The sequence below is a fragment of the Pseudomonas khorasanensis genome, from assembly GCF_014268505.2.
Lineage (GTDB): Bacteria > Pseudomonadota > Gammaproteobacteria > Pseudomonadales > Pseudomonadaceae > Aquipseudomonas > Aquipseudomonas khorasanensis.
Map to the genome: position 1 here is coordinate 222803 of NZ_JABWQP020000001.1, position 57671 is coordinate 280473.

The window sequence follows — 57671 nt, forward strand, 5'->3', positions numbered from 1 at the left end:
CAACGTTAACCTGACGCTGCAAGGTGTCGGCGCCACCAACTTCAGTCTTGAGCCTGGCCTGCGTACCGGCTGGAGTGCCTTCTCCAGGGCGCAATTGCCGAACGTGCTGGCGGTGCCGATCAACGCCTCTGCGATCGGCCATTACCGCATGAGCCAGCCGATGATCGAGCTGGAGGCAGCCAACCGGGTAGAGGGGCGGGTCTGCTATGGCTTGCCGTCGATTATTGACATCGAGCGTCAGTCGCCCGATGTCATCGTTCTGCAAGGGCGCTACTCGGAGCACGCCATTGATGAAATCCCGCCGCTGAAGAAGTTCTTCAACGCGCGACGGATATTTGAACTCGACGACTATGTGATCGACGTTCCCCATCGCAACGCACACATCCGCAACATGCCGGGCAAACCGGACATGGAGCGCATGGTGCGCCGCGCGATTGGCCTGTGTGATCGCGTGGTGGTCTCGACGGCGCCGCTGGCCAACGCGTTGTCAGACATGCACCACGACATTCGCGTGGTGCCGAACATGTTGGCCAAGGATCTGTGGGGACATCTGCGCAGCCAGCGTCGCACTTCAAAAAAACCGCGTGTTGGTTGGGGCGGCGGTACCAGTCACCACGGTGACCTTGCCGTGATCGCGGACGTGGTGCGCGAACTGGCTAACGAAGTCGATTGGGTATTCTTCGGCATGTGCCCGGATGATTTGGTGCCGTACATGCATGAATTTCACGGCGTTATCCCGCTGGATGTCTACCCGGCGAAACTGGCGAGCCTGAACCTTGATCTGGCCTTGGCGCCGCTGGAATTTCACATCTTCAACGACTGCAAGAGCAACCTGCGTCTGCTCGAATACGGCGCCTGCGGCTTTCCGGTGGTCTGCACCGATACCGAGGCGTATCGCGGCTACCTGCCGTGCACGCGAGTCAAGACCAACACGACCGATGAATGGCTACAAGCGATCCGCATGCACTTGGCTGATCCGGATGCGAGCTATCGAATGGGCGATGAATTGCGTGAGGTGGTGCTGCGCGATTACGTGTTGCGGGGAGATAACTTGCGGTATTGGGAGTATGGGTGGCTGGCGGACTGATGGATTCGCGACCATTTCCTGTCGATTCCATACATTCGTAATTCTTTGGCGTTCGCGGCGATGACGAGTATCGCGATGCGAACCGGTACCGGTTCTTAACAAGGCAAGGAAGAAGTAATGGCAGTTATCAACGGGACAAATGGCGCGGATACGCTGACGGGTACCAACGAAGATGACGAAATCAATGCCCTTGGTGGCAATGACGTGATCAAGGGTAGTGGAGGTGCAGACAAGATCGATGGTGGAGCCGCTTCCGATACGGTCGACTATTCGGCTTCTGCCGAAGCAATCAACGTCGAGATTCGTCCGGGTACTTCTTCAGTAGGCACCGGCGGTGATGCTGAAGGCGACACGCTGACGGCTGTTGAAAAAGTCATCGGCTCGGCCTTCAACGACTCCTTCACCGCAGCGGCCATCAGCTACGCGACCTTCGAGGGCGGCGCCGGGGATGACACGTACTACGTCAACGGCGGCGGTGTGACCGCCATCGAGCAAGCAGGCGGTGGTAACGACCAGATTCTCGTCAGCTGGAATACCCACACGATGGCGGCGAACATCGAGCGCATGACCTAAACCGGTACCGCTGCATTCACCGGCTACGGCAATGCCAGCGACAACATCATCACCGGCGGTATCGGTAACGATGTGCTACTGGGTGGTGGCGGTGCCGACCAGTTCTTCGGCGGCGCGGGCGTGGATACTGTGTCCTATGACGACAGCACCGTGGGCGTCACCGTCAACCTGAAAACCGGCGTCAGCACCGGGATCGCGATGGGCGACACCTACAACAGCATCGAAACAATCACTGGCTCGAGATTCAACGACATCTTCGTTGGTAACTCTGCAGTATTCGCTTTCAACGGCGGCGCCGGTTTGGATATGGTCAGCTATGAGTCGTCGGACAGCGCGGTCACCATCGACCTGAAAACCAATGCCAACGCTGGTGATGCCGAGGGGGACACTTTTGCCAGCATCGAAATTTTCCAGGGAAGCCGGTTCGCCGACACTTTCCTGGGTTCGTCCGCATACGACAACTTTGTCGGAGGTGCTGGTTCAGACGTGTTCGACGGTCGTGAAGGCATCGACACGGTGTGGTACGCCAAAAACACCACTGCAGTGAATATCAATCTACTGACCGGCGTCAGTCAGGGAGGGGACGCCGAAGGTGATGTATTCATCAATGTCGAAAGTCTGATCGGGACGAGCTTCAATGACACGCTCACCGGCAGCGCGACTGTCAATGGGCTCGAGGGTGGTCTGGGTAACGACGTCATTTATGGCGGGGATGGCAACGATTCCATCTATGGCAGCCTGTACACCCAGCTCGGACCGTTCGCCGTAAATGTTGCAGCGGGTGGACCGCAGGCAGACCTTTTGTATGGCGGCAATGGTGACGACACCATCGTTGGCGCGCCCGATGACCGGGGTACCCAGGCCTTTGGTGATGCCGGTAATGACAATATTACCGTGGTGCATGGCATGGCCGACGGTGGCGAAGGCAACGATCTGCTGACCGGGACCGGCACTGGTTTCTCGCTGTTCGGTGGGGCAGGTGCTGACAAACTGATTCTGCAGAGCGCAGGCTCGGCGTTTGGTGGCGAAGGCGATGACACCTACACCGTCACCAGCGCAAGATTGGTGACCATTCAGGATGATGGCTTCAGTCAAGGCGACAGGTTGGTCCTGGCAAACATCACCGCTCAGTACTTGCTGCTTGATCGGGTCGGCAATGACCTCTACGTGCATCAGGGCATTGTTTTCGAAGGAGAAATTCCTGACGATGGCGTACGTCTGAAGGACTGGTTCGCCGGTTCTGCCACGATTGATGTTATCCAGACGGCTGACGGCCAGTACATCAGCCTGCCAACCAGCAATGATGCATTCACAATGTTCGGCTGATCGTTGACTCAGGCACTTTCGTGCGTGGAACAAAAAAGTGAAGTCATTCGCTTGAAGTTGAAGGAGGGGTTGACCCGGTTCACTCGAACCGGATCAGCCCCTTTTTCATGCCCGCTGTGGGGCTGCGAGCTGGCGCGTTTCCTGCAAGTCCCCCTCAAATCGCCATAAAACGAGCGCTCGCGGTCATTCCTCCTGCGCCCGGTCCGGCAGAAGGTTTAGCCAGAAGGCCTGCAACGCTCAAGAAAGCTGTATGCAGCCCGGTGACGTACGAGAGGGGAGACGATGAAGGCAGTTATTTTGGCGGGTGGTCTGGGCACGCGCATCAGTGAGGAGTCGCACCTCAAGCCCAAGCCGATGATCGAGATTGGCGGCAAGCCAATTCTCTGGCACATCATGAAGCAGTATTCCGCCCACGGAATCCACGACTTTGTCATTTGCCTCGGCTATAAGGGCTACGCGATCAAGGACTTCTTCGCCAACTACTTCCTGCACACCTCCGACGTGACGTTCGACATGCGAGAAAACCGCATGGACGTTCATCAAAATTACAGCGAGCCATGGCGCGTGACGCTGATCGATACCGGCGAAGAGACCATGACCGGTGGCCGTCTGCGCCGCGCAGGGCGTTATCTTGAAAACGAGAAAGCGTTCTGCTTTACCTACGGCGACGGCGTTTCAGACCTGAATATCAGCGCTCTGGTCGACTTTCATCTGACCCACGGCAAACTCGCCACCGTCACCGCTGTACAACCCCCAGGACGCTATGGTGCGCTGGATCGCGAAGGTGACCGGGTACTGGGATTCACCGAGAAACCGCGTGGCGACGGTGGTTGGATCAATGGTGGTTTTTTTGTCCTTTCTCCCAAAGTCCTGCCACTGATTGACGGTGATGAGACCTCATGGGAGTCCGGCCCGCTCGACGGTCTTGCTGATCGGGGTGAGCTGATGGCGTATCAGCACGACGGTTTCTGGCAACCCATGGACACCCTGCGCGACAAGAACCATCTAGAAGCGTTGTGGCAGAGCGGGGAGGCCCCATGGAAGCAATGGGCCTGAGTGCGGATTTCTGGCGTGGCAAACGCGTTCTGGTCACCGGTCATACCGGTTTCAAAGGCAGTTGGCTGACCCTCTGGCTGCAAAGCCTCGGCGCGCAAGTCAGCGGTTTTTCCCTCGATCCTTCGACTGAACCGAGCCTGTTCGAACTGGCGCGCGTACACGAAGGTATCAATGATCAACGTGGTGATTTGCGCGATCTCGGCGCCTTGCTGGAAATCATCGCCGAGACCGAGCCGGAGATCGTCCTGCACCTGGCTGCCCAGCCGCTGGTGCGCGAGGGCTATCGTGATCCGCTCGGTACTTATTCCAGCAACGTCATGGGCACGCTGAATCTGCTTGAAGCGATTCGTCAGGTCGGCGGCGTGCGCGCCTGTGTGCTGGTGACCACCGACAAGGTCTACGCCAATAAAGAATGGCTGTGGCCCTACCGCGAAGACGAAGCACTCGGTGGGCACGACCCTTACAGCAGCAGCAAGGCCTGTTGTGAACTGTTGGCGCAGTCTTACGCCGCCTCGTTTTTTCCTGCCGACAAACACGCAGAACATGGTCTGGCCCTGGCGACTGCGCGTGCCGGCAATGTTCTGGGCGGTGGTGATTTTGCTCCTGAGCGCTTGATTCCCGATGTGCTGAAAGCGTGGACCGCTGACGAACCGGTGACCCTGCGCTATCCGCAAGCCGTGCGCCCATGGCAGCACGCGCTGGAGCCGCTGGCCGGTTATCTGCAGCTGGCTGCCGGTCTGTACGAGCAAGGCCCGGAATACGCCGGTGCGTGGAACTTCGGCCCGGGCGAGGCGGACATGTGCAGCGTCGGCGAGGTCGTCGAACTACTCGCCAATCGCTGGCCGCAGGCGCGTGGCCTGCGCATCGAAAAAAGCGAATTGCATGAAGCCGGCCTGCTGCGTCTGGACAGCAGCCGCGCGCGGCAGGTGCTCGGCTGGCAGCCACGCTGGTCGCTACAGGCCTGCCTGACGCAAACCCTGGATTGGCATCTGGCCTGGCAGAACGGCGATGACATGCGCGCTGTGACCTTGGGTCAACTGAACCTGTACCGAGGCGCGCTGTGAGCGAATTTTCCCTGATGGCATTGCCGCTGGCGGGCCTTTTCAGCGTCCAGCACAAACGCTTCGAAGACCAGCGTGGGCACTTCGCCCGGTTGTTCTGCGAGGGCAGCCTGAGTGTGTTCGGCAGCGAATTTCATATCCGCCAGATCAACCATTCATGCACCCGCGAGAAGGGCAGTGTGCGGGGCCTGCATTATCAGAATGCCAATGCCCCGGAAGCCAAACTGATTACTTGCCTGCGCGGCGAAGTCTGGGACGTGGCGGTGGATCTGCGCCCTGACTCGGAAACATTCCTGCACTGGCACGCCGAGCATCTGAAGGCCGGTGACGGCCGCAGTCTGTTGATCCCGGCCGGCTTTGCTCACGGCTTCCAGACGCTGAGCGAAGACGCCGAATTGCTGTACCTGCACAGCGCCGATTACGCGCCGGAGCACGAGGGCGGCTTGTCGGTGAACGATCCTCGGCTGGCGATTGCCTGGCCGTTGCCTGTCAATAATTTGTCAGCGCGTGATTCCAGCCATCCCGCGCTCGATCACCATTTTGCTGGAGTGCGTCTATGAACTGCCGTGGGTGCGCCGCACCGCTGGGCCTGCTGCTGATCGACCTCGGCACTTCGCCGCCGTCCAACGCCTATGTGCATGCCGATCGGCTGGAGCAGGCCGAGCAATGGGTGCCTTTGAAGGTTGCCGTGTGCGAGCAATGCTGGCTGGTGCAGACCGAGGACTACACCCGCGCCGACAGTCTGTTCGATGCCGAGTACGCCTACTTCAGCTCGTTCTCGAGCACCTGGCTGGAGCACGCCGAGCGCTATGTCGCCGAGATGAGCGAGCGCTTTGGGCTGAACGCCGACAGCCGCGTGGTCGAGGTCGCCGCCAATGACGGCTACTTGCTTCAATATGTCGCCGCGCGCGGCATCGCCTGCCTGGGCGTCGAGCCGACCCGGAGCACCGCACAGGCTGCACGGGAAAAAGGCCTGGAGATTCGTGAGCTGTTCTTCGGCCGCGATACCGCCACGCAATTGCGCAGCGAAGGCTGGAGCGCCGACCTGGTGGCGGCCAACAACGTGCTCGCCCACGTGCCGGACATCAACGATTTCCTCGCCGGCTTCGCGACGTTGCTCAAGCCGACCGGCGTCGCCACCTTCGAGTTTCCGCAACTGCTGACGCTGCTGGCCGGCGCGCAGTTCGACACGCTGTATCACGAACATTATTCCTACCTGTCGCTGACCGCTGTGAAGGCCCTGTGCGAGCGCAACGGCCTGGAGGTATTCGACGTCAGCCAGTTGAGCACCCACGGAGGCTCGCTGCGGGTGTTCGTGCAACGCAAGGACGGCCAGCGTCGTGCTGTTCTCCCGGCAGTCCAGCAACAACTGCAGGCCGAACTCGCTGCCGGCGTGAAAACCGCCGAGTACTACGCGACCCTCGCGCCAGCTGCTGAGCGCATCAAACATGAGTTGCTGCGCTTCCTGTTGCAGGCCAGGGCCGACGGCAAACGAGTGGTCGGTTATGGCGCAGCGGCCAAGGGCAATACCTTGCTCAACTACGCCGGGGTCAAACCGGACCTGCTGGCATGGGTGGCCGATGCCAACCCGCACAAACAGGGCAAATTTCTGCCGGGCAGTCGTATCCCGGTCGTATCGCCTGAGCGTATTGCTCTGGAACAGCCTGACTACATTCTGGTCTTGCCGTGGAATCTGTTGAGCGAAGTGACGCAGCAGCTGTCTTCGGCCAAGGCGTGGGGCGCATGCTTTGTCGTCGCCGTTCCTGAGTTGAGCATCCAATGAACAGAATTCACTACACCAAACCCAGCGTCGGCGAACTCGAAGCGCAATACGCCCTGGACGCCGTGCAGAACGGTTGGGGCGCACGTTGCTACGAATACCTGACGCGGTTTGAAAACGGCTTTGCCAGGCATTTGGGGGCAACTTACGCCATCGCCACTTCCAGTTGCACCGGTGCTCTGCACATGGGCATGGCGGCGCTGGGGGTTGGTGCCGGCGATGAAGTGATCCTGGCCAATACCAACTGGATTGCCTCGGCGGCGCCGATCACTTACCTGGGCGCTACACCAGTGTTTGTCGATGTGCTGCCCGACAGCTGGTGCCTGGATCCGCAACTTGTCAGAAATGCGATCACCCCGCGAACCAAGGCGATTCTGGCAGTGCATCTGTACGGCAACCTGTGTGACATGGACGCGTTGCTCGCCCTCGGTCGTGAATTTGGCATACCGGTCATCGAAGACGCGGCAGAGGCCATCGGCTCGCAATGGCGCGGCAAGGTTGCCGGTTCGTTGGGGGCGTTCGGCGCTTTTTCGTTTCATGGCACCAAGACCATGACCACCGGTGAGGGGGGCATGTTTGTTACCTCGGACAAAGCCTTGTATGAGCGGGTTCTGACCTTGTCCAACCACGGTCGTGTGGCGGGGTGCGCCAAGCAGTTCTGGCCGGAGTTCGTCGGCTTTAAATACAAGATGAGCAATCTGCAGGCAGCTGTCGGCTGCGCTCAAATCGAGCGAATCGAGGAGCTGATCGCGCGCAAACGGGCGATTTTTGCGAATTACGCGCGAGCGCTCGAAGGCGTCCCTGGCGTGTCGCTGAACCCGGAACCGGCTCATGGCCGCAATGGTTATTGGATGCCAACGGTGGTGTTCGATGCAGACACAGGCATCCACCGCGAGCAAATGATCGCCGCATTCCAGGCCGCCGACATCGACGCTCGTGTGTTTTTCTGGCCACTGTCGTCGCTGCCGATGTTCAGTGAATACGTGGCCGACACGCCGCTGGCGTTTGCATTGCCAGAGCGCGCCTTCAACTTGCCCAGCTATCACGACATGACAGACGCCGACCAGCAGCGGGTGGTGCAGGTGGTACTAGATCTGCTGGCTTGCAGGCATACCTTGTGAAGGTCTATCTGCTGGGAGCCGCCAACCCGGAAGCGGTGCGTATGCTGCACGCAGTCAAGCGCAGCACGCCAGACATCGAATTCGCTTTTCTGGACAACGACCCGCGCAAGCACGGCACTTCGTTTTACGGGGTGCCGGTACTCGGCGGCAGCGAACTTGTAGGCGAACTCAATGGTGAAGGCGTGCGCTTCGTCAATCTGATTACCGGCAGTACCCGATTACGCTACGAAACCACCTGTCAGTTGCTCGACGCCGGCGCGCGCCTCGGTCAATTCATTCATCCGGGTATCGACCTGAGCATGATCCGTATGGGGCAGGGCAGTTATCTGCAGGAAGGCGTGCTGATGCAGGCTGAAGTGACGCTAGGCGATAACACCAGCATCAGCGCCGGCAGTGTCGTGGGGCATGAAGGTCGTATCGGCCATACAGTGTTCATGGCACCGGGCGTGTGCATCGCAGGTTGTGTGGAAATCGGTGACGGGACCTTTATCGGAACCAATGCCACGATCCTGCCACGCCTGCGGATCGGGCGCTGGGTGACCATTGGTGCAGGCGCCGTCGTGACCAAAGATGTTCCGGATTATTCGGTCGTGGCGGGAAACCCCGCCAGGATCATCAAGACCAATTCCGTGCCTTACCCGGACGCCCGGGTGTTCAAGTAAGCCGTTTCCCGAGTTTGGAGAGTTGCAATGAATCCGCATGAGCAGTTTCGCGAAGAAGTGAAAGCCAACATCGAAGGTCTGCAGAAAGATCAGGTATTGCAGAACGAGTCACTGAACTGGGTCGGCACCACGGCCAGACACAAGTACACCTACAACTTCAGCTGGATGGGCCGGCCGATCATTCAATTCCCGCAGGACATGGTTGCGATGCAGGAAATCATCTGGAACCTGCGTCCGGACGTGATCGTGGAAACCGGCATCGCTCATGGCGGTTCGCTGGTGTTCTATGCCTCTATCCTGGAGCTTATCGGTCATGGCGAAGTACTGGGCGTAGACATCGATATCCGCCAGCACAATCGAGAAGCCATCGAAGCGCACCCAATGTTCAAACGCATCAGCATGATCCAGGGATCGAGCATCGACTCCGCCATAGTCGATCAGGTGCACGAGCGCGTGAAGGGCAAAAAAGTGCTGGTGGTGCTGGACTCCAACCACACCCACGAGCATGTGCTCGAAGAACTGCGTTTGTATGCTCCGCTGGTTTCGGTGGGCAGCTATTGCGTGGTCATGGACACCGTGGTCGAAGACATGCCGGCCGATGCTTTCCCTGATCGTCCATGGGGCAAGGGTGACAACCCGAAAACCGCAGTGTGGGCTTACCTGGAAGAAAACAGCGATTTCGAAATCGATCAGGCGATTCACAGCAAGTTGCTGATCACTGTCGCGCCGGATGGTTATCTGCGTCGCGTGCGCTAATCGACAAACAACGATGAGTCTTCGGCGACTCGCCGCTCGTGGGGAATATATGCAAGGCAATAATACTTCTGGAACCGGTCTGGCACTCAACGAACAGTTGACCGTTGTGCTGATTTCTCACGAGCGCCCGGCGTTTCTGCGTAGAGCCATTCGCTTTTACAGCAGCCTGCCGTGCAGGATTCTGGTGCTGGATTCGTCAGCGGTAGCGCTGGCGGGCATCCCTGCCGAATTCACCAACGTGGATTATCGGCACTTGCCGCAGTTCGGCTACTGGGGAATTCGCGCCAAGCTGGCCTATGGTGTCGAACAGTTGCAGACGCCTCTGATGGTGTTCGCCGCCGACGATGACTTCCTTGTGCATGACGCTTTGTATGAAGCCGTGGCGTTCATGGATGCCAACCCTGATTACAGCCTGTGCCATGGCTACAGCATGATGTATCTGGCGTTGGCCACCAGCGTCAATTATTACCGCCGCGACAAGAAAGTCTGTGAGGATTACTCGTCCGATCAGGCCGAGGTTCGTCTGCTCGATTATATGCATCAGTATCTGCCGCCGTTCTATGCCGTTCAGCGTACGGCGATCTTGCGTGACTGGTACGACGCGATGCCGCAAGACACGATCTTCCAGTGGCAGGAGGTCGGTCACACCTATTACATGCTGGCACGGGGCAAAGCGCGGATTCTGCCGATCCCGTATGTCGTACGAGAAATCAACTATGGACAGTCCGATCACAATACCGAGATCCTTCACTCTCTGGCCTATATGGACGCCAAGAGCGTGGCCGGTCGTGAAGCGTTTGCCGGATTCCTCGCCGGATTGCCGACCCAGATCCAGCACCAGGATCCACAGCAGGGCAAACAGTTTGTACTTGAGAGCTTCGCCATGCTGGCTGCCAGCCTGCAGACCAACCGTGCACTGACCGCAGAACTGATTATCGAATCGACATGGAACGATATCGAGACTGGCCCGCAGCGAATGTTTGGTCCGAAGCAATATGTTGAAATGCCCTTCTATAATCAGGAATTTTTCGACCAGCTGGCCCAGTTCGAGTTTCTGCTACACGCAATGCCTGCCGGGCGTAAGCAGCTCAAGGGGCTCGAAGGCGTCTGGGCGCGTCAGCAGAGCCTGATGCTGGCGCGCAATAACGACACCCCTGACAGCGTGCTGGACCGCCTTTGGCAGGCGCACGACAGCAACGTGTTCAATCGTGCGGTGGTCAAACGTCTGATCGCGCACCTGCAACCGCTGGGCGAAGAGAGCGAGCCGACAAAATTGCGCGACTGGCTCGCTCGCCTGGACGCAGTTCTACCTGAGGGCCACCAGCCGACATTCGACAAAATGTTGACTGGCCGGCTGCTTCAGTGGCTCGCTGCGCGCACGCCGGATGCCGAGCAGGCCGAGGCGATTGCCCGTCATCTGGCGGATGTTGCCGGTGGTCCGCAGTTCGGGATTTTCCTGCTCGATCTGGACAACGACATCGACAAGTTGCAGGTCACTCTGGACAGCTTGCTAGAAGGTCACAGCAAAGCCTTCAAAGTGGTGGTCTTCACCACCGGTGAACCGCCGGCCTCAACCACTGCGCAAAATACCTTGCACTTTGTACGGGTGACCCAAAGCAGCTTCGTCGACAAACTCAACCAAAGTGTGAATCAGTCGGCTTGCGACTGGCTGCTGTTGGCTGAGGCGGGTGACCAGTTCACGGCTGCCGGACTGCTGCGTGCCAGTCTGGAGCTGATGGCGGCGCCTGGCGTACGGGCGGTGGCCACGGATGCGATACAGCGCCAGGAAAACGGCGCACTGGTCGACGTATTCCGCCCCGGTTTCAATCTGGACCTGCTGCAAAGCGTGCCGTCGCTGATGGCGCGCCACTGGTTGATCCGTCGCGAAGTGTTGCTCGAAGCCGGTGGTTATCAGGCCGACTTCAGCAAAGCGCTGGAATTCGATCTGTTGCTGCGCATCATTGAGCAGGGCGGCCTCGACGGGCTCGCACATCTCGACGAGCCTCTGCTGATCACCGAGCAGGCGCCTCTGGAAGAAAACGCCCATGAACGCCTGGCGTTGCTGCGCCATCTCGGCAATCGCGGCTACAAGGCCAAGGTCAGTTCAACCTCGCCGGGAACCTGGCAGATCGATTATCGCCACACCGAACAGCCGCTGGTGTCGATCATTGTGCCGGTCATCGACGATCTGCCGGTAATGCGCCGCTGCCTGGATGGCGTATTGCTGCGTACCCGCTACAGCCGCTACGAAGTGCTGCTGGCGGGCAATGCCAATCAGTCTGCAGCGGTCAACGATTGGCTGGGCACACTTCGCCACGCCAGGGTCAATGTGTTGCGTGCCGATCAGCCGCTGAGCGAAGTCGCTTTGTACAACGCCGCCAGCGAACAGGCGCAGGGTGAATATCTGGTGCTGCTGGCCGCTGACGCCGAAGTGGTCAACCCGAACTGGATCGATTCGCTGCTCAATCACGCCCAGCGTCCCGAGGTCGGTATCGTCGGCGCCAAACTGGTCGACCGTGACGGCAAGATAGCCCAGGCTGGTCTGATTCTTGGCCTCAACGACGGCGTGGGTTCGCCGTTCACGGGTGAGAAACACAAGGCCGAGGGTTACATGCAGCGTCTGGCGGTCGAGCAGAATTACTCGGCCGTCTCCAAGGTGTGTCTGATGGTTCGCAAAGAGTTGTTCAGCGCCTTGGGCGGGCTCGACGAGGTGACCTTCGCAGCGGGGTATGCCGATGTCGACCTGTGCCTCAAGACTGGTCAGGCCGGTTATCTGACCGTGTGGACGCCGCTGGTGCAGGTGCTGCATACCGGCGAGCTGCCGCAGGCGCCAGCGGCACTGGCGGCGTTGCGTGAAAAATGGCAAGACGCCTTCGCGCAGGATCCGGCGTACAACGCCAATCTGGCCCTGACCGGCAAAGGTTTCACCCTGGGCGAAAACGCCTCGATCAATTGGGCGCAGTTGATCGCTTAAGCTAGCCGGACAGGAATCAGAACATGTTCAACGGTAAATCAATTTTCATCTCCGGCGGCACCGGCTCGTTCGGGCGCAATTTCATCCGCCGGCTGCTGGAGCAATACCAGCCCAAGCGCGTGGTGGTGTTTTCGCGCGATGAGCTGAAACAGTACGAAATGCAGCAGACGTTCAACGCGCCATGCATGCGTTATTTCCTTGGTGACGTGCGTGACGCCGACCGCTTGCGCCAAGCCATGCGCGGCATCGACTACGTGGTGCACGCCGCCGCGTTGAAGCAGGTGCCAGCGGCGGAATACAACCCGACCGAATGCATCCGCACCAACGTCAACGGCGCCGAAAACATCATCGCCGCCGCCATCGATAATGGCGTGAAGAAAGTCGTCGCGCTGTCCACTGACAAGGCGGCCAGCCCGATCAACCTGTACGGCGCGACCAAGTTGCTTTCGGACAAATTGTTCGTCGCCGCCAACAACATTGCCGGCGAGCAGCAGACTCGATTTGCCGTGGTGCGCTACGGTAATGTGGCGGGCTCGCGTGGCTCAGTGGTGCCGTTTTTCAGCAAGCTGATCGCTGACGGCGCCGAGCAATTGCCGATCACCGACGAGCGCATGACGCGGTTCTGGATCACCCTCGACCACGGCGTGCAGTTCGTGCTCGACAGCTTTGCGCGCATGCATGGCGGCGAAGTATTCGTGCCGAAGATTCCGTCCATCCGCATCGTCGATCTGGCACGCGGCATGGCCGGGCATCTGCCACACAAGAACGTCGGCATTCGCCCCGGCGAAAAGCTGCATGAGCTGATGGTGCCGCTGGACGATGCGCGCATGACCCTTGAGTTCGAGGATCACTACACCATTCAGCCATCGATCCGTTTCACCAGCGTCGACGTCGATTTTGCCGTGGACAAACTCGGCGAGCATGGCCGGGCGGTGAGCGAAAATTTCGAGTATCGCTCTGACACCAACCCGCATTTCCTTTCGGTCGGGCAGATCGCCGATCTGCACGCGAAGCTGTCGGTATGATCCCGTACGGTCGGCAGAGTCTCGATCAGTCGGACATCGATGCGGTGGTCGAGGTGCTGCAATCGGACTGGCTGACCCAAGGGCCGGCCATCGAACGCTTCGAACAGGCGATGGCCGAGCGCTGTCAGGCCGATTTTGCCGTGGCGGTGTGCAATGCCACGGCGGCGCTGCACATTGCCTGTCTGACGGCTGATCTGGGACCGGGCGATCGTTTGTGGACCTCGCCGAACACCTTTCTCGCCTCGGCCAATTGCGGACGTTACTGCGGCGCCGACGTTGATTTCGTCGACATCGATCCGCTGACCTGGAACCTCGATGCCTTTGCCCTTGAAGCGAAGCTCGAACAGGCTGAACGTGACGATAAACTACCGAAAGTCCTCGTCGCGGTGGCGTTCTCCGGGCAGAGCTGTGACCTGCGCAAGATCGCCGAACTGGCGGTGCGCTACAACTTCACTGTGATCGAAGACGCGTCGCATGCGGTGGGCGCCAGCTATGCCGGGCGCCCGGTCGGTTGCGGCGAATTTGCAGCGATGACCGTGTTCAGTTTTCATCCGGTGAAGATCATCACCAGCGCCGAGGGCGGAATGGTCCTGACCAATCGCCCGGCCCTGGCCGAGCGCCTGCAACGCCTGCGCAGCCACGGCATGACCCGCGATCCGCAGCAAATGACCGAGCCCAGCCATGGCCCTTGGTACTACGAGCAGATCGAACTCGGTTTCAACTACCGGATCACCGATCTGCAAGCGGCGCTGGGGCTGTCGCAACTGAGCAAACTGGATGAATTTATCGCACGTCGCCGCGAACTGGCAGCGCGCTACGATCAGTTGCTCGCGTACCTGCCGCTGACCTTGCCAAACGCGCAGCCGGAAGCCGAGTCGGCTTGGCACTTGTACGTGGTGCGCCTGCAGACCGATCGCTGCAACCTCAGTCATCGTCAGGTGTTCGAGGGTTTGCGCGCGGCCGGCATTGGCGTGAATCTGCACTATATTCCCCTGCACCTGCAGCCGTACTATCGCGACCTGGGTTTTGCCGAAGGGGACTTTCCCGAGGCCGAACGTTACTACGCCGAGGCGATCAGCTTGCCGCTGTTCCCTTTGCTGAGCGAAGCACAACAGGATCAGGTGGTCGAGCAACTGCGTCGGTTGCTGCTTGAGGAGTAAGGCACCGTGAGCTGCGTTGCGATCATCCCCGCCCGTGGTGGCAGCAAGCGCATCCCGCGCAAGAACCTCAAGCCGTTCGACGGCGTACCGATGATTGTCCGTTCGATTCGCACGGCGCTGGATTCGGGGTTGTTCGAACAAGTTGTGGTCAGTACCGATGACCAGGAAATCGCCGAGGTCGCGCGGGTCCATGGCGCGCAAGTGCCGTTCATGCGTCCTGCTGATCTGGCTGATGATTTCACCGGTACCGCAGCGGTGATTGTGCATGCCTTGCAGCAATTGCCAGCGTTCGATTACGCCTGCTGCGTGTACGCAACGGCGCCATTGTTGCAGGCACGTTATCTGCGTCAGGGGCTGGAATTGCTCATAAATCATCCGCGCAAGTCATTTGCCTTTTCGGTGTGCACTTTCGGTTTCCCGGTGCAGCGTGCGCTGACCCTCGACGAGGAGGGCGCGTTGACCTCCCTTTACCCGGAATTTCGCACGACCCGTTCGCAGGATCTGCGCGAAGCCTTTCAGGACGCCGGCCAGTTTTACTGGGGCCGTAGCGAAGCGTGGTTGCGTGGGGAGACGCTGTTCTCGCCGGCGAGTCTGCCAGTGATCCTGCCACGCCATCTGGTGCAGGACATCGACACACCTGAAGACTGGCAACGCGCCGAATACCTGTACGCCGCGCTAATGGCCGGTGGAGAACTGCAATGAGAGTGCTGATTCGCGCCGACGCTTCGCCGACCATTGGCAGCGGCCATATAGCCCGCTGCCTGACGCTGGCGCGGGTGTTGCGCGGGCAGGGCAGTCATGTCGCGTTCGCCTGTCGGCGTTTGCCGGGGCATCGACTCGAAGCCTTGAATGCCGAGGGCTTCGAGACCTTTTCGCTGCCCGAGCGCTATCGCGATGAAGACCCGCTGCAGGCCATCGAATCGATGTTGCCGTGGCAGTTCGACATCGATGCCCTGGGCCTGCTGCTGGAGGGGCAGGCAATGTTCGACTGGATCATCGCCGACCACTACGGCCTCGATCACCTCTGGCAAACCGCCGCGCGACGCTGGGCGCACCGAATTGCCGCGGTGGACGATCTGGCCACCCGGCGCTACAGCGTTGATCTGCTGCTTAATCAGAACCTGTCCGGTCTCAGCGAACACTACGCGCCGCTGCTGCCCGACGGCTGTCGCACCTTGCTCGGCCCGCGCTACGCGATGCTGCGTGAAGAGTTCAACTGCGCGGCCATCGAGATCAAGCCGAAGGCGCGTCGGGTACTGGTGAATTTCGGCGGGTTCGACGCGGCGATGCAGACCCATCACGCGATGCTCGCCCTGGCCGATTTTGCCGAGCTGCAAGTGGACTTCGTCGCGGGTGCCGATAATCCGGCGTGGGCGCAGATGCAGGCGCTGGCCGAGACTCGGCCGAACTGGCGCCTGCACAGTTTCGTCAACGATTTCTATCAGCGCATGACTGAAGCCGATCTGTTTATCGGCGCCGGCGGCGGCACCAGTTGGGAGCGCGCGGCGCTGGGCTTGCCGACGATCTGCATCGCCGTGGCGAACAACCAACAGGCTAACGGTGAAGTCATGGCCGCCGCCGGGGCGCATGTGTTCATGGGCGCGCGCGAGCAAGTCAGCGTCCAGCAGTTGCGTGATGCGGTCGGCTTTGTCGTCGACAATTATTATGTGCGGCAGAGCCTGGCCGAACGCTCGCGGCAACTGGTCGATGGGCGCGGTGCCGAGCGGGTGGCGGCCGCACTGGCCGGCGCTGTGCTCAAGCTGCGCCCGGTGACGCTGGACGATGCGCAGCTGCTGTTCGATGGGCGCAATGCCGAGGCGGTGCGCCGCTGGTCGCTGGAGACGGGCGTGATCGATTGGGCCCAACACCTCAACTGGCTGAAGGCGAGTCTGCACAATCCGCAGCGACTGATGCTGATTGCCGAGGCGGACGACGGCCCGGTCGGGGTGCTGCGTTACGACTTGTGCGGGTTCGAAGCCGAAGTGTCAATCTATCTGCTGGAGGGGCGTTTTGGCCTCGGATGGGGCAGGGCAGTGCTCAGCCGAGGCGAGGCGTTTGTCGCCGCGCACTGGCCACAACTGACGCGCATCACTGCCCGGGTCATGCCCGCCAATCAGTCCTCATTGAAAGTCTTTCGCGACGCCGGGTTCACTCAAGAGACCTGCGCGTTCAGCCGTGTTCTGAAGGATCACCCGCATGCCTAGTTTCAAGATGGGTCACCACACGATCGGTGCCGATGCGCCGCCGTTTATCATTGCCGAGATGAGCGGCAACCATAACCAGTCGCTGGACGTCGCCCTGCAAATCGTCGAGGCCGCCGCCAAGGCCGGGGCGCATGCTTTGAAATTGCAAACGTACACCGCCGACACCATGACCCTGGATTTGTCCGAAGGCGAGTTTTTCATCAAGGATCCGGGCAGCCTGTGGGCGGGCACTTCCTTGTACGAGTTGTACGAAAAAGCCCATACACCGTGGGAGTGGCACGCGCCGATTTTCGCTCGGGCCAAAGAGCTTGGGATGCTCGCGTTCTCGACGCCGTTTGATGACAGCGCGGTGGATTTTCTCGAGAGCCTGGACGTGCCGGCCTACAAGATCGCCAGTTTCGAAAATACCGATCTGCCTTTGATCCGCCGCGTGGCGGCTACCGGTAAACCGCTGATTATCTCCACGGGCATGGCCAGCATCGCCGAACTCGATGAAGCCGTACGCGCTGCACGCGAGGCGGGGTGCAAAGATCTGGTGTTGCTCAAGTGCACCAGCACTTATCCGGCGACGCCACTCAACAGCAACGTGCGCACGATTGCGCATCTGCGCGAGCTGTTCGGCTGCGAGGTTGGGCTGTCCGACCATTCGATGGGCGTTGGCGTATCGGTGGCGGCGGTGGCGCTGGGGGCGACCGTGGTGGAAAAGCATTTCACGCTGGACCGTTCGGCCGGCGGCGTGGACGCGAGTTTTTCCCTGGAGCCAGCGGAAATGGCCAGTCTGGTTACGGAAACAGAGCGTGCCTGGCAGGCGTTGGGTCAGGTGCAATACGGCCCGACCGAGGCCGAACGCAAATCTCTGGTTTATCGCCGTTCGCTGTATGTCACCGCTGACATGGCCGCCGGTGAGCCCTTCACCGTGGAGAATCTGCGCGCCATTCGCCCCGGCCTCGGCCTGCCTCCCAAGCACACCGATGCCGTCCTCGGGCGCCACGCGCGCACCGCGATCAAGCTCGGTACGCCGCTGGATTGGTCGTTGGTCGAATAAGCCAATCTGCCATCGATTCGGCAAAATAGCGTGACCTGCGAGTCATAACGCGCATCTTCACTGTATTGTATTGACCGGGAAGATGGCGCCTGGCCCGTTTTCGGATCCAGTGATAGCCCTTTGTGCTTCCCGTGGCTGCCCATAGTGGCGGCCATTTTCTGTTTGTCGGCGCCCCTCGAATCCTTGCGAGCGGTGGTTTTGGGCTGTTTTTTATTGGGAAGCCGTAATGATTGGCATAAAAAGCATTGCGAGCTACGTTCCTGTAGCCGGCGTGGACAATTACGCACAAGGTGCAAAATTCGAGAAGGATGAAGAATTCATCCTTGGCAAGATTGGTTCGGCCTTCCTGCCGCGCAAAGACGCTGAGCAGGAAACCTCCGACCTGTGCGTGGAAGCGGCCAATGCGCTGTTTGCCAGCAATCCTGAACTGAAGCGTGAATCGATCGACGCCTTGATTGTCGTTACCCAGAACGGTGATGAAGAAGGCTTGCCGCACACCGCAGCAATCGTGCAGGACAAACTGGGCCTGCCGACCAACGTCGCGGCCTTCGATATTTCCCTGGGTTGCTCTGGTTACGTCTACGGCATCTACGCGATCAAGGGCTTCATGGAAGCCGCCGGCCTGAAGAACGGCCTGCTGATCACCGCCGACCCATATTCGAAAATCGTTGACCCGGAAGACCGCAACACCACCATGCTGTTCGGTGATGCCGCCACCGCGACCTGGATGGGCGAAAACCCGACCTGGGCGCTGGGCAAGGCCAAGTTCGGCACCGACGGCTCCGGCGCTCCGCACCTGAAAGTCAGCAACGGCGTGTTCTTCATGAACGGTCGTCAGGTCTTCAACTTCGCTTTGCTGAAAGTACCTGCACACTTGCACGAGCTGCTCGACGATTCCGGCCTCAAGGCCGATGACATCGACGCGTTCTGCATCCACCAGGGCAGCGCGGCGATTGTCGATGCCGTGGCACGACGCTTCGAGGGCGAACCGGAGAAATTCATCAAGGACATGGTCGAGACCGGTAATACCGTGTCGTCGAGCATTCCGCTGCTGCTGGAAAAACACGTCATCGATTCCGACTGGCAGCGCATTGCGCTCAGCGGTTTTGGCGTCGGCCTGTCGTGGGGCTCGGCAATCATCTATCGTCCGTAAGCTGCAGCAAAAACGACTTATAAAAAAATAGCGTTCAAGGTTAACCTTGAACGCTATTTTTTTGCCTGAACGGAGCGCGAGGCGCCATGAGCGAGTTTTTCCAAGCCAATGCAGAAGTGTTGCAACGGCGCTGGCCGGCGCTGTTCGAGCGATTGATGACTGAAGACAGCGCGGCCGTGCAGGCCGAACTCGTGCAAGGGCTGGGCTCGACGCTGAGCGTCGACGGCATTCAGCTCACCAGTCGCCATGATCGCGTGCATGAGGCGCAGATTCAGGCGGCGAGCCTGCCGGAAAAACCGCAGCTGCACGTCTATGGCACCGGGCTTGGCGACTTGCCCGGCGTGCTGCTTGAGCGAGCGGGGCTGGAGCGCTTGTATGTGCACATCCTCAACGGCGCCCTGTTTGCGCTGGTGCTGCAACTGCTTGATCAGCGCCAGTGGCTGGAAAATCCGCGCGTCGAGTTGTTTTATGCCGGTGATCACCCGGACTTTTTCACGCCGTTTTTTGCCTTGCCTGCCGAGATGCTGCTGGCCGATGACTTCAATGCGAAGATCCGCGACCGGCTTATCAATGAAGTGCACCTGACATTCAACAACCGCGATTTCGATCCGCAGTCGCCGGACATTCAGCAGCGCTTGCAGGAGTGTCTGCCGGTGTTGCTCGGCGATGCCGATGTGGCGCAGTTGTCTGGCAGCCATGCCGGCCGGGAAATCTACGTGATCGCCACCGGGCCGACGCTGGAGCAGCATTTCGAACGTCTGGCCGCGATCCGTCAGCACGCCGAACGGCCATTGTTCATTTGCGTTGATACAGCCTACCGGCCATTGCGTGAGCACGGCATCGCGCCTGACCTGGTGGTGAGCATCGATCAGCGCATCGGTTTTCGACATCTGCCTTGCGAGGCAACCGACGGTATCGCGCTGGTGTACCTGCCCATGAGCGATCCGCAGGTATTGAAGGCGTGGAAGGGCAAACGTTACGGCGGTTATTCAGCGAGCCCGATCTACAACGACCTGCGAAAACAGTATCCGCGCGGTGAGCTGCATGTCGGCGGCAGCGTGATTCATCCGGCGGTAGATCTCGCCGTAAAAATGGGTGCGACCCGGATCACCCTGTTCGGCGCTGACTTCGCCTTCCCGATGAACAAGACTCACGCTGGCTGGGGCGATGGCGACCTGGGGCCGCCGGTGGCTCAGGCGCGGCATTGGGTGCGCGACGGTCATGGCCAGCGCGTCAGCACCCAATTGAATTTTCGCGGTTATCTGTGTGTGCTGGAGCGTTACATTGCTGCGCATCCACAGGTCGAATTTTTCAACAGCAGTCGCGCCGGTGCGCTGATTGCCGGAACCGCTTTCAACCCGGAGTTCGTGCAATGAGCGCGCTGAATCAGAGTCTGGATCAGTGTCGCCAATGTGCCGCGTTGTTTCGCCTGGGTCGCGATGTCGAAGCGGCATTGGCGATGGTCGATGTGTTCGAGCAGGCACAGCAACATCTCTCGGCAGCCGCCGCGGACGTGCAGCAGGCGTGGGCGCAGATACTCATGCACATGCTCGATTGTCAGGAGCGCCAGGACTGGTTGGGTCTGGCCGACTTTATGGAATACGAGCTGGCTGAGTTGCTGGAAAGTGCCCGGCGCTGAGACGTTGAGCGGCACTGGCCCGGTGCTTTGCAGCGTGTCCGGTTTTATGACGCCAATTATTCGTGGTGGAGGTATTGCTAAGTCGTTGTTTTCTTGGGAGTGGCAGGGTGATGGCAAAATTTTTTCAAAATCCCCTCAAGCAACCTGCAAACCCGACGATAACTATTACGAAGGTTCTCTAGGCCATACCCGGCGGTTGCCAGGGCCGGAAGCCGCAGTACCCAACCAACGAGGAATTCGTCATGGCTTTAACAGTAAACACCAACACCACATCGTTGAACGTTCAGAAAAACCTGAACCGCGCTTCCGACGCTCTGTCCACTTCGATGCAGCGCCTGTCTTCCGGCCTGAAAATCAACAGCGCCAAAGACGACGCCGCTGGCCTGCAGATCTCCAACCGTATGTCTTCGCAGATCCGCGGTAACACCCAGGCCATCCAGAACGCCAACGACGGTATCTCCGTTGCCCAGACCGCTGAAGGCGCTCTGCAAGCTACTACCGACATTCTGCAGCGTATGCGTGAACTGGCTGTTAAAGCCCGTAACGGTACCAACGGCACTGCTGACCAGACCGCTACCAACGCTGAATTCGCTCAGATGTCCGACGAGATCACCCGTATCTCGGCTTCGACCAACCTGAACGGCAAAAACCTGCTGGACGGTTCGGCTGGTACTGTGACCCTGCAAGTTGGCGCAAACACCGGTTCGGCTAACCACATCGACCTGGTACTGAGCTCCAAGTTCGACGCAGTAAGCCTGTCGGTAGGTAGCGGCACTCTGTCCCTGACCGGTGCCAGTGTTTCTGGCGCAGCTCAGAACATCGACAGCGCGATCACCGCAATCGACGCCGCTATCGCTAACATCGGTGCCACCCGCGCCAGCCTGGGTGCTTCGCAAAACCGTCTGACCAGCACCATCTCCAACCTGCAGAACATCACTGAAAACACCACCGCTGCCCAGGGTCGTGTACAAGACACCGACTTCGCCGCAGAAACTGCTAACCTGACCAAGCAGCAAACTCTGCAGCAAGCTTCCACTTCGGTTCTGGCTCAAGCCAACCAACTGCCTTCCGCTGTACTGAAGCTGCTTCAGTAATTCGGAACAAGTTTGAGCGGGGGAGTGCGCTGGTCGTGCTCTCTCGCTTTTTTTCGTTAAGAGGTGATGGGCATGGACATGAGCGTAAAGCTTAACGTGTCTTATCCGGCTCCAAAACCAGTGCCACCGGTTGCTGACAAACCGTCAGAATTGCCTAAAGTCGAAAGGACTGAAGCGCCGGTCGCTGCCAAGGATCAGGATTCGGACAGCGCCAAGTTGAAGCTGGCGGTGCAAGAGATCGAAAAGTTTGTCCAGTCGATCAAGCGTAATCTGGAGTTCTCGATAGATGAGCATTCCGGAAAAGTCATCGTCAAGGTTATTGCAAGCGAGACGGGTGAAGTGGTTCGACAGATTCCCTCCGCCGAAGCCCTTAAACTGGCTGACAGCCTCGCCAATGCAAGCCACGTGTTATTCGACGCCAAAGTCTGATAAATGGCATGAATAGTGTTTGTTCGTTCCAAAGATGCTGGTAACGGTCAAAAGAATGGCAACAATCTGAAGGGAGATGCACATGGCAAGTCCAATTCTACCGGGTTCCGGACTGGGTTCCGGCCTGGACATCGGCGCGATCGTGACCGCGCTGGTCAACGCCGACAAGTCTGCCAAGCAGACGCAGATCGACACCGCAACCAAAACCAACAGCCTGAAGATCTCCGGTGTCGGTTCGCTGAAAAGTGCACTGGCTGCGTATCAGAAAGCGATGGGTGACCTGAACAAAGCGTCGAGCCCGGCGTTTGCCGGTTTTACCGCAACGTCTGACACGCCATCGGTTGTCGGTGCTACCTCGGATAAAACCGCCGTACCGGGTACTTACAGCGTCGTCGTGAAAAACCTGGCCACCGGCTCGAAAGTAGCCAGTGCCGCCTTTGCCGGCGGAGCCGCCAGTGCCATTCCGAGTGGTACTCTGAAAATCAGTCAGAATGGCACTGATTACAATGTCGCGATTCCGGCCAATGCCACCTTGCAGTCCACGCGCGATGCGATCAACACCGCCCAGGCCAGCAACGGTATTTCCGCGAACATCGTGACTGACAGTACTGGCGCCTCGCGTCTGGTCCTGAGCTCCAACAAGACTGGCGCAGGCATGGACCTGAAGGTCAGTGGTATTGCGGGTCTTGAAATCGATGGTACCCAGAAGATGGGTGATAATCCTGCGGCAGGTGCATCCGGGGCGGTCGGCGACGTGGCCAAGGATGCAAGCCTGACCATTGACGGCCTGGCTGTCACCAGCAAGACCAATACAGTGACTGGTGCCATCAGCGGCATGACCCTGAATCTGGCTGCCGTAAGTCCTACAGTGGGCGGGGTTCAAACCCCGGCGACGGTTTCGGTCGCGACCAATACTGCCGGTATCCAGACCTCGCTTCAGTCGTTCATTGATTCCTATAACACCCTGAAGAAAACCGTCGACACCCTGTCCAAGGCAACGGCTGACGCCGATGGCAATCTGACCGTTTCCGCAGCGTTTACCGGTGACGCGCTGCCGCGTTCGCTGATGGCTGATATCCGTGCCCAGTTGACCGATCCAGGGGCTGGCGGGCAAGGGCAATTGGCTGTTCTGTCGCAAATGGGCGTGCTGACAGATAACAAGACCGGTTTGCTGACGCTCGACACTGCCGTGTTCAACAAGCGTATGGAAACCCCAGGCATGGCTGGCCAGGTTCAGCAGCTGTTCAGCGGTACCGATGCCAAGAATGGTCTTTTGGCGCGTATGACTGCGGCGGTTGATCCATACGTGAAGACAGGTGGGTTGCTCGATCAGCGCAGCTCCAACCTGACTAATCTGTCATCAAGCCTGCAAAAGCAGCAGGCAGCTCTGGACTTGCGCGTTGCCAACCTGACGTCGACATTGACGGCCAAGTACAACGCCATGGACTTGCTGGTAGGTCAGATGAAGGCAACGGCGAGCAATATCACGTCGTTCTTCAGCTCGCTGAACGCTCAGCAGTCCGCGAAATAACAGGCAGTAACGACAAAAACCCGGCTACGCTTTATCGGCGTGCGCCGGGTTTTTGTCTTTTGATCTAAAGTTTTCGGACCGGTTGGCGATACACTGGTTATACGAGTCAACGTGGCAATGAGGTAGAACATGAACCCGATGTTAGCCCTTCGGCAGTACCAGAAAGTCGGCGCCCATGCGCAGACATCCGAAGCGAGCCCGCACCGCCTGGTGCAAATGTTGATGGAAGGTGGACTGGCCCGTATTGCTCAGGCCAAGGGCGCCATCGAGCGCAAGGACATTCCCGGCAAATGTACGGCGATCAGCAAGGCCATCGGCATTGTCAGTGGTCTGCGCGAAGGCCTCGATCTTGAAAACAACGCAGATGAGCTGGCTGATCTTGATGGCCTGTACATCTACATGATGAAGCGCCTCGCCGAGGCCAATATCAGCAGCGACCTGCGTGTCCTCGATGAAGTCGCCGGCCTGCTGACCACGGTAAAAGAAGGCTGGGACGCCATCGCGCCTGCGCCGGCTCCGCAGTTCTGAAGGAGATCACCATGAGTCTTGTATTGCAGCGAATCGCCGACACCCGTGAAGCGTTGGTCGGTGCTTTGGCGGCGCGAAACTGGGAAGCCATTGGCGAGCTGGACCTGGCTTGCCGTTCCTGCATGGAAGACGTCATGGCAGAAGCTTCGCTGGACGAAGTTGCGTTACGTGACAACCTCGAGGAGCTGCTTTTCGTCTACAAGGAGTTGCTTGAGGTGGCGATGGGGGAGCGGCAGGCGATAGCCAATGAGATGTCGCAGATCACCCAAGCGCAAAAGGCTGCAAAGGTTTACCATCTGTTTGGTTAATTAACCGTCAGTTAATCCAGAGATGTGCGCCATAAATTTGACTGTGCACGGTTTTTTGACTTAACTAGTGGCTATTATCAGGTTTAGGGCGTCTACAGGCACAGAGTGTCCTGCAAGCGTCTCGCTTGCCCCATTTTTCGGGCATTGAGTTGACTAGGGAAGTTGCTATTGCATGTGGCGTGAAACCAAAATTCTGCTAATCGATGACGATAGCGTCCGCCGCCGCGACCTGGCGGTGATTCTAAATTTTCTTGGCGAAGAAAATTTACCCTGCGGCAGCCATGATTGGCAGCAGGCAGTCGGCTCTTTGTCGTCTAGTCGTGAGGTCATTTGCGTACTGATCGGGACCGTTAATGCTCCTGGCGCGCTTTTGGGCTTGCTAAAGACACTCGCAACCTGGGATGAGTTCCTTCCGGTTTTGTTAATGGGCGATAATTCTTCCGTTGACTTGCCTGAAGACCAGCGTCGCCGCGTGCTTTCGACCTTGGAAATGCCGCCCAGCTACAGCAAATTGCTCGATTCGCTGCACCGTGCCCAGGTCTACCGCGAGATGTACGACCAGGCCCGCGAGCGCGGCCGTCATCGCGAACCCAACCTCTTCCGCAGCCTCGTCGGCACCAGTCGTGCGATTCAGCACGTGCGCCAGATGATGCAGCAAGTGGCCGACACCGACGCCAGTGTCCTGATCCTCGGCGAGTCCGGCACCGGCAAGGAAGTGGTCGCGCGCAACCTGCACTACCATTCCAAGCGCCGCGATGCGCCGTTCGTGCCGGTCAACTGCGGGGCGATCCCGGCGGAGTTGCTCGAAAGCGAATTGTTCGGCCATGAGAAAGGCGCATTTACCGGCGCCATCACCAGTCGTGCCGGACGTTTCGAGCTGGCCAATGGCGGCACGCTGTTCCTCGACGAAATCGGCGACATGCCTCTGCCGATGCAGGTCAAGCTGTTGCGGGTTCTCCAGGAACGCACCTTCGAGCGCGTGGGCAGCAACAAAACCCAGAGCGTCGACGTGCGGATCATTGCTGCCACTCACAAGAATCTCGAAAGCATGATCGAGATCGGCAGCTTCCGCGAAGACCTCTACTACCGCCTGAACGTATTCCCGATCGAGATGGCGCCGCTGCGTGAGCGCGTCGAAGACATTCCATTGCTGATGAACGAACTGATCTCGCGCATGGAACACGAAAAGCGCGGTTCGATCCGTTTCAACTCGGCAGCGATCATGTCGCTCTGCCGTCACGGCTGGCCGGGCAACGTCCGCGAGCTGGCCAATCTGGTCGAACGCATGGCGATCATGCATCCGTACGGCGTGATTGGCGTGGTCGAGTTGCCGAAGAAATTCCGCTACGTCGATGACGAAGACGAGCAATTGGTCGACAGCCTGCGCAGCGATCTGGAAGAGCGTGTGGCGATCAATGGGCATACGCCGGACTTCGGCGCCAACGCGCTGCTGCCGCCGGAAGGCCTTGACCTCAAAGACTACCTTGGTGGGCTTGAGCAGGGCCTGATTCAACAGGCGCTGGATGATGCCAATGGCATTGTGGCGCGGGCCGCCGAGCGTCTGCGCATTCGTCGCACCACGCTGGTGGAAAAAATGCGCAAGTACGGCATGAGCCGACGTGAAGGTGATGAACAGGCGGATGATTGACGCCTGTTTTTCAACCGCTTCATTTATAAGCGGTTTTTTTTAGGCACGGGTATTGCTACATCCCTCGCAACGTTCCGTTTCACTGACGGTCAGCCAAGCGAGAGAGCACAATGCCCCAAGCCGCCCAGATCTCTTCTGCCTCCAATATCGTGGGGCAATCCTCATCCGTGGAGCAGGCAAGCCGTCAGGGACTCGAGCAGGCGTTTCAGCTGTTCAACCAGATGTCGAGCCAGTTGACCGACTCCTACAGCCTGCTTGAAGCCCGAGTCACCGAGCTTAAAGGTGAGCTGGCCGTGGTCAGCGCCCAGCGCATGCAGGAACTGGCGGAAAAAGAGCGCCTGGCCAATCGGCTGCAAAATCTTCTCGACCTGTTGCCTGGTGGGGTCATCGTTATCGACGGCCACGGCCTGGTACGCGAAGCCAATCCGGCGGCTATCGACCTGCTCGGCTCGCCACTTGAAGGCGAGCTATGGCGGCACGTGATCGCGCGCTGCTTCGCCCCGCGCGAGGATGACGGCCACGAAATCTCCTTGAAAAATGGTCGACGCCTGTCGATTTCCACCCGCTCGCTGGACGCCGAGCCGGGGCAATTGGTGCTGCTCAACGATTTGACAGAAACCCGTCACCTGCAAGATCAACTGGCGCGTCACGAACGGTTGTCTTCGCTGGGGCGCATGGTTGCGTCCCTAGCCCATCAAATCCGTACGCCGCTGTCCGCTGCGTTGCTGTACGCCAGCCATTTGACTGAACAGCAACTGCCGGTCGAAACCCAGCAGCGATTCGCCGGTCGGCTCAAGGAGCGACTGCATGAACTGGAACATCAGGTGCGCGACATGCTGGTGTTCGCTCGCGGTGAATTGCCACTGACCGATCGCCTCACGCCCAATGCCTTGATGCAATCGCTGCAAGCCGCGGCACTGACCCATGTTCAGGGCCTGCCGATCCGCTGGCAGTGCGACAGTCATGCGGGTGAGTTGTTGTGCAATCGCGACACGCTGGTGGGGGCGTTGTTGAATCTGATTGAAAACGCCATTCAGGCCAGCGCCGCAGATGTGCGCCTGAAAGTGCATTGCTACACCAAAGACAACACGCTGCGCCTGTGCGTCAGCGACAGTGGCAGCGGCATCGAGCCCACCGTTTTGGCGCGCCTCGGCGAGCCGTTTTTCACCACCAAAGTCACCGGTACCGGACTTGGCCTGACCGTGGTCAAAGCAGTGGCCCGTGCGCATCAGGGCGAATTGACCTTGCGTTCGCGGGTCGGGCGCGGCACCTGCGCGCTGGTGACTCTTCCACTGTTTTGCGCTGCACAGGGAGCTGAGTGATCGTCATGGGCATCAAGGTGTTGCTGGTCGAGGATGACCGTTCGTTGCGCGAAGCGCTGGCCGATACGCTGCTGCTCGCCGGCCACGATTATCACGCGGTCGGCAGCGCGGAAGAAGCGCTGACGGCAGTCGCGCAAGAAGCCTTCAGTCTTGTGGTGAGCGACGTCAACATGCCGGGCATGGACGGTCATCAGTTGCTCGGCCTGCTGCGCGCGCGCCAGCCGCAATTGCCTGTGCTGCTCATGACTGCCCACGGCGCGGTCGAGCGTGCGGTCGATGCCATGCGCCAGGGCGCAGCGGATTATCTGGTCAAGCCGTTCGAGCCCAAAGCATTGCTCGATCTGGTGGCGCGGCATGCACTGGGGAGCATTGACGTCGGCGAATCTGACGGGCCGGTCGCGGTCGAACCGGCCAGTGTGCAATTGCTTGAACTGGCGGCGCGGGTCGCCCGCAGCGATTCCACCGTATTGATCTCGGGTGAGTCCGGCACCGGTAAAGAAGTGCTGGCGCGTTACATTCACCAGCAATCGCGGCGAGCCAGCCAGCCGTTCATCGCGATCAATTGCGCGGCGATCCCCGACAACATGCTCGAAGCGACCTTGTTCGGTCACGAGAAGGGTTCGTTTACCGGCGCCATCGCCTCCCAGGCAGGAAAGTTCGAGCAGGCTGACGGCGGCACGATTCTGCTCGATGAAATCTCTGAAATGCCGTTGGGTCTGCAAGCCAAACTCCTGCGTGTGTTGCAGGAACGTGAGGTTGAGCGAGTGGGCGCGCGGAAACCGATCAGTCTGGACATCCGTGTGGTCGCGACGACTAACCGGGATCTGGCCGGTGAAGTGGCGGCGGGGCGCTTTCGCGAGGACTTGTTCTACCGCCTGTCGGTTTTCCCCCTCGCGTGGCGTCCACTTCGTGAGCGCACTGCCGATATCCTGCCGCTGGCCGAAAAGCTGTTGGCCAAGCACGTCAATAAAATGAAGCACGCTGCCGCCAGACTTTCGACCGAGGCGCAAGCCTGCCTGACCGCGTACCCGTGGCCGGGCAATGTGCGTGAACTGGACAACGCGATTCAGCGCGCGCTGATTTTGCAGCAGGGCGGATTGATTCAGCCGCAGGATTTCTGCCTGACCGGTGCAGTGACATTTGCGCCGTTGCCGGTCGCAGCACCGGTGATCCGCGAGGTGGAAATCGAGGCGGATTCCTCCGGTGCCCTGGGCGATGACCTGCGTCGCCGGGAGTTTCAGATGATCATCGACACCCTGCGCGCCGAGCGTGGCCGACGCAAGGAAGCGGCGGAAAAACTCGGTATCAGCCCGCGCACCCTGCGATACAAACTGGCGCAGATGCGTGATGCCGGGATGGACGTCGAAGGTTATCTGTTCGCCACGTAATCGGTGGCGCCATCAACCAGGAACGTTTTCTGAAGGGGTGCCCATGAGCTGGCACCCTTGTTGCTAATACCTGTGTACCCGCCGAGTGAGTGTCAAAAAATTGCGGGCCGCCCAAGAGAGTAGACCATGAGCCAAGGTATTGAATTTAATCGATTGATGATGGACATGCAGGCCATGAAAGTGGATGCCATGTCGTCGCGTAAATCGGCTACCGCTGTCCCTGAAATGGCGGGCAGCAGCTTTTCCGACATGCTCGGTCAGGCGATCAATAAAGTCAGCGATACCCAACAGGCCTCGTCTCAATTGGCCAACGCATTCGAAATCGGCAAGAGCGGCGTCGATCTGACTGACGTCATGATCGCCTCGCAAAAAGCGAGCGTGTCATTCCAGGCGCTGACCCAGGTGCGCAACAAACTGGTTCAGGCTTACCAAGACATCATGCAGATGCCGGTTTAAGGGCGAAATAAGTCATGGCAGAAGCAGTCGCTGATAACGTTCCGGCCAAGGCCACCCCGATCGACGGCAAACCGCCGCTGTTCGGCCTGTCCTTTCTGGAAAACCTTTCCCAGATGACCGTGCTGCGTCAGGTCGGCCTGTTGGTCGGTCTGGCGGCGAGCGTGGCGATTGGCTTTGCCGTGGTGCTGTGGTCGCAGCAGCCGGATTATCGTCCACTGTACGGCAGCCTTGCCGGCATGGATGCCAAACAGGTCATGGAAACCCTGGCCGCCGCCGACATCCCTTACAACGTTGAACCCAACTCCGGTGCCTTGCTGGTCAAGGCCGACGATCTGTCCCGTGCGCGGATGAAACTCGCGGCCGCTGGTGTCACTCCCAGCGACGGCAACATCGGTTTCGAAATCCTCGACAAGGAACAGGGTCTGGGCACCAGCCAGTTCATGGAAGCGACCCGTTATCGTCGCGGCCTCGAAGGCGAACTGGCGCGGACCATCTCCAGCCTGAACAACGTCAAGGGCGCCCGCGTGCACCTGGCGATTCCGAAGAGTTCGGTGTTCGTCCGCGACGAGCGCAAGCCGAGCGCTTCGGTACTGGTCGAGCTGTACAGTGGGCGTTCGCTGGAGCCGGGTCAGGTGGTGGCGATCATCAATCTGGTGGCAACCTCCGTTCCCGAGCTGAGCAAGTCGCAGATCACCGTCGTGGATCAGAAGGGCAATCTGCTCTCCGATCAGGCGGAAAACTCCGAAATGACCATGGCCGGCAAGCAGTTCGATTACAGCCGCCGCATGGAAAGCATGCTCACCCAACGCGTGCACAATATTCTGCAACCGGTGCTGGGCAACGATCGTTACAAGGCTGAAGTGTCGGCCGATGTCGATTTCAGCGCCGTCGAGTCGACCGCCGAGCAATTCAACCCGGATCAGCCGGCGTTGCGCAGCGAGCAGTCGGTCAACGAACAACGCACCGCCAGCAACGGTCCGCAAGGTGTGCCGGGTGCCCTGAGCAATCAGCCGCCAGCGCCTGCCTCGGCACCGCAAACCACCGGTGGCGCGCAAGCTGCAGCCGGGATGATCCAGCCGGGCCAGCCCTTGGTTGATGCCAACGGTCAGCAGATCATGGACCCGGCCACCGGCCAGCCGATGCTCGCCCCGTATCCGGCGGACAAGCGTCAACAATCCACCAAGAACTTCGAACTCGACCGTTCGATCAGCCACACCAAACAGCAGCAGGGCCGTCTCAATCGCCTGTCGGTGTCGGTCGTGGTTGATGATCAGGTCAAGGTCAATGCGGCCAACGGTGAAACTACCCGTGCGCCGTGGACCGCCGACGAATTGGCGCGCTTCACTCGCCTGGTGCAGGACGCTGTCGGTTTTGACGCCAGCCGTGGCGACAGCGTCAGCGTGATCAACATGCCGTTCTCCACCGAGCGCGGTGAAGTGATTGCCGATATTCCGTTCTACTCCCAGCCATGGTTCTGGGACATCGTCAAACAAGTGCTGGGTGTGCTGTTCATTCTCGTGCTGGTGTTTGGTGTGCTGCGTCCGGTGCTCAACAACATCACCGGTGGCGGCAAAGGCAAGGAGCTGGCCGGTCTGGGCAGCGACGTGGAACTCGGTGGCATGGGCGGCCTGGACGGCGAACTGGCCAACGACCGCGTAAGCCTCGGTGGTCCGCAGAGCATTCTGTTGCCGAGCCCGAGCGAGGGTTATGACGCGCAACTGAATGCAATCAAGAGTCTGGTAGCTGAAGACCCGGGTCGCGTGGCTCAGGTCGTGAAAGAGTGGATTAACGCAGATGAGTGATAACCGAGCCGCCGCCGTCAAACTGACCAAGGTCGACAAAGCCGCGATTCTGCTGCTGTCCCTGGGTTCGACCGATGCTGCGCAAGTGCTGCGCCACATGGGCCCCAAAGAGGTTCAGCGCGTTGGCGTGGCCATGGCGCAAATGGGCAACGTCCACCGCGAGCAGGTCGAGCAGGTGATGAGCGAGTTCGTCGACATCGTCGGCGACCAGACCAGCCTTGGTGTCGGTTCCGACGACTACGTGCGCAAAATGCTCACTCAGGCCCTGGGCGAAGACAAGGCTAACGGCCTCATCGACCGCATCCTGCTGGGGGGTAACACCAGCGGCCTCGACAGCCTGAAATGGATGGAGCCGCGCGCAGTGGCCGACGTCATCCGTTACGAACACCCGCAGATTCAGGCGATCGTGGTGGCGTACCTCGACCCGGATCAGGCCGGTGAAGTGCTCGGCAACTTCGACCACAAAGTGCGTCTGGACATCATTCTGCGCGTTTCGTCGTTGAACACCGTGCAACCGGCAGCACTGAAAGAACTCAACCAGATTCTCGAGAAGCAGTTCTCCGGCAACTCGAATGCCTCGCGTACCACCCTGGGTGGCATCAAGCGTGCGGCCGACATCATGAACTTCCTCGACAGCTCGATCGAAGGCCAGCTCATGGACTCGATCCGCGAAGTCGACGAAGACCTGTCCGGTCAGATCGAAGACCTCATGTTCGTGTTCAACAACCTCGCCGACGTCGACGACCGTGGCATCCAGGCGCTGTTGCGCGAAGTGTCTTCCGACGTGCTGGTACTGGCCCTCAAGGGTTCGGACGAAGGCGTCAAAGAGAAGATCTTCAAGAACATGTCCAAGCGTGCTGCCGAACTGTTGCGCGACGATCTGGAGGCCAAAGGCCCGGTGCGCGTCAGCGACGTCGAAACCGCACAGAAGGAAATCCTCACCATTGCCCGTCGTATGGCCGAAGCCGGCGAAATCGTGCTCGGTGGCAAGGGCGGCGAGGAAATGATCTAAGCCCATGGATAAGCCTGACGAGTCTGTGACGGATCTGATCCGCGCCCGCGATGTTCGCGGCTTCGAATCCTGGGCGCTGCCCAGCTTCGACCCGCCCAAACCCGAGCCTGAGCCGGAACCTGAGCCCGAACCGCCGGAAATGGAAGAAGTGCCGCTGGAAGAAGTCCAGCCACTGACCCTGGAAGAGCTCGAAAGCATCCGTCAGGAGGCTTACAACGAGGGCTTCGCCATTGGCGAAAAAGAAGGCTTTCACAGCACCACGCTAAAGGTGCGTCAGGAAGCTGAAGCAGCGCTGGCGGCGAAAATCGCCAGCCTCGAACTGCTGATGGCCAACCTGTTCGAGCCGATCGCCGAGCAAGACACACAGATTGAAAAATCCTTGGTCGACCTTGTGCAGCACATCACCAAACAGGTGATCAAGCGCGAGCTGGCTATCGATTCGACGCAGATCGAACACGTCATGCGCGACGCCCTCAAGCTATTGCCGCTGGGCGTGGAAAACGTGCGCCTGTACGTCAATCCGCAGGACTTCGCCCAGGTCAAAGCCCTGCGCGAACGCCATGAAGAAACCTGGCGCATCGTCGAAGACGAGTCGCTGTTGCCGGGCGGTTGCCGGGTTGAAACCGAGCACAGTCGCATCGACGCCAGCGTTGAATCGCGGGTGACGCAAGTCATGGCGAAACTGTTTGACCAGTTGCACGAGCAAGCCCTGCACCCGGCAGCGCCAGACTTGAGTCTGGACATCCCCGAAGACACCCCTTCGGCTGTCGACCCTGACGAGCCGCGCGCGGACAACCCCGATGCGCCTTGAACGCACCAGTTTCGCCAAGCGTCTGGGCAGTTATGCCGAGGCGACCGAGATTGCCGGTGCGCCGATCCTTGAAGGTCGGCTGCTGCGCATGGTCGGTCTGACCCTGGAAGCCGAAGGCCTGCGCGCCGCCATGGGCACCCGCTGCATGGTGATAAATGACGACAGCTACCACCCGTCCCAGGTGGAAGCGGAGGTCATGGGTTTTTCCGGCAGCAAGGTTTTTCTGATGCCGGTCGGCAGTGTCGCCGGCATCGCCCCCGGCGCCCGCGTGGTGCCTTTGGCCGATACCGGTCGTTTGCCGATGGGCATGAGCATGCTCGGCCGTGTACTCGACGGCGCCGGCCGCGCGCTGGATGGCAAGGGCGGCATGAAGGCCGAAGACTGGGTGCCGATGGATGGCCCGACGATCAACCCGCTCAACCGTGACCCGATCAGCGTTCCGCTGGACGTCGGCATCCGTTGCATCAACGGTCTGCTGACGGTCGGCCGTGGCCAGCGTCTGGGTCTTTTCGCCGGTACCGGTGTCGGTAAATCCGTGCTGTTGGGCATGATGACCCGCTTCACCGAGGCCGACATTATCGTCGTCGGCCTGATCGGTGAGCGCGGTCGTGAAGTTAAAGAATTCATCGAGCACATTCTTGGCGAAGAAGGCCTCAAGCGTTCGGTGGTGGTTGCCTCGCCAGCGGACGATGCGCCGCTGATGCGTATGCGCGCGGCGATGTATTGCACGCGCATCGCCGAGTATTTCCGCGACAAGGGCAAGAACGTTCTGCTGCTAATGGATTCGCTGACCCGTTTCGCCCAGGCCCAGCGGGAAATCGCTCTGGCCATCGGCGAACCGCCAGCGACCAAAGGCTATCCGCCATCGGTATTCGCCAAACTGCCGAAACTGGTGGAGCGCGCCGGAAATGCGGAGAAGGGTGGCGGCTCGATCACGGCGTTCTACACCGTATTGTCTGAAGGCGATGACCAGCAGGACCCGATCGCGGACTCGGCGCGAGGCGTACTTGACGGTCACATCGTGCTGTCGCGGCGTTTGGCCGAAGAAGGTCACTATCCAGCCATCGACATCGAAGCCTCGATCAGCCGGGTGATGCCGGCCGTGGTCTCGGCGGAGCACATGCAGCGCGCGCAGTATTTCAAGCAGTTGTGGTCGCGCTATCAGCAGAGCCGCGACCTGATCAGCGTCGGCGCCTACGTCGCCGGGGGCGATCGCGAGACCGATCTGGCGATTTCCCTGCAGCCGCAATTGGTCCGCTATCAGCGTCAGGGCCTCAACGACAAAATCAACATGGGTGAAAGCCAGGCCTATCTCGAAACCCTGTTCGCCCCTGCGGCGGGCGGGTAACCGGCCATGGCCGTCAGCCGCGCCGCGCGCCTGGCACCGGTGGTGGACATGGCCGAAAAGGCCGAAAAAACCGCCGTCCAGCGCCTTGCCTACTTCCAGGGCCAGGTCAAAGTTGCGGAAAGCAAACTGGCCGACCTTAACGCATTTCGTCTGGATTACTCGCAGCAATGGATCGTGCGCGGCAGCACCGGCGTGACCGGGCAGTGGCTGCTCGGTTTTCAGGGCTTTCTGGCGCAACTCGACACCGCCGTCGATCAGCAGCGCCAGAGCCTGGTCTGGCACCAGAACAATCTCGACAAGGCGCGTGATGAATGGCAACAGGCGTTCGCCCGGGTCGAAGGCTTGCGCAAACTGGTCCAGCGCTATCGCGACGAGGCGCAACGCCTTGAAGACAAACGCGAGCAGAAGCTGCTGGATGAATTGTCGCAGCGCTTGCCACGGCGTGATGCCTTTTGATCTGGCTTTCCAACCTTGCCCCAACCCTATCCAGATGCTAAACCTTGTACAGGTTCGTCAATGACAAGGAAGCCAGTCAATGTCAGTCGTTACAGAAGTCTCACCCGATGGTCAAAAGCTGACGATCTCGATTAAAGGTCGCTTCGATTTTGGTCGCCATCAGGAATTTCGCGAGTCCTATGAAAGGCTCAATAAGAAGCCCCAATCCATCGTGGTCGATCTGAAAGAAGCCACCTACCTCGACAGCTCGGCGCTGGGCATGCTGCTCCTGCTGCGCGATCACGCGGGCGGCGACGATTCCGATATTCGTGTTGTCAACAGCAGTTCCGATGTGAAGAAAATCCTCGCGATTTCCAACTTCGACAAACTGTTCGACATCAGTTGACGCCCATGCAGGCGCAAGAGCCGCTGACTGTTCTCATCGCCGAAGACAGCGCCGCCGACCGGTTGCTGCTGTCGACCATCGTCCGTCGCCAGGGCCATGAGGTACTGACGGCGAGCAACGGCGCCGAGGCGGTGGACACCTTTGAGCGCCAGCACCCCGATCTGGTCCTGATGGACGCAATGATGCCGGTGATGGACGGCTTCGAAGCGGCGCGGCAGATCAAGGCTCTGGCGGGTGAAGCGTTGGTGCCAATCATCTTTCTCACCTCGTTGACGGAGAGCGAAGCGCTGGCCCGTTGTCTGGAGGCCGGTGGCGACGATTTTCTGGCGAAGCCGTACAACCAAGTGATCCTCGCCGCCAAAATCAAGGCGATGGATCGCTTGCGGCGTCTTCAGGCGACCGTCCTGCAACAGCGCGACCTCATTGCCAAACATCACGATTATTTGCTCAACGAACAACGCGTGGCCAAGGCAGTGTTCGACAAGGTTGCGCATTCCGGTTGCCTGAGTGCGCCGAGCATCCGTTACTTGCAATCGCCTTACGCGTTGTTCAACGGTGACTTGTTGCTCGCAGCCTACACGCCGGCGGGTGATATGCACGTCATGCTCGGCGACTTCACCGGGCATGGTTTGCCCGCAGCTGTGGGTGCGATGCCTTTGGCTGAAGTCTTTTACGGGATGACTGCCAAGGGCTACGGCCTGGCCGAAACCCTGCGCGAGATGAACGCCAAGCTCAAACGCATCCTCCCGGTGGACATGTTCTGTTGCGCCACGTTGCTGTGCTTGAGCTTTCAGCGACGTTCGGTGGAGGTCTGGAACGGCGGCATGCCCGACGGTTACCTGCACCGGATGGCCAGCGGAGAGCGCGTGCCGCTGCCGGCGCGGCATTTACCCTTGGGGATTTTGAGCGCACAGGCGTTCGACGACCGCACGGACGTGTACCCGATGGCTGTCGATGATCGCGTATTTTTATTGTCAGACGGCGTCATCGATACGTGCGACGCCAATGATCAATTGTTCGGTGTCGAGCGACTGCAGCAAGTGTTCGCCGCCAATCGAGAGCCGGATCGGCTGTTTGAGGATATCGAGCAGGCCCTGCGCGATTTCCGCGGCCAGGCACGTGATGACGTCAGTATGGTCGAGGTCAGCCTGCTCGAATCAGCGCAGACTCAAGGTCCGGCATCGGCGTATCCCGAAAGCGGCCCGTCTTGCCCGCTGGACTGGTCAGCGAGCTTCGAATTTCGCGGAGCGACGTTGCGGCGTTTCAATCCGCTGCCCTTCCTGTTGCAGTTGTTGCTCGAGGTGCACGGCCTGCGATCGCAGAGCGGCGCGCTGTATAGCGTGCTCGCCGAATTGTATTCCAATGCGCTGGAGCATGGTGTGCTGGGGCTGGACTCGAGCCTCAAGCGAGATGCGGCGGGTTTCGCCCGATATTATGAATTGCGCGGTGCGCGGCTGGCCTCGCTGCAGGACGGGTTTGTCCGGGTGCATTTGCAGGTTCAACCGCAAGGCGAGGGCGGCTGCCTTGTGATCCGGGTCGAGGACAGCGGGAAAGGTTTCGATGTGGCCCGGATCATGGAGCGACCGCTGGACACCGTCCGTCTGTCGGGTCGAGGTATCAGCCTGGTCCGGCAACTGGGGCGCAACGCCAGCTGGTCGGACCAAGGTCGTAGTGCCAGCGTGGAGTTTTTCTGGGAGATTGAGGCATAATCCGCCCATTCTTGATCAAGGAGTGAGCAAGTGACCGACCCACATGTAGACCGCGATGTCCTCGACACCTTGCGCGAGGTGATGGAGGACGGCTATCAAGAGCTGCTGGAGACCTTTCTGGCAGATTCGGAAAGCCGTCTGCACGAGTTGCAGGCCACCACCAGCGCCAAAGCCCTTTCCGATGTCGCCCACAGCTTCAAGGGCAGCGCCAGCAACATGGGCGCGGTTCGACTGGCGGCGTTGTGCCAGGATCTGGAGTCGAACGCCAAAGACAAAAGTCCGGAAACACTCGCGCAACTGGTCGCCGAAATCCATGGCGAATTCGCCAACGTACGCTCCGTCTACGAAGACGAAAAACTCCACGTCCATACTCACTGAACAGCGCCGTCCGGCGCTTTTCGCAAGTGTCTGGCATAACTGGCCCGGCACTTGCAGTCATCTTGCTCAACTGTACCTACGATCCCAGTGCAGCGGAGACCGTGTCATGCCTGCGACCCCAAACATTCTTCTTCAGACCGCCGCTCAGGCCAAGGCGCAAGCTGCGTCTGCCAAAACGTCGGCAATGGCCGCAGACGCCGGGGACAAGGCTTCCAGCTTCGCCAAAGTGTTCGCCGATCAGGCGCCTGCCAAGCCTGCCGTGAGCGCCGACAATTCAGTCAAGCCAGCGCGCGATAAAGTCGCTGACAGCACCGGCAAAAAGGAAGTCGGCAAAGATCCGTCTGCCGCGCCTGAGCCGGTGGTTGCCGATAGCGGCAAGGCATTGCCTGCCGACAAACCGGTGGCGAGCGACGGCGAAACCGCCAGTCATGACGATGCCACCGAAACCGTGCCAGCCCCTGTGGTTGATGCCGCGCCGGTAGACCCGGCGCTTGATCCTGCCCTGGCTCAAGTGATCCAGCCATTGGTGGCGACGCCTGTCGTTCAAGCACCGGTGATCGCGACGCCGGCCCAGCCTGAAACTGAAACACCTGCATTGGCGGTCGTGCCGGGCATGGTCAAAGATCCGGCGGCCACCGACAGCGAATTCGATCCTTCGGCTGATCCGCTCGACTCTTTGCCAGCCGTGCGCATGGCAATGGAACAGGGCGGGCATATCTCTGCCGCCAGTCAGGCGCAACCTAAAGCCTCGCCTGCTCAGGCTCAGGCCGACGGTGAATTGAGTTCCGCGCAGAACTTCGCCGCTGGCATGGCCAGCATGCTCGACGTGCAGGCCGACAAGGACAGCACCAGTCAGGGCGGCGAAAAGGCCTTCAGCGGGCTGATCGACGATGGCCTGAAAGATCTCAAATCAGCCACCAGCGACACCCGCGTCGACGACTTCGCCAACCGCCTGGCAGCACTGACCCAGGCCGCTACGCCAAAAACCGCGAATGCGCTGCCGGTAAATCAGCCGATCGCCATGCATCAGAGCGGCTGGACCGAAGAAGTGGTCAACCGCGTCATGTACCTGTCCAGCGTCAACCTGAAAGCCGCCGACATTCAGTTGCAACCGGCTGAGCTGGGGCGTCTGGATATCCGCGTGAACATGGTCCCGGACCAGCAGACCCAGGTGACATTCATGAGCGCGCATCCGAGCGTGCGTGAAGCGCTCGACGGCCAGATGCATCGCCTGCGCGACATGTTCAACCAGCAGGGCATGGGCCAGGTCGACGTCAATGTCTCGGATCAGAACCGTGGCTGGCAGGGGCAGCAAGGCCAGGAACAGGCGCAGCAGGGCCAGGGTGGCCGCACCAGCGCTGCCGGCGGGCGTCTGGATTCGATGGATGAAGAATTGGCACCGGCCACCGTGGCAGAAGTGGCGGCTCAGACCACCAGCATCATTGGTACCAGCGCGGTCGACTATTACGCCTGACACGACACGTAACCCCTGTGGGAGCGAGCCTGCTCGCGAACGCGATTTCACATTCAACATCATTGTTGTTGTGACACCGCTTTCGCGAGCAGGCTCGCTCCCACAGTTGTTTGTGGTTGCCGTTCAGATAGCCCGCTGACACTTCTGGCATAACACTTGCTCTTGCCTTGCCGTGCGACTGTGAAACCCCCGATTAGTGACGGATTATTGGCATGGCGAAGAGCGAAGCTGCAGCAGTAAAAGACCCCGCAACCAAAGGCAAACTCAAGCTGATCATCGTGATCGTGCTGGCGTTGCTGCTGGCCATTGGTGCATCCGTGGGGGCGACCTGGTTCTTCATGCACAGCGCCCAGAGCAAACCTGCCGAGGCAGCCGATGCGGCGCCGGTCGGCAAGCAACCCGCGATTTTCGAGCCGATGGCGCCGGCCTTCGTTGCCAACTACAACCAGAACGGCCGTCAGCGCTACATGCAGGTGAGCCTCACCATGCTGGCGCGCAATCAAGCCGATCTGGACGCGCTCAAAGTGCACATGCCGGTCATCCGCAATAACCTGGTGATGCTCTTCTCCGGTCAGGATTTCGCCACACTGGCGACGCCGGTCGGCCAGGAGATGTTGCGCCAGAAGGCCACCGCCAGCGTCCAGGAAGTGGCGCAGAAAGAGCTGGGCAAAGTGGTGATCGAACAGTTGCTTTTCACTAATTTCGTACTGCAGTAGGAACACGACATGGCCGTGCAGGATCTGCTGTCCCAGGATGAAATCGATGCGCTGTTGCATGGCGTCGACGATGGTCTGGTACAGACCGATAACGCTGCCGAACCCGGCAGTGTCAAAAGCTACGACCTGACCAGCCAGGATCGCATCGTCCGTGGACGCATGCCGACTCTGGAAATGATCAACGAGCGTTTTGCCCGCTACACCCGCATCAGCATGTTCAACATGCTGCGCCGCTCGGCGGACGTGGCGGTCGGTGGCGTGCAGGTGATGAAGTTCGGCGAATACGTGCACTCGCTGTACGTGCCGACCAGCCTCAACCTGGTCAAGATCAAACCTTTGCGCGGCACCGCGCTGTTCATCCTCGACGCCAAACTGGTGTTCAAACTGGTGGACAACTTCTTCGGCGGTGACGGCCGTCACGCCAAGATCGAGGGGCGTGAATTCACCCCGACCGAACTGCGCGTGGTGCGCATGGTACTGGAGCAGGCCTTCGTCGATCTGAAGGAAGCCTGGCAGGCGATCATGGAAGTCAATTTCGAGTACATCAACTCGGAAGTGAACCCGGCCATGGCCAACATCGTCGGCCCGAGCGAAGCGATCGTGGTCTCGACTTTCCACATCGAACTCGATGGCGGTGGCGGCGACCTGCACGTGACCATGCCGTATTCGATGATCGAGCCGGTGCGCGAAATGCTCGACGCCGGTTTCCAGTCGGATCTCGACGATCAGGACGAGCGCTGGGTCAACGCCCTGCGCCAGGACGTGCTCGATGTCGACGTGCCGATCGGCGCGACCGTTGCCCGCCGCCAGTTGAAGCTGCGCGACATCCTGCACATGCAGCCGGGGGATGTGATCCCGGTCGAGATGCCGGAAGAGATGATCATGCGCGCCAACGGCGTGCCGGCCTTCAAGGTCAAGATGGGCTCGCACAAAGGCAACCTCGCGTTGCAGGTTATCGAGCCGATCGAGCGTCGCTGAAGCGGCGCTTTCAACCCAAACATTTAGCTGAATTGTTGCCCGCCGAGGACACATGATGAACGACGATATGAACGCCCAGGACGATCAGGCACTGGCCGATGAATGGGCTGCGGCCCTGGAAGAAACCGGTGACGCCGGTCAGGCTGACATCGATGCACTGCTGGCCGCCGATGCCGGTACTTCGAGCTCCAGCCGTCTGCCGATGGAAGAGTTCGGCAGCGTGCCGAAGAACAACGACCCGGTGACCCTCGACGGTCCGAACCTGGACGTGATCCTCGACATCCCGGTGTCCATTTCCATGGAAGTGGGCAGCACCGACATCAACATCCGCAACCTGCTGCAGCTCAACCAGGGTTCGGTGATCGAACTCGATCGTCTGGCCGGTGAGCCGCTCGACGTGCTGGTCAACGGCACCTTGATCGCCCACGGCGAAGTGGTAGTGGTCAACGAGAAGTTCGGCATCCGCCTGACGGACGTGATCAGCCCAAGCGAACGCATCAAGAAGCTGCGCTGAGTGAAAAGGTTTCTCTGGGCTTTGCTGGCATTGCCATTGAGCGTGCTGGCCGCCGAGCCGGGCACAACCGCCGCCGCTGCGCCTGCAGCCACCGCGCCGATGGTCAACAGCGGCGTGGCCGGGCAATTGACGCAGTTGGTGTTCGGTTTGCTGCTGGTGCTGGGCTTGATCTTCTTCCTCGCCTGGCTGCTGCGCCGGGTGCAGCAGGCGGGGCCGGCCGGCAAGGGCCAGGTCATCGAACTCATCGGCTCGCGCGCGCTCGGCCCACGCGACCGTCTGGTGCTGGTTCAGGTCGGTAACGAGCAGATTCTGCTCGGCCTCAGCCCGGGCACCATTACCGCGCTGCATGTGCTCAAGGAGCCGGTCGAAGTACCCAGTGCCAGCGAAAAGGCTACGCCGGAATTTGCCCAGCATCTGCTGAAGATTCTCGGCAAGGATCAGAAGGATACGAAGTAATGGGTGCGCTACGCATCGTCTTGACGCTGGCCCTGTTGCTGGCCGCGCCGCTGGCGTTCGCCGCCGATCCGTTGTCGATCCCAGCGATCACGCTGGGCACCAACGCCGACGGCGCGCAGGAGTATTCGGTTAGTCTGCAGATCCTGCTGATCATGACCGCGCTGAGTTTTATTCCGGCGGCGGTCATTCTGATGACCAGCTTCACGCGGATCATCATCGTCTTCTCGATCCTGCGTCAGGCCCTCGGCCTGCAACAGACGCCGTCGAACCAGATCCTCACCGGCATGGCGCTGTTCCTGACCCTGTTCATCATGGCCCCGGTGTTCGATCGGGTGAACAAGGACGCGCTGCAGCCGTATCTGGCTGAAACCCTTACGGCCCAGCAAGCGGTGGAAAAGGCACAAGTACCGATCAAGGACTTCATGCTCGCCCAGACGCGAACCAGCGATCTGGAGCTGTTCATGCGTCTGTCCAAACGCACCGACATTGCCTCGCCGGATCAGGCGCCGCTGACCATTCTCGTGCCGGCGTTCGTCACCTCCGAACTTAAAACCGCCTTCCAGATCGGCTTCATGATCTTCATCCCGTTTTTGATCATCGACCTCGTCGTGGCGAGCGTGCTGATGGCCATGGGTATGATGATGCTCTCGCCGCTGATCATTTCGCTGCCGTTCAAGATCATGTTGTTCGTGCTGGTCGATGGCTGGGCGCTGATCATCGGCACACTGGCCAGCAGTTTTGGAGGTGTCTCGCCATGACGCCGGAAGTTGCGGTCGATATTTTTCGTGAAGCCTTGTGGCTGACCACCATGATGGTCGCCATCCTGGTGGTGCCGAGCCTGCTGGTCGGCCTGCTGGTGTCGATGTTTCAGGCCGCCACGCAGATCAACGAACAGACCCTGAGCTTCCTGCCGCGCTTGCTGGTGATGCTGGTGACCCTGATCATCGGCGGTCCGTGGATCGTGCAGACGTTCATGGAATACATCATCCAGTTGTACAAAAACATTCCGATGGTCATCGGCTAAGCCATGCAATCGCTGCTTCAGCTGACCGACACCCAGATCAGCACCTGGGTGGCGTCGTTCATGTTGCCGCTGTTTCGCGTCGCGTCGATGTTGATGGTGATGCCGGTGTTCGGCACTACCCTCATTCCGCGCCGCGTGCGCCTGTATTTCGCCGTGGCGATCACCGTGGTCATCACCCCGGCGTTGCCACCGATGCCGGCCGTCAGCCCCCTCGATCTGAGCGGCCTGTTGCTGATTGGCGAGCAGATTCTGGTGGGCGCCGTGCTGGGGTTTTCCCTGCAACTGTTTTTCCAGGCCTTTGCCGTGGCCGGGCAGATTGTGGCGGTGCAAATGGGCATGGGCTTCGCCTCGATGATCGACCCCACCAACGGCGTCTCGGTGGCGGTGATCGGGCAGTTCTTCACCATGCTGGTGACGTTGTTGTTCCTGTCGATGAACGGCCACCTGGTGGTGTTCGAAGTCCTGACTGAAAGCTTCACCACGCTGCCGGTCGGTGGCGGATTGATGGTCGCGCATTACTGGGAACTGGCCGGCAAACTGGGCTGGGTACTCGGCGCCGCGTTGTTGCTGGTGTTGCCGGCGATCACGGCACTGCTGGTGGTCAACATCGCATTTGGCGTGATGACCCGCGCCGCGCCGCAACTCAATATTTTCTCCATCGGTTTTCCGCTGACCATGGTGCTCGGCCTGTTCATCGTCTGGGTGGGGCTGGCGGATATTCTCAATCAGTATCAGCCGCTGGCCACTGAGGCCCTGCAGTTGCTACGCGAACTGGCACGGGCGCGCTGAGTCATGGCAGAGAGCGAAAGCGGTCAGGACAAAACAGAAGACCCCACGGATAAACGCAAAAAGGATTCCCGTGAGAAGGGTGAGATTGCCCGTTCCAAGGAGCTCAACACCCTTGCCGTGATGATGGCCGGTGCTGCTGCGCTGCTGATTTTCGGCGGCATGCTCGCTCAGGAAATGATGGACGTGATGCGGCTGAACTTCACCCTGTCCCGTGAAGTGGTCATGGATCAGGGCGCGATGGGCCGGTTTTTGCTGGAGTCGGGGCTGATCGCATTGCTGGCGATCCAGCCGGTCATGATCACCCTGCTGCTCGCCGCCGTGATCGGACCGATTTCCCTCGGCGGCTGGCTGTTCGCCGCCAAGTCGCTGGCGCCCAAGTTCAGCCGCATGAACCCGGCGGCCGGCCTTAAGCGAATGTTTTCCTTCAAGGCCGTGGTCGAACTGCTCAAGGCGCTGGCCAAGTTTCTGATTACCCTGGGTGTGGCGTTGGTGGTGTTGTCCGCCGACGTCGATGACTTTCTGCGCATCGCCCACGAGCCGCTGGATATGGCGATCATCCACAGCGTCTTGCTGGTGGGCTGGAGCACGCTGTGGCTGGCCTGCGGCCTGATCATCATCGCCGCCGTCGACGTGCCGATTCAACTCTGGGAAGCGCACAAGAAACTGCTGATGACCAAGCAGGAAGTGCGCGACGAACACAAGGACCAGGAAGGGCGGCCCGAGGTCAAGCAACGTATCCGTCAGACCCAGCGCGAAATGTCCCAGCGGCGCATGATGGCTGCGATCCCCGAAGCCGACGTGGTCATCACCAACCCGACCCACTACGCCGTCGCGCTCAAATACGACTCGGAGAAGGGCGGCGCCCCGGTGCTGCTTGCCAAGGGCAGCGACTTCATCGCCTTGAAAATCCGAGAAATCGCCGTCGCCAATAACGTCATGCTCCTGGAGTCACCTGGACTGGCGCGTTCGATCTACTACTCCACCGAACTCGACCAGGAAATCCCCGGCGGGCTGTACCTGGCCGTGGCTCAGGTCCTGGCTTACGTCTATCAGATCCGTCAGCACCAGGCCGGTAAGGGCAAGCGTCCTGATCCGTTGAAGGACGACCTGCCGATCCCGCCGGATCTGCGTCGCGATTCCTGACTTTACCGTGTGAAACAAAAAACCGCCGTCCCGATTGAATGGGGCGGCGGTTTTTGTGGCTGACCCAATGAAAGTCCAACCCTTGCCACAGGGGCGGTGCTGCTAAACGATTTTAATCCCACATTTGGAATGCATTCCCTGCAGGAGTGAGCCTGCTCGCGATAGCGGTCTGTCTGGTCTTGATCGTTCCTATGTCCCAGCGGGGGAATGCCTCAACGGACGCCCCGCGTTTGGCTGTGAAAGGAACGCGCAGCGTCCCGGGCTGCATTCCCACGCAGAGCGTGGGAATGATCAAATTCGTGGAGGATTGTGCTGTCTGTTATCCCGGCAAGTCTCAATTAATCAGTGCTGCTTAAAGGTCCGCTCATTTCGGCGACTTCTAGATTCTTCTCACCACCGCTCATCGCTCCCAATCCTCCCGCATAGGTCATTGAAAAACTCAACCCGTCATGGGGATCGGCTGACGGCGCCAGCCATTCAAAATGTCGGGTATAGGTGTTGTAAACCTCCGCCGAGGGCCCATTGGTATTGCCGGTCCAGGCTTTGTCCAGAAGAGGATATTTCGGACTTGCAACCCATGCGAACCAAGGCTGAAAGAAACAGCGCTGCATGACCGCACGGATTTGCGGTGTTAAGTGAACCTCTCCTCTTTGCGCCAGCGATTGAAGATATCTCTGATAATTCCAACCCAAGCCGCCGTGCACCAAAAGGGAATAGATATTGGTAACTTTGACTGAGTAGCTGACCTGCGCAGCTTGCTGATCCGTGATGGTGATGGTCGTCCCACCGTTGCCCATTCCTGTGACCTTGCCGCTGGCGTCAACTGCCGCAATGGACGCATTCGACGACCTGTAGGTATAGGGCGGGGTACCCCCAGCAGCAGCGCGGATCTGTGTGTTACCTATGGCATCGACACTGTTGAGGTTCGGACAGTAACCACTTCTCACCATCACGCCATCCAGCACCATCTGCGTCGTATCGATTGAAAGTTGCTGTGGCGTCACAGTCAGTATCCGAACGGTGGAATAAACCGGTGTCGGGTGGTAAAGGGATTGAGCATACAAGCGGCGACGGCCGAATGGGACGGTGATCGTGTGCTCCCAAGAACCCTCAATCAGACTGGCAGTCGCTCCGCCTTTAGACACGGCGCTCGAACCACTACCATCGAAAATCTCCACTTCCTTCCCTTTGCTGGCGGTGCCCTTGAGTATCAGCGTGGTGCTGGTGGTACTGTCGCCATGTGGCACTTCGTTATTGTTGGCGTCCAATACGTTGGTGAGGGTCGGGGCCGGCAGATCTTCCTCTTTCAGGCGAATGTTCAGCTTTTCATCTGGCGAGTCACCATAATTACCCAATTGATCAGTGACCAAGAAATTGACTGTGACCTCGCCGTCAACAAGGTCCTCAAAATCTGCGGTATACAGCGTCACGCTCGCGGGTGCTGAGGGATCTGTGACTTCCACCTTGAACGTTGCATTGCCAACCTTTAACTCCACTACTTCGAAGGGTTCCTTGGTGGTGTAGCTCATTTCGAACTTGATGCCCTTCTTAGCCAATTCAGCGGTAACGCCGTTGGCAAGTACCTCAGGTGGGATAATCAGCTCAACGTTGGCGTGGGGGTGCAGATGGTGAAGCACTAGCAAAACATCCGATGGTTCTTTGTTACCGCCGGGCCGTTCCACAACGTACTGAAGCTTGTTAACACCGTTCACAAACTTGACCTGCGAGACGTGCAGTGCGACTCGGTCTTTTTCCGTACCGGGCTGGACAGTGTGGCTGTCCACGGGTGTCGTCTCGCCGTTGATAAACAATTCGACCGAATCGTACGCGGCCATTGGCTCGACGCCTCGGTTTAGTAGTTCAATCCATGGATCCACCACACACAGCAGGCGTTTCGGAGCACCAGTGAAGAGACGTCTCGGAACGCCACCGTGAGCGAGGCTGGACGGCTTCACCAGTGTCACCCAGCCGGGTACAAATACTGGAAACAATTTAAAAATCTCAATCAGTTCGTCGGATTGGATGTTTATGGTTGACCGAGTGTCCATGACGCGCTCCTCACCCTGACGGGCCGGCAATGGGGTGTTGCGCTATCACATACGAGGCTTTGAGCTTTGCCTACTGTCAGGTCTGACAGGTAAATGCCTGTTTCAGACAAGTGGTGATCTGCCGTGCGTCCAAGTCTTTTCGATGTACCGGCCCCACCGATGACTAGTCGAGTTGCCTGATTGAGACAACAACACCCGCCGGCCCGGTTGATTCGGGGCGGCGGGTTTGTCTGTCTGAACAAATATCCCTGCAGGAGCAGCCGAATGCTGCGATCTTTGATCTTCCCTCTAAAAATCAAAGTCAAAAGATCGCAGCCTTCGGCAGCTCCTACAGGGCGCAATGTTCTTTCGGATTGCGCGCTACTGCGGCAATTCCAGATTATCCAGCACGCGATTGACCGCCAATTCCCCGAGCATGATCAGCTGCGCAATGCCCATCAGTGCGCGGCGCTGCGACGGCTTGACCAGGCCGGCGAATTCCTGGGCGATGGTTTTGGCGGACGCGAGGGTTTCGCAGGCGTTGGCCAGCAGGTCTTCGTTTTTCGTGTCGGCGGTCACGGCGTACATCGCGCGGGGGCTATAGGGCGGCGGGGTGGAGCCGGGCGGGCAGAGGTAGTGGTCGAGGGCGCGGTCGGCGGCTTCGTGAAGTTTTTTCGAGTCGAGGGATTCGTACGGTGATGTGGGGTCGGTTTCGGGCGGGTTGGGTGTGGGTTTGATCATGGTAAAGCTCCTTGAGAGATGGAGCCGTCAGCCTTCGCTGCTAAACGAAGAGGGTGGCGGCTTTACGCGGGTTAGCAGACCAGGCTCAAGGATCCCGGCGCACCGAAGTGCCCCACGCAAGCCGCCATAAAGAAAGACGGAGCCAGCGTGCCTTGAGAATTGCCGAGCTGCTAAACCCGGTCACTGAACATTCAGCGACCGACCCACCATAGAACCCGACCTCAAAGCGCACAAGCCGGCGGATTCTGGCTTGGCTGTAGGCAACGGCGCAAGGATTTGTAGCCTTTAGACCGTGTCCGAAGGTGTCTTTTAAACAGCTTCGTTTAAATCGAAAAAATGCGCCGCATTCGATGGCGTCTTCGCGAGCAGGCTCGCTCCCACAGGGGCCGTATTCCAAATGTCCGATTGGGAATGCATTTCAAATGGTGGGAGCGAGCCTGCTCGCGAAGGGGTCAGCCCAATCAGCCGATAATCCCAAGTAAAACCGCTCTATTTCATTCCCCGGCAAAAGTTGGAAGGCTTCTTGCAATAGCCGCCGTGCGCCCGATCGGGGCGTCAAAAGTTTGCTTTAAAGGAACGGGGAAAACCGGTGGATCGCTCTCAGTTACTCAGCACTGCTCGCACAAACGTTGCCGACCTCAGTCGAGGCAATCTGGGCGTGCCGTTGTTGCTGCTGGTCATGCTGGCAATGATGATGTTGCCGATCCCGCCGTTCCTGCTGGACGTGTTTTTCACGTTCAACATCGCATTGTCGATCGTGGTGTTGCTGGTCTGCGTCTATGCCTTGCGGCCGCTGGATTTCGCCGTGTTCCCGACCATTCTGCTGGTCGCAACGCTGCTGCGACTGGCGCTGAACGTGGCCTCCACGCGGGTGGTGATGCTCCACGGTCAGGACGGTCACGCGTCCGCCGGTAAGGTGATCCAGGCCTTCGGCGAGGTGGTGATCGGCGGTAACTACGTGGTCGGTATCGTGGTGTTCGCGATTCTGATGATCATCAACTTCGTCGTGGTGACCAAGGGCGCCGGGCGAATTTCCGAGGTGAGCGCGCGTTTCACCCTCGATGCGATGCCCGGCAAGCAAATGGCGATCGACGCCGACCTCAACGCCGGTCTGATCGACCAGAACCAGGCCAAGGCGCGCCGTCAGGAAGTCGCCCAGGAAGCCGAGTTCTACGGTTCGATGGACGGTGCCAGCAAGTTCGTGCGCGGTGACGCCATCGCCGGCCTGCTGATTCTGTTCATCAACCTCATCGGCGGCATGGCCGTCGGTATCTTCCAGCACGGCATGACGTTCGGTGACGCCGGCAAGGTTTACGCCTTGCTGACCATCGGTGACGGTTTGGTGGCGCAATTGCCATCACTGTTGTTATCAACAGCGGCCGCGATCATGGTGACCCGTGCTTCCGGCTCGGAAGACATGGGCAAGCAGATCAACCGCCAGATGTTCGCCTCGCCTAAAGCACTGGCGGTGGCGGCGGGGATGATGGCCGTCATGGGCCTGGTGCCGGGCATGCCGCACTTCTCCTTTTTGAGCATGGCTGCGCTCGCTGCTGGCGGTGCGTACCTGTTCTGGAAGAAGCAAAACGCCGTGAAGGTCGAAGCGTTGCAAGAGGTCAAGCGTCAGCAGGAACTGCTGCCGTCGCCGGCCCGTGCCATGGAAACCAAAGAGCTGGGCTGGGATGACGTGACCCCGATCGACATGATCGGCCTGGAAGTCGGCTATCGCCTGATTCCGCTGGTGGACCGCAATCAGGGTGGGCAATTGCTGGCGCGGATCAAGGGCGTGCGCAAGAAGCTCTCGCAGGATCTGGGCTTCCTGATGCCGACCGTGCACATCCGCGACAACCTCGATCTGGCGCCGAGCGCGTATCGCTTGACCCTGATGGGCGTGATTTTGGCGGAAGCAGAGATCTACCCGGATCGCGAACTGGCGATCAACCCGGGCCAGGTCTACGGCTCGCTCAACGGTATCAACGCCAAAGATCCGGCTTTCGGTCTGGAAGCGGTGTGGATCGAAATCAGCCAGCGCGCCCAGGCGCAATCGCTCGGCTACACCGTGGTGGACGCCAGCACCGTGGTCGCGACGCACTTGAATCAGATTCTGTACAAGCACTCCAGTGAGCTGATCGGCCACGAAGAAGTGCAGCAACTCATGCAATTGCTGGCCAAAAGCTCGCCGAAACTGGCGGAAGAGCTGGTGCCGGGTGTGGTCTCGCTGTCGCAATTGCTCAAAGTGCTGCAAGCGTTGCTCGCCGAACACGTGCCGGTACGCGACATTCGCAGCATCGCCGAAGCCATCGCCAACAACGCGGCCAAGAGTCAAGATACCGCCGCATTGGTGGCTGCCGTACGGGTCGGCGTCTCCCGCGCCATCGTCCAAAGCATTGTAGGCACTGAGTCCGAGCTGCCTGTGATCACCTTGGAACCAAGGTTGGAACAGATATTGCTCAATAGTCTGCAGAAGGCAGGACAAGGCTCGGAAGAGGGCGTTCTGCTGGAGCCAAGCATGGCCGAGAAGCTGCAACGTTCGTTGATCGAAGCGGCGCAGCGTCAGGAAATGCAAGGCCAACCGGTGATCCTGCTGGTAGCAGGCCCGATTCGCGCGATGCTCTCGCGTTTTGGCCGCCTCGCTGTCCCTGGACTGCATGTGCTGGCCTACCAGGAAGTACCGGACAACAAGCAAGTGACCATCGTTGCGACAGTAGGGCCCAACGGCTGAGGTAGTGGTTTATGCAAGTTAAGCGTTTTTTCGCCGCCGATATGCGTCAGGCCATGAAGCTGGTTCGTGATGAGCTGGGCGCTGATGCCGCCATCATTGGCAACCGCCGCATTGCCGGCGGCGTCGAGTTGACGGCGGCACTGGATTACAAGTTGTCGGCGCTGGCGCCACGGGTTCCGAACATGGAACTCGAAGACGAGCTGCGCAAGACCCAGTCGCGCATCGTCACCGCCCAGGCCGAACTGAGCCTGCGTGGCGAAGCCGATGGCGACACCAATCGTCAGCTGTTCGCCGGTTTGCCGATGACGGCGGGCCTGCCGCTGACCGCTGCCGAACCGTTGAGCGAGCCGACTTACACGGCCCCGGCGCGTCCGGCTCCGGCACCTGCGCAATCGTCTGGCGGTATTGATCCGCGTGCGCTGGACTCGATGCGTTTCGAATTGAACAGCCTGCGCGAGCTGATGGAAGTGCAGCTCGGCACCCTGGCCTGGAATCAGCTGCAAGGCAGCCGTCCGGCCCAGGCCAATCTGTATCGTCGTCTGCAGCGTATCGGCCTGTCCGGTCCGTTGTCCCGCGACCTGTTGGCGATGGTCACCGATATTGAAGAGCCGCGTCAGGCCTGGCGCATGCTGCTGGCGCACCTGGCACGGATGATTGCCGTACCGGAAGTCGAGCCGCTGGAAGAGGGCGGTGTGATTGCGATGGTCGGCCCGGCCGGCATGGGCAAGACCACCACGCTGGCCAAGCTGGCCGCGCGTTACGTACTCAAGTACGGCGCGCAGAACGTCGCGCTGGTGAGCATGGACAGCTTCCGCATCGGCGCGCAGGAACAACTGAAAACCCTGGGCCGCATCCTCAACGTGCCGGTGACGCACGTCGATCCGGGCCAGTCGCTGGTGCAGGCATTGGATCCACTGCTGCGCAAACGCGTGGTTTTGATTGATACTGCCGGCCTGCAAGCCAGTGATCCGGCGTTGCGCATGCAGCTTGAGAGCCTGGCCGGTCGTGGCATTCGCTCAAAAAATTATCTGGTCCTGGCAACCACCAGCCAGAAACAGGTTCTAACCGCCGCTTATCACAGTTACAAGCGTTGCGGGCTTGCCGGCTGCATCCTGACTAAACTGGATGAAACAGCAAGCCTTGGCGAAGTGTTGAGCCTGGCGATCAGTCATGAATTGCCGGTCGCGTACCTGACCGATGGCCCGCGGATTCCGGATGATTTGCATCTGCCGCGCCGTCATCAACTGGTCAGCCGCGCCGTCAGCGTGCAAATGCAGGAAGAACCCAGCGAAGAAGCCATGGCTGACATGTTCGCTGATATCTATCACAGCCCGACCAAGCAGGTTGGCTGAGGTAATCATGAACAGTTTTTGTACCTACATCGATGGTCTGCCACGCATTGTTCCGATCGGGAACGCGCAGCCAGTAATGTGGCCTCCGTCTATGCAAGACAAGGTAAAGAAATAACATGGGCAGCATGCATCCCGTACAGGTGATCGCGGTGACCGGCGGCAAAGGTGGCGTCGGCAAGACTAACGTGTCAGTGAACTTGTCGCTGGCGCTGGCAGAGCTTGGCCGTCGGGTCATGCTGCTGGACGCCGACCTGGGCCTGGCCAACGTCGACGTTCTGCTGGGGCTGACGCCCAAGCGCACATTGGCCGACGTGATCGAAGGCCGTTGCGAACTGCGCGACGTGCTGTTGCAGGGCCCGGGCGGGATCCGCATCGTGCCGGCAGCTTCCGGCACCCAGAGCATGGTTCACCTGAGCCCGGCGCAACACGCCGGTCTGATTCAGGCTTTCAGCGACATCGGCGACAATCTCGACGTACTGGTGATCGACACCGCTGCGGGCATTGGTGACTCGGTAGTCAGTTTTGTTCGCGCCGCGCAGGAAGTGTTGCTGGTGGTCTGCGATGAGCCGACTTCGATCACCGACGCTTACGCGCTGATCAAGTTGCTCAACCGCGATTACGGCATGAACCGCTTCCGCGTGCTGGCCAACATGGCGCAGAGCCCGCAGGAAGGGCGCAACCTGTTCGCCAAGTTGACCAAGGTCACGGACCGCTTCCTGGACGTCGCCCTGCAATATGTCGGCGCCGTCCCGTATGACGAAAGCGTGCGTAAAGCCGTGCAGAAACAGCGCGCCGTTTACGAAGCCTTTCCCCGTTCCAAGTGCGCGCTGGCCTTCAAGGCGATTGCGCAGAAAGTCGACACATGGCCGTTGCCGGCCAACCCGCGCGGCCATCTCGAGTTTTTCGTCGAGCGCCTCGTGCAGCAAACCGCAGGGCCTGTGATATGACCGCCAGTGGCATGAATCTTTACAAGAAGTCGGCGCGTGACGCGCAGTACGAGCTGATCGAGCGTTACGCGCCATTGGTCAAACGCATTGCCTACCACTTGCTGGCGCGATTGCCGGCCAGTGTGCAGGTCGAAGACCTGATCCAGGCCGGCATGATCGGTCTGCTTGAAGTCTCGACCAAATACGACGCCAGCAAAGGCGCCAGTTTTGAAACGTACGCGGGCATTCGAATCCGCGGCGCGATGCTCGACGAAGTGCGCAAAGGGGATTGGGCGCCACGCTCGGTTCACCGCAATACCCGGATGGTCAGCGACGCGATTCGCTCGATTGAAGCTAAAACCGGTCGTGACGCTAAAGATCACGAGGTTGCGGCCGAACTCCAATTGAGTCTCGACGATTATTACGGGATTTTGAATGACACCCTGGGCAGCCGCCTCTTCAGTTTCGACGACCTCTTGCAGGACGGCGAACACGAAGGGCTGCACGAGGATGGCGCCAGTGCTCATATGGAGCCGTCACGCGATCTGGAAGATGAACGCTTCCAGGCGGCGCTGGCGGACGCGATTGCCAATTTGCCGGAGCGTGAGCGACTGGTCTTGGCGCTGTACTACGACGAAGAGCTGAACCTCAAGGAAATCGGTGAAGTCCTTGGCGTCAGTGAATCGCGGGTCAGCCAGTTACACAGCCAGTGCGCGGCCCGCTTGCGGGGGCGTTTGGGGGAGTGGCGAGCGCGCTGAAGGCAGTGTGGGGACACTGCGAAACGAGGCCGGTGCGGTGATGAACGGCGCCGGTCTCGATCCGTTGTGCCCCGGACAAACTTCGAGTGCTATGCCAATTGATTGAAGTGGCGCGTCCAGGTGCTGGGCGCGTTTAAGACTGCTTGGAGGTCGAATTGAACAAAGACATGAAAATCCTCATCGTTGATGACTTCTCAACGATGCGGCGGATCATCAAGAACCTGCTGCGTGATCTTGGGTTCACCAACACCGTCGAGGCCGACGATGGCATCACCGCCATTCCGGTGCTCAACAGCGGCAGCATCGACTTTCTGGTAACGGACTGGAACATGCCGGGCATGACCGGTATCGACCTGCTGCGTCACGTGCGTGCCGATGAAAAACTCAAGCATCTCCCCGTGTTGATGGTGACTGCAGAAGCCAAGCGCGAGCAGATCATCGAGGCCGCTCAGGCCGGTGTGAACGGTTACGTGGTCAAACCTTTCACGGCTCAGGCGCTGAAAGACAAAATCGAGAAGATTTTCGAACGCATCGGCTGATGAATCCGCGGGGGAGCTATGGAGCATAACGAATCTTCACAGGGCGATTTTGAATCGACCCTGAAAAAACACGCGGTCGAACTGGTCGAGAGCCTTGAAAAAGGCAGGTTCGGCGACGCGGTGCAATTGATCCATGAGCTCAATCAGACCCGTGACCGCGGCCTGTATCAGGAAGTGGGCAAGCTCACACGTGAACTGCACAGTGCGATCGTCAACTTTCAGATCGATCCGCACATGCCGCAGGCCGAGGAAGTGTCGCAAATCACCGACGCCACCGAACGCCTGGGTTATGTGGTCAAGCTGACGGAAGCCGCGGCCAACCGCACCATGGATCTGGTGGAAAGCGCCACGCCGGTGGTCAATGGTCTGGCTGACGAAGCCCAGGCCTTGAGCGCCGATTGGGGTCGCTTCATGCGTCGCGAGGTCGGGGCTGAAGAATTCCGCGAACTGGCGCGCCGGGTCGACGGTTTTCTGTCACGCAGCAGCACGGACAACCGTGCGGTGTCGAGCAATCTCAACGACATCCTGCTGGCCCAGGATTACCAGGACCTCACCGGTCAGGTGATCAAACGCGTGACCCAGTTGGTCACCGAAGTCGAAAGCAATCTGCTCAAACTCGTGCTCATGGCCAGTCAGGTCGACCGCTTTGCGGGCATCGAACATGATCGCGATGCGATGCTTGCGGAAAAAGATCCACAAAAACATCTCTCGCAGGGTGAAGGTCCGCAGATTCATGCCGATAAACGAGAAGACGTTGTGTCCGGTCAGGACGATGTGGACGATTTGTTATCCAGCCTTGGGTTCTAGAGTTTTGGAATTTCAGGTTTTTTGGGTTTTTAGACCTGTAGGAGCACCCCATTAATGAGCTTCGGCGCCGATGAAGAGATCCTTCAGGATTTCCTGGTTGAGGCCGGCGAGATTCTTGAGCAACTGTCCGAACAACTGGTCGAGCTGGAAAGCCGCCCGGATGATGCAGACCTGCTCAATGCAATTTTTCGCGGTTTCCACACTGTAAAAGGGGGCGCCGGCTTCCTTCAGCTCAATGAGCTGGTGGAGTGCTGTCACATCGCCGAAAACGTGTTCGACATCCTGCGCAAGGGTGAGCGTCGCGTTGATGCAGAACTGATGGACGTTGTGCTCGAAGCGCTGGACGCGGTGAACAGCATGTTCACCGAAGTCCGTGAACGTGCACCGATCACCGCCGCCACGCCTGAGCTGCTGGCAGCGCTGGCGCGTCTGGCCGAGCCGCAAGCGGCTGACGAAGCGCTTGCCGCACCGGTTGAAGTGGTTGAAGAACCGGTCGCCGAAGGCGCATCGGGCGACATCACCGATAACGAATTCGAACAACTGCTGGACTCGCTGAATGCCGTCAAGGCGCAAGCCGAGGCCCCGGCCGCCGCTGCACCCGCGCAAGCTGGCGATGCGCCGGCCAGCGATGAAATCACCGACGCCGAATTTGAATCCCTGCTGGATCAACTGCACGGCAAAGGCCAGTTCGCGGTGGATGCGGTTGCCCCGGCGGCCGTGGCGGCGGCTCCGGCAACGCCTGCCAAGGGCGACAGCTCGGACATCACCGACGACGAATTCGAAGCGCTGCTCGATCAGTTGCACGGCAAGGGCAACTTCGCCGTTGATGCGCTGGAGTCGGCCATCGCCTCGGCCCCGGCGGCGCCTGCTGCACCGGCAGCCGCTGCGGCTGGCAGTGACCTGATCAGCGATCACGAGTTCGAATCGCTGCTCGACGAATTGCATGGCAAAGGCAAGTTCACCGAAGTCGGCGCCGCTGCTGCGGGCTCTGCTTCGACAGTCGCCACGCCTGCCGCCAAGGCACCGGCTGCTGCTGCACCGAAGCCTGCCGCCAAGCCTGAACCAAAAGCCGAAACGCCAAAACCGGCCGCTGCTGCACCGGCTCCGGCCCGTGCGCCCGCCGCCGCTCCGGCGGAAAAGCCGGCCAGCGAAGCCGAAACCACTGTTCGTGTCGACACCGCGCGTCTCGACGAAATCATGAACATGGTCGGCGAGCTGGTGCTGGTGCGTAACCGTCTGGTGCGCCTGGGCCTCAACAGCGGCGACGAAGCCATGTCCAAGGCCGTGTCGAACCTCGACGTGGTCACGGCTGACTTGCAGACCGCGGTGATGAAGACCCGGATGCAGCCGATCAAGAAAGTGTTCGGACGCTTCCCGCGTCTGGTTCGCGACCTTGCGCGTCAGCTCAAGAAAGAGATCAACCTGGAATTGGTCGGCGAAGAAACCGACCTCGACAAAAACCTTGTCGAGGCCCTGGCCGACCCGCTGGTCCACTTGGTGCGCAACGCCGTCGACCACGGCATCGAGTCGCCGGAAGAACGCGAAGCATCAGGCAAGGCCCGTGGCGGTCGAGTGATACTGGCAGCCGAGCAGGAAGGCGACCACATCCTGCTGTCGATTTCCGATGACGGCAAAGGCATGGACCCGAACGTCCTGCGCGCCATTGCGGTAAAACGCGGCGTGATGGACAAGGACGCGGCCGATCGCCTGAGCGATACCGAGTGCTACAACCTGATTTTCGCCCCGGGTTTCTCGACCAAGACCGAGATCTCCGACGTGTCCGGCCGTGGCGTCGGCATGGACGTGGTTAAGACCAAGATTTCCCAGCTCAACGGTTCGATCAACATCTACTCGACCAAGGGCCAGGGCTCGAAGATCGTCATCAAGGTACCGCTGACGCTGGCGATCATGCCGACCCTGATGGTCATGCTCGGCAATCAGGCGTTCGCATTCCCGCTGGTCAACGTCAACGAAATCTTCCACCTCGACCTGTCGACCACCAACGTCGTCGACGGTCAGGAAGTGGTGATCGTGCGGGACAAGGCGCTGCCATTGTTCTACCTCAAGCGCTGGCTGGTCAGCTCCGCCGCTCACGAAGAGCAGCGCGAAGGCCATGTGGTGATCCTCTCGGTGGGCACCCAGAGGATCGGCTTCGTCGTCGATCAACTGGTCGGTCAGGAAGAAGTGGTCATCAAGCCATTGGGCAAAATGCTCCAGGGAACCCCGGGCATGTCCGGCGCCACCATCACCGGTGACGGCCGCATTGCGCTGATTCTCGATGTTCCAAGCATGCTCAAGCGTTACGCCACAAAGCGTATTTGAATCCGGGGCAGCGCGGTGACAGCACCGCGCCGCACCTAATGGAGTGTTTATGGCAGTCAAAGTCCTGGTGGTGGACGATTCGGGTTTTTTCCGCCGCCGCGTCTCGGAAATACTTTCAGCGGATCCGAGCATCCAGGTGGTCGGTACGGCCACCAACGGTAAAGAGGCGATTGATCAGGCCATGGCCCTCAAGCCTGACGTGATCACCATGGACTACGAGATGCCGATGATGGACGGCATCACAGCGGTGCGGCACATCATGCAGCGCTGCCCGACCCCGGTGTTGATGTTCTCCTCGCTGACGCACGAAGGCGCTCGGGTGACGCTCGATGCGCTGGACGCCGGCGCGGTGGATTTCCTGCCGAAGAATTTCGAAGACATCTCGCGCAACCCCGAGAAGGTCAAGCAGTTGCTCTGCGAGAAAGTCCACAGCATCTCGCGCAGCAACCGTCGTTTCAGTGCCTACAGCGCACCGGCGCCGGCCGCCGCGCCAGCTCCGACGCCTGCCCCGGCCGCGCCGGGCTACAGCAGCCACGCCAGCCACAGCAGCAGCGTTCCGGCACGTCCGGCACCTGCGCCAGCCCCTGCGCGTGCGCCGGCGGCGAGTGCTTCGTCGCCTGCGCCGAAACGCAAAGCCTACAAACTGGTCGCTATCGGTACGTCGACCGGCGGCCCGGTGGCCCTGCAACGCGTGCTCACGCAATTGCCGGCGAACTTCCCGGCGCCGATCGTGCTGATCCAGCACATGCCGGCGGCGTTCACCAAGGCGTTTGCCGAGCGTCTCGACAAGCTCTGCCGCATCAGCGTCAAGGAAGCCGAGGATGGCGACATCCTGCGTCCGGGCCTGGCGCTGCTGGCGCCGGGTGGCAAGCAAATGATGATCGATGGCCGGGGCGCGGTGAAAATCCTGCCGGGCGATGAGCGTCTGAACTACAAGCCATGCGTGGACATCACCTTCGGTTCCGCCGCCAAGTCCTACGGCGACAAGGTGCTGGCCGTGGTGCTGACCGGCATGGGCGCCGATGGCCGTGAAGGCGCGCGTCTGCTCAAGCAGGGCGGCAGCTCGGTCTGGGCGCAGGACGAAGCCAGCTGTGTGATCTACGGCATGCCGATGGCCATCGTCAAAGCCGATCTCGCCGACGCGGTGTACGGTCTGGAC

55 protein-coding genes and 1 pseudogene (2 of these 56 running past the window's edge) are annotated in these 57671 nt (G+C 59.8%); 54 read left to right on the top strand and 2 right to left on the bottom strand.

What is annotated here, in order from left to right; genetic code table 11:
• From HU727_RS01085 to flhB, 46 genes and pseudogenes are all read left to right on the top strand, one after another.
• A protein-coding gene (locus tag HU727_RS01085; RefSeq protein ID WP_186532072.1) for a glycosyltransferase crosses the window boundary here: on the top strand, window positions 1–1087 show its final stretch. 2507 nt of this gene lie to the left of the window's left edge; 1087 of the gene's 3594 nt are visible here — the last part of the coding sequence; its start codon lies off the left edge, out of view; the stop codon is at window positions 1085–1087.
• Window positions 1088–1204: 117 nt separating this feature from the next.
• Complete coding sequence (locus HU727_RS01090; RefSeq protein WP_186532071.1) at window positions 1205–1660, top strand: calcium-binding protein; 456 nt, start codon at window positions 1205–1207, stop codon at window positions 1658–1660.
• A 36-nt stretch (window positions 1661–1696) separates the two neighbouring features.
• A pseudogene (locus HU727_RS25925) lies at window positions 1697–1780 on the top strand (hypothetical protein); the annotation flags it as partial.
• A 30-nt stretch (window positions 1781–1810) separates the two neighbouring features.
• Window positions 1811–2986 (top strand): calcium-binding protein, encoded by a 1176-nt coding sequence (locus HU727_RS01100; RefSeq protein ID WP_186532070.1) that lies wholly within the window; start codon window positions 1811–1813, stop codon window positions 2984–2986.
• Window positions 2987–3268: 282 nt separating this feature from the next.
• A complete protein-coding gene (gene rfbF, locus HU727_RS01105) occupies window positions 3269–4042 on the top strand; it encodes a glucose-1-phosphate cytidylyltransferase (protein ID WP_186532068.1) in 774 nt (257 codons plus the stop codon).
• Window positions 4024–5106 carry a CDP-glucose 4,6-dehydratase gene (rfbG, locus tag HU727_RS01110; RefSeq protein WP_186532066.1) on the top strand — a complete coding sequence of 361 codons (1083 nt, stop codon included), beginning with the start codon at window positions 4024–4026 and terminating at the stop codon, window positions 5104–5106. Before rfbF ends, rfbG begins: the two co-directional genes overlap by 19 nt.
• The gene (locus tag HU727_RS01115) at window positions 5103–5663 is read left to right on the top strand and encodes a dTDP-4-dehydrorhamnose 3,5-epimerase family protein (RefSeq protein WP_186532064.1); all 561 of its coding nucleotides are present in this window, start codon (window positions 5103–5105) and stop codon (window positions 5661–5663) included. Before rfbG ends, HU727_RS01115 begins: the two co-directional genes overlap by 4 nt.
• Window positions 5660–6886 carry a class I SAM-dependent methyltransferase gene (locus HU727_RS01120; RefSeq protein ID WP_186532063.1) on the top strand — a complete coding sequence of 409 codons (1227 nt, stop codon included), beginning with the start codon at window positions 5660–5662 and terminating at the stop codon, window positions 6884–6886. The genes HU727_RS01115 and HU727_RS01120 overlap by 4 nt, the downstream gene beginning before the upstream one ends.
• A complete protein-coding gene (locus HU727_RS01125) occupies window positions 6883–8004 on the top strand; it encodes a DegT/DnrJ/EryC1/StrS family aminotransferase (RefSeq protein WP_186532062.1) in 1122 nt (373 codons plus the stop codon). Before HU727_RS01120 ends, HU727_RS01125 begins: the two co-directional genes overlap by 4 nt.
• Window positions 8001–8666: an acetyltransferase gene (locus HU727_RS01130; RefSeq protein WP_186532061.1), complete on the top strand. Its 666-nt coding sequence runs from the start codon at window positions 8001–8003 to the stop codon at window positions 8664–8666. Before HU727_RS01125 ends, HU727_RS01130 begins: the two co-directional genes overlap by 4 nt.
• A gap of 27 nt (window positions 8667–8693) precedes the next feature.
• Complete coding sequence (locus HU727_RS01135) at window positions 8694–9422, top strand: cephalosporin hydroxylase family protein (protein WP_186532060.1); 729 nt, start codon at window positions 8694–8696, stop codon at window positions 9420–9422.
• 49 nt (window positions 9423–9471) lie between these two features.
• On the top strand, window positions 9472–12396 hold the full coding sequence (locus HU727_RS01140) for a TIGR00180 family glycosyltransferase (protein ID WP_186532059.1): 2925 nt from the start codon (window positions 9472–9474) through the stop codon (window positions 12394–12396).
• Window positions 12397–12419: 23 nt separating this feature from the next.
• Complete coding sequence (gene pseB, locus HU727_RS01145; protein WP_186532058.1) at window positions 12420–13421, top strand: UDP-N-acetylglucosamine 4,6-dehydratase (inverting); 1002 nt, start codon at window positions 12420–12422, stop codon at window positions 13419–13421.
• A complete protein-coding gene (gene pseC, locus HU727_RS01150; protein ID WP_186532056.1) occupies window positions 13418–14581 on the top strand; it encodes a UDP-4-amino-4,6-dideoxy-N-acetyl-beta-L-altrosamine transaminase in 1164 nt (387 codons plus the stop codon). Before pseB ends, pseC begins: the two co-directional genes overlap by 4 nt.
• Window positions 14582–14587: 6 nt before the next feature.
• Window positions 14588–15283, top strand: a complete 696-nt coding sequence (gene pseF, locus HU727_RS01155; protein WP_186532054.1) for a pseudaminic acid cytidylyltransferase — start codon at window positions 14588–14590, stop codon at window positions 15281–15283.
• Window positions 15280–16785, top strand: coding sequence for a UDP-2,4-diacetamido-2,4,6-trideoxy-beta-L-altropyranose hydrolase (gene pseG / locus HU727_RS01160; protein WP_186532053.1), 1506 nt, complete (start codon window positions 15280–15282; stop codon window positions 16783–16785). Before pseF ends, pseG begins: the two co-directional genes overlap by 4 nt.
• Complete coding sequence (gene pseI / locus HU727_RS01165; RefSeq protein ID WP_186532052.1) at window positions 16778–17830, top strand: pseudaminic acid synthase; 1053 nt, start codon at window positions 16778–16780, stop codon at window positions 17828–17830. Before pseG ends, pseI begins: the two co-directional genes overlap by 8 nt.
• Window positions 17831–18056: 226 nt before the next feature.
• Window positions 18057–18983: a ketoacyl-ACP synthase III gene (locus tag HU727_RS01170; RefSeq protein ID WP_186532051.1), complete on the top strand. Its 927-nt coding sequence runs from the start codon at window positions 18057–18059 to the stop codon at window positions 18981–18983.
• Between the two features lie 86 nt (window positions 18984–19069).
• Window positions 19070–20359 (top strand): motility associated factor glycosyltransferase family protein, encoded by a 1290-nt coding sequence (locus HU727_RS01175; RefSeq protein WP_186532050.1) that lies wholly within the window; start codon window positions 19070–19072, stop codon window positions 20357–20359.
• Window positions 20356–20622 (top strand): hypothetical protein, encoded by a 267-nt coding sequence (locus tag HU727_RS01180; RefSeq protein ID WP_186532048.1) that lies wholly within the window; start codon window positions 20356–20358, stop codon window positions 20620–20622. Before HU727_RS01175 ends, HU727_RS01180 begins: the two co-directional genes overlap by 4 nt.
• Before the next feature lie 242 nt (window positions 20623–20864).
• Window positions 20865–21716, top strand: coding sequence for a flagellin domain-containing protein (locus HU727_RS01185; protein WP_186532047.1), 852 nt, complete (start codon window positions 20865–20867; stop codon window positions 21714–21716).
• Window positions 21717–21788: 72 nt separating this feature from the next.
• On the top strand, window positions 21789–22145 hold the full coding sequence (locus HU727_RS01190) for a flagellar protein FlaG (protein ID WP_186532046.1): 357 nt from the start codon (window positions 21789–21791) through the stop codon (window positions 22143–22145).
• 82 nt (window positions 22146–22227) lie between these two features.
• The gene (fliD, locus tag HU727_RS01195) at window positions 22228–23676 is read left to right on the top strand and encodes a flagellar filament capping protein FliD (protein ID WP_186532045.1); all 1449 of its coding nucleotides are present in this window, start codon (window positions 22228–22230) and stop codon (window positions 23674–23676) included.
• Between the two features lie 129 nt (window positions 23677–23805).
• Window positions 23806–24204, top strand: a complete 399-nt coding sequence (gene fliS / locus HU727_RS01200; protein WP_186532044.1) for a flagellar export chaperone FliS — start codon at window positions 23806–23808, stop codon at window positions 24202–24204.
• A gap of 11 nt (window positions 24205–24215) precedes the next feature.
• A complete protein-coding gene (fliT, locus tag HU727_RS01205) occupies window positions 24216–24512 on the top strand; it encodes a flagellar protein FliT (protein WP_186532043.1) in 297 nt (98 codons plus the stop codon).
• A gap of 172 nt (window positions 24513–24684) precedes the next feature.
• On the top strand, window positions 24685–26160 hold the full coding sequence (locus HU727_RS01210) for a sigma-54 dependent transcriptional regulator (protein WP_186532042.1): 1476 nt from the start codon (window positions 24685–24687) through the stop codon (window positions 26158–26160).
• Window positions 26161–26270: 110 nt separating this feature from the next.
• Window positions 26271–27482 carry a sensor histidine kinase gene (locus tag HU727_RS01215; RefSeq protein ID WP_189673774.1) on the top strand — a complete coding sequence of 404 codons (1212 nt, stop codon included), beginning with the start codon at window positions 26271–26273 and terminating at the stop codon, window positions 27480–27482.
• A gap of 5 nt (window positions 27483–27487) precedes the next feature.
• Window positions 27488–28870 (top strand): sigma-54-dependent transcriptional regulator, encoded by a 1383-nt coding sequence (locus HU727_RS01220; RefSeq protein WP_186532277.1) that lies wholly within the window; start codon window positions 27488–27490, stop codon window positions 28868–28870.
• A gap of 126 nt (window positions 28871–28996) precedes the next feature.
• Window positions 28997–29326, top strand: coding sequence for a flagellar hook-basal body complex protein FliE (gene fliE / locus HU727_RS01225; RefSeq protein WP_186532040.1), 330 nt, complete (start codon window positions 28997–28999; stop codon window positions 29324–29326).
• Between the two features lie 14 nt (window positions 29327–29340).
• Complete coding sequence (gene fliF / locus HU727_RS01230) at window positions 29341–31128, top strand: flagellar basal-body MS-ring/collar protein FliF (protein WP_186532038.1); 1788 nt, start codon at window positions 29341–29343, stop codon at window positions 31126–31128.
• A complete protein-coding gene (gene fliG, locus HU727_RS01235) occupies window positions 31121–32140 on the top strand; it encodes a flagellar motor switch protein FliG (RefSeq protein ID WP_039761172.1) in 1020 nt (339 codons plus the stop codon). The genes fliF and fliG overlap by 8 nt, the downstream gene beginning before the upstream one ends.
• Window positions 32141–32144: 4 nt before the next feature.
• The gene (gene fliH / locus HU727_RS01240) at window positions 32145–32951 is read left to right on the top strand and encodes a flagellar assembly protein FliH (RefSeq protein WP_186532037.1); all 807 of its coding nucleotides are present in this window, start codon (window positions 32145–32147) and stop codon (window positions 32949–32951) included.
• Window positions 32941–34299, top strand: a complete 1359-nt coding sequence (gene fliI / locus HU727_RS01245; RefSeq protein ID WP_186532036.1) for a flagellar protein export ATPase FliI — start codon at window positions 32941–32943, stop codon at window positions 34297–34299. Before fliH ends, fliI begins: the two co-directional genes overlap by 11 nt.
• A 6-nt stretch (window positions 34300–34305) precedes the next feature.
• Entirely contained in the window at window positions 34306–34755 is a 450-nt protein-coding gene (gene fliJ, locus HU727_RS01250) for a flagellar export protein FliJ (RefSeq protein WP_186532035.1), read from the top strand.
• Between the two features lie 79 nt (window positions 34756–34834).
• Entirely contained in the window at window positions 34835–35140 is a 306-nt protein-coding gene (locus HU727_RS01255) for an STAS domain-containing protein (RefSeq protein ID WP_186532034.1), read from the top strand.
• Between the two features lie 5 nt (window positions 35141–35145).
• The gene (locus HU727_RS01260; RefSeq protein ID WP_186532033.1) at window positions 35146–36849 is read left to right on the top strand and encodes an ATP-binding SpoIIE family protein phosphatase; all 1704 of its coding nucleotides are present in this window, start codon (window positions 35146–35148) and stop codon (window positions 36847–36849) included.
• A 30-nt stretch (window positions 36850–36879) separates the two neighbouring features.
• Window positions 36880–37227, top strand: coding sequence for an Hpt domain-containing protein (locus HU727_RS01265; protein WP_186532031.1), 348 nt, complete (start codon window positions 36880–36882; stop codon window positions 37225–37227).
• Window positions 37228–37333: 106 nt separating this feature from the next.
• A complete protein-coding gene (locus HU727_RS01270; RefSeq protein ID WP_186532029.1) occupies window positions 37334–38701 on the top strand; it encodes a flagellar hook-length control protein FliK in 1368 nt (455 codons plus the stop codon).
• Between the two features lie 212 nt (window positions 38702–38913).
• Complete coding sequence (gene fliL / locus HU727_RS01275) at window positions 38914–39417, top strand: flagellar basal body-associated protein FliL (protein WP_186532027.1); 504 nt, start codon at window positions 38914–38916, stop codon at window positions 39415–39417.
• Window positions 39418–39426: 9 nt separating this feature from the next.
• The gene (fliM, locus tag HU727_RS01280; RefSeq protein WP_038363850.1) at window positions 39427–40395 is read left to right on the top strand and encodes a flagellar motor switch protein FliM; all 969 of its coding nucleotides are present in this window, start codon (window positions 39427–39429) and stop codon (window positions 40393–40395) included.
• A gap of 55 nt (window positions 40396–40450) precedes the next feature.
• On the top strand, window positions 40451–40909 hold the full coding sequence (fliN, locus tag HU727_RS01285; protein ID WP_437180368.1) for a flagellar motor switch protein FliN: 459 nt from the start codon (window positions 40451–40453) through the stop codon (window positions 40907–40909).
• Complete coding sequence (fliO, locus tag HU727_RS01290; protein WP_186532024.1) at window positions 40910–41365, top strand: flagellar biosynthetic protein FliO; 456 nt, start codon at window positions 40910–40912, stop codon at window positions 41363–41365. It abuts the gene before it with no gap.
• A complete protein-coding gene (gene fliP / locus HU727_RS01295; protein WP_186532021.1) occupies window positions 41365–42123 on the top strand; it encodes a flagellar type III secretion system pore protein FliP in 759 nt (252 codons plus the stop codon). The genes fliO and fliP overlap by 1 nt, the downstream gene beginning before the upstream one ends.
• Window positions 42120–42389, top strand: a complete 270-nt coding sequence (gene fliQ / locus HU727_RS01300) for a flagellar biosynthesis protein FliQ (RefSeq protein ID WP_016771067.1) — start codon at window positions 42120–42122, stop codon at window positions 42387–42389. Before fliP ends, fliQ begins: the two co-directional genes overlap by 4 nt.
• Window positions 42390–42392: 3 nt before the next feature.
• The gene (fliR, locus tag HU727_RS01305; protein WP_186532019.1) at window positions 42393–43178 is read left to right on the top strand and encodes a flagellar biosynthetic protein FliR; all 786 of its coding nucleotides are present in this window, start codon (window positions 42393–42395) and stop codon (window positions 43176–43178) included.
• A gap of 3 nt (window positions 43179–43181) precedes the next feature.
• The gene (flhB, locus tag HU727_RS01310) at window positions 43182–44321 is read left to right on the top strand and encodes a flagellar biosynthesis protein FlhB (protein WP_186532017.1); all 1140 of its coding nucleotides are present in this window, start codon (window positions 43182–43184) and stop codon (window positions 44319–44321) included.
• A 338-nt stretch (window positions 44322–44659) separates the two neighbouring features.
• Here flhB and HU727_RS01315 read toward each other — a convergent pair whose 3' ends face one another.
• Window positions 44660–46369, bottom strand: coding sequence for an immunoglobulin-like domain-containing protein (locus HU727_RS01315; protein WP_186532015.1), 1710 nt, complete (start codon window positions 46367–46369; stop codon window positions 44660–44662).
• Window positions 46370–46729: 360 nt separating this feature from the next.
• Entirely contained in the window at window positions 46730–47089 is a 360-nt protein-coding gene (locus tag HU727_RS01320; RefSeq protein WP_186532014.1) for a DUF6124 family protein, read from the bottom strand.
• Between the two features lie 589 nt (window positions 47090–47678).
• Here HU727_RS01320 and flhA point away from each other — a divergent pair.
• The 8 genes from flhA to HU727_RS01360 all read left to right on the top strand — a co-directional run.
• Window positions 47679–49808, top strand: a complete 2130-nt coding sequence (gene flhA / locus HU727_RS01325; RefSeq protein ID WP_186532013.1) for a flagellar biosynthesis protein FlhA — start codon at window positions 47679–47681, stop codon at window positions 49806–49808.
• An 11-nt stretch (window positions 49809–49819) separates the two neighbouring features.
• Window positions 49820–51160, top strand: coding sequence for a flagellar biosynthesis GTPase FlhF (gene flhF / locus HU727_RS01330; protein ID WP_186532012.1), 1341 nt, complete (start codon window positions 49820–49822; stop codon window positions 51158–51160).
• A 116-nt stretch (window positions 51161–51276) separates the two neighbouring features.
• Entirely contained in the window at window positions 51277–52107 is an 831-nt protein-coding gene (fleN, locus tag HU727_RS01335; protein WP_016771060.1) for a flagellar synthesis regulator FleN, read from the top strand.
• Window positions 52104–52844 carry an RNA polymerase sigma factor FliA gene (fliA, locus tag HU727_RS01340; protein WP_016771059.1) on the top strand — a complete coding sequence of 247 codons (741 nt, stop codon included), beginning with the start codon at window positions 52104–52106 and terminating at the stop codon, window positions 52842–52844. The genes fleN and fliA overlap by 4 nt, the downstream gene beginning before the upstream one ends.
• A gap of 167 nt (window positions 52845–53011) precedes the next feature.
• Window positions 53012–53383 carry a chemotaxis response regulator CheY gene (locus tag HU727_RS01345; protein ID WP_008072643.1) on the top strand — a complete coding sequence of 124 codons (372 nt, stop codon included), beginning with the start codon at window positions 53012–53014 and terminating at the stop codon, window positions 53381–53383.
• Window positions 53384–53401: 18 nt separating this feature from the next.
• Window positions 53402–54190 carry a protein phosphatase CheZ gene (locus HU727_RS01350; RefSeq protein WP_186532011.1) on the top strand — a complete coding sequence of 263 codons (789 nt, stop codon included), beginning with the start codon at window positions 53402–53404 and terminating at the stop codon, window positions 54188–54190.
• A gap of 54 nt (window positions 54191–54244) precedes the next feature.
• On the top strand, window positions 54245–56512 hold the full coding sequence (locus tag HU727_RS01355; RefSeq protein ID WP_186532010.1) for a chemotaxis protein CheA: 2268 nt from the start codon (window positions 54245–54247) through the stop codon (window positions 56510–56512).
• A 49-nt stretch (window positions 56513–56561) separates the two neighbouring features.
• Window positions 56562–57671: the 5' portion of a protein-glutamate methylesterase/protein-glutamine glutaminase gene (locus HU727_RS01360; protein ID WP_186532009.1), read on the top strand. It continues 36 nt past the right edge of the window; only the first 1110 of its 1146 coding nucleotides appear in the window; the start codon lies at window positions 56562–56564; its stop codon lies off the right edge, out of view.

Bases quoted from the DNA above. Each gene is read 5' to 3' on its own strand.
- HU727_RS01090 (WP_186532071.1), top strand. From the start codon at position 1,205: ATGGCAGTTATCAACGGGACAAATGGCGCGGATACGCTGACGGGTACC.
- rfbF (WP_186532068.1), top strand. From the start codon at position 3,269: ATGAAGGCAGTTATTTTGGCGGGTGGTCTGGGCACGCGCATCAGTGAG.
- rfbG (WP_186532066.1), top strand. From the start codon at position 4,024: ATGGAAGCAATGGGCCTGAGTGCGGATTTCTGGCGTGGCAAACGCGTT.
- HU727_RS01120 (WP_186532063.1), top strand. From the start codon at position 5,660: ATGAACTGCCGTGGGTGCGCCGCACCGCTGGGCCTGCTGCTGATCGAC.
- HU727_RS01125 (WP_186532062.1), top strand. From the start codon at position 6,883: ATGAACAGAATTCACTACACCAAACCCAGCGTCGGCGAACTCGAAGCG.
- HU727_RS01135 (WP_186532060.1), top strand. From the start codon at position 8,694: ATGAATCCGCATGAGCAGTTTCGCGAAGAAGTGAAAGCCAACATCGAA.
- HU727_RS01140 (WP_186532059.1), top strand. From the start codon at position 9,472: ATGCAAGGCAATAATACTTCTGGAACCGGTCTGGCACTCAACGAACAG.
- pseB (WP_186532058.1), top strand. From the start codon at position 12,420: ATGTTCAACGGTAAATCAATTTTCATCTCCGGCGGCACCGGCTCGTTC.
- pseC (WP_186532056.1), top strand. From the start codon at position 13,418: ATGATCCCGTACGGTCGGCAGAGTCTCGATCAGTCGGACATCGATGCG.
- pseG (WP_186532053.1), top strand. From the start codon at position 15,280: ATGAGAGTGCTGATTCGCGCCGACGCTTCGCCGACCATTGGCAGCGGC.
- pseI (WP_186532052.1), top strand. From the start codon at position 16,778: ATGCCTAGTTTCAAGATGGGTCACCACACGATCGGTGCCGATGCGCCG.
- HU727_RS01170 (WP_186532051.1), top strand. From the start codon at position 18,057: ATGATTGGCATAAAAAGCATTGCGAGCTACGTTCCTGTAGCCGGCGTG.
- HU727_RS01175 (WP_186532050.1), top strand. From the start codon at position 19,070: ATGAGCGAGTTTTTCCAAGCCAATGCAGAAGTGTTGCAACGGCGCTGG.
- HU727_RS01180 (WP_186532048.1), top strand. From the start codon at position 20,356: ATGAGCGCGCTGAATCAGAGTCTGGATCAGTGTCGCCAATGTGCCGCG.
- HU727_RS01185 (WP_186532047.1), top strand. From the start codon at position 20,865: ATGGCTTTAACAGTAAACACCAACACCACATCGTTGAACGTTCAGAAA.
- HU727_RS01190 (WP_186532046.1), top strand. From the start codon at position 21,789: ATGGACATGAGCGTAAAGCTTAACGTGTCTTATCCGGCTCCAAAACCA.
- fliD (WP_186532045.1), top strand. From the start codon at position 22,228: ATGGCAAGTCCAATTCTACCGGGTTCCGGACTGGGTTCCGGCCTGGAC.
- fliS (WP_186532044.1), top strand. From the start codon at position 23,806: ATGAACCCGATGTTAGCCCTTCGGCAGTACCAGAAAGTCGGCGCCCAT.
- fliT (WP_186532043.1), top strand. From the start codon at position 24,216: ATGAGTCTTGTATTGCAGCGAATCGCCGACACCCGTGAAGCGTTGGTC.
- HU727_RS01210 (WP_186532042.1), top strand. From the start codon at position 24,685: ATGTGGCGTGAAACCAAAATTCTGCTAATCGATGACGATAGCGTCCGC.
- HU727_RS01215 (WP_189673774.1), top strand. From the start codon at position 26,271: ATGCCCCAAGCCGCCCAGATCTCTTCTGCCTCCAATATCGTGGGGCAA.
- HU727_RS01220 (WP_186532277.1), top strand. From the start codon at position 27,488: ATGGGCATCAAGGTGTTGCTGGTCGAGGATGACCGTTCGTTGCGCGAA.
- fliE (WP_186532040.1), top strand. From the start codon at position 28,997: ATGAGCCAAGGTATTGAATTTAATCGATTGATGATGGACATGCAGGCC.
- fliF (WP_186532038.1), top strand. From the start codon at position 29,341: ATGGCAGAAGCAGTCGCTGATAACGTTCCGGCCAAGGCCACCCCGATC.
- fliG (WP_039761172.1), top strand. From the start codon at position 31,121: ATGAGTGATAACCGAGCCGCCGCCGTCAAACTGACCAAGGTCGACAAA.
- fliH (WP_186532037.1), top strand. From the start codon at position 32,145: ATGGATAAGCCTGACGAGTCTGTGACGGATCTGATCCGCGCCCGCGAT.
- fliI (WP_186532036.1), top strand. From the start codon at position 32,941: ATGCGCCTTGAACGCACCAGTTTCGCCAAGCGTCTGGGCAGTTATGCC.
- fliJ (WP_186532035.1), top strand. From the start codon at position 34,306: ATGGCCGTCAGCCGCGCCGCGCGCCTGGCACCGGTGGTGGACATGGCC.
- HU727_RS01255 (WP_186532034.1), top strand. From the start codon at position 34,835: ATGTCAGTCGTTACAGAAGTCTCACCCGATGGTCAAAAGCTGACGATC.
- HU727_RS01260 (WP_186532033.1), top strand. From the start codon at position 35,146: ATGCAGGCGCAAGAGCCGCTGACTGTTCTCATCGCCGAAGACAGCGCC.
- HU727_RS01270 (WP_186532029.1), top strand. From the start codon at position 37,334: ATGCCTGCGACCCCAAACATTCTTCTTCAGACCGCCGCTCAGGCCAAG.
- fliL (WP_186532027.1), top strand. From the start codon at position 38,914: ATGGCGAAGAGCGAAGCTGCAGCAGTAAAAGACCCCGCAACCAAAGGC.
- fliM (WP_038363850.1), top strand. From the start codon at position 39,427: ATGGCCGTGCAGGATCTGCTGTCCCAGGATGAAATCGATGCGCTGTTG.
- fliN (WP_437180368.1), top strand. From the start codon at position 40,451: ATGAACGACGATATGAACGCCCAGGACGATCAGGCACTGGCCGATGAA.
- fliP (WP_186532021.1), top strand. From the start codon at position 41,365: ATGGGTGCGCTACGCATCGTCTTGACGCTGGCCCTGTTGCTGGCCGCG.
- fliQ (WP_016771067.1), top strand. From the start codon at position 42,120: ATGACGCCGGAAGTTGCGGTCGATATTTTTCGTGAAGCCTTGTGGCTG.
- fliR (WP_186532019.1), top strand. From the start codon at position 42,393: ATGCAATCGCTGCTTCAGCTGACCGACACCCAGATCAGCACCTGGGTG.
- flhB (WP_186532017.1), top strand. From the start codon at position 43,182: ATGGCAGAGAGCGAAAGCGGTCAGGACAAAACAGAAGACCCCACGGAT.
- HU727_RS01315 (WP_186532015.1), bottom strand. From the start codon at position 46,369: ATGGACACTCGGTCAACCATAAACATCCAATCCGACGAACTGATTGAG.
- HU727_RS01320 (WP_186532014.1), bottom strand. From the start codon at position 47,089: ATGATCAAACCCACACCCAACCCGCCCGAAACCGACCCCACATCACCG.
- flhF (WP_186532012.1), top strand. From the start codon at position 49,820: ATGCAAGTTAAGCGTTTTTTCGCCGCCGATATGCGTCAGGCCATGAAG.
- fleN (WP_016771060.1), top strand. From the start codon at position 51,277: ATGGGCAGCATGCATCCCGTACAGGTGATCGCGGTGACCGGCGGCAAA.
- fliA (WP_016771059.1), top strand. From the start codon at position 52,104: ATGACCGCCAGTGGCATGAATCTTTACAAGAAGTCGGCGCGTGACGCG.
- HU727_RS01345 (WP_008072643.1), top strand. From the start codon at position 53,012: ATGAAAATCCTCATCGTTGATGACTTCTCAACGATGCGGCGGATCATC.
- HU727_RS01350 (WP_186532011.1), top strand. From the start codon at position 53,402: ATGGAGCATAACGAATCTTCACAGGGCGATTTTGAATCGACCCTGAAA.
- HU727_RS01355 (WP_186532010.1), top strand. From the start codon at position 54,245: ATGAGCTTCGGCGCCGATGAAGAGATCCTTCAGGATTTCCTGGTTGAG.